The sequence below is a fragment of the Nocardia sp. NPDC004168 genome, assembly GCF_040610355.1.
Taxonomy (GTDB): domain Bacteria; phylum Actinomycetota; class Actinomycetes; order Mycobacteriales; family Mycobacteriaceae; genus Nocardia; species Nocardia sichangensis.
This window is the reverse complement of record NZ_JBEXME010000002.1, coordinates 227,384-284,410: the sequence shown is the minus strand read 5'-3', so window position 1 is coordinate 284,410 and position 57,027 is coordinate 227,384. Positions and strand designations below refer to the sequence as shown.

Sequence of the window (57,027 nt, the reverse complement as noted above, 5' to 3'; positions counted from 1 at the left end):
CCACGGCACGCGGCGCGGCGCTGCTGGCCGCCGACCTGCTCGCCGCCGAGACCGACCAACTCCCCATGGTCGATCCGGTGGTCGAGGACGAGACCGTGCCGCAGCCCCGAGCGCTGCCCTCGGCGGGACTGGCGGCGCTGCCCGAGGAGCGGCTTGCGCGCAGGCGCGCACTGATCAGCAGGCAGCGCATCGCGGTGGTAGCCGGTATCGCGGCCGCCATCGGCCTGCTGGCGACCGGCACGCTCGCGATCGGGACCAGCATCCAGTCCGGCCAGGACAACCCCGCCTCGACCGAGCAGTCCGGCACCGGCGCCGTCCAGGTCGCCGCGACGACGGGCGCGCAGACGGGCACGGAATCCGCATCTTCCGGTGTCGCCGCCACGGACTCGGCGAGCGCCACCGGCCGACCGTGGGCAAGGAACGAGGCGCCGCAGGCCGGTTCGCCTTCGTCCGCAGCTCAGGGCACGACCGCGGCCGTGGTGAAGAGCGAACAGAATCCCGATCAACCTGCCCCCGCGCCCGCCGTGGACTCCCCGGCGCAGCAACCCGCGCCGCAGCCGCAATCCCAACAGCCGTCTCCTGCTCCCGCGCCCGCACCGGCGCCGACCATCCCACCCGCGCCGACCCAGCAACAGCCCCGGCCTACACCGCCGACCGCCCCGAGCCTGCCGACCGGCGGGCTGGGCGACACCCTCGGCACGGTGCTGCGCGCTCCCGGAGAGATCCTGGGAGGCTCCGGTGGCTGATACCGCCTTCGACACCCTCCCCTGCGCCCGCGACATCTTCCGCGATCTGGATTCCGCCGACGACCAACCGGTGGTCTACCTGATCCGCGGCCGGTCCCAGACCGGCAAGTCGACGCTGCTCGCGGAGATCCGGGCTCGTCTGCGCGCCCGCGGCGTCCCGTTGCAGGACGACATCGCCGCGCTCCAGCACGCGCATGCGCGCAACGGCGCGCACCCCGTGCACCACACGACGAGCACCGCGGGCGTGACGACCGACATAGCCCGCCCCGCGCTGATCATCGACAATGCCCACACGCTTGGCCGACTCGATCTCGAATACCTCTGCGCCGCAGTGGAATCCGGGCATCGAACGATGGTGATCGCCGCGCAGCCGCGCCCGCACGACCCGCGGCTGCGGATGCTCGCCGACGCCGTCGCCCGGCGTGGTCGCGTGGTCGACCTGCGCCCGCTGGGCGTCGCGGACATGGCGCCGTTCGCCCGAGAACTGGGCATGATGGTGCCGCGTCAGGTCGCGCAGCACATTCATGTGCAGACCGCGGGTATCCGCGGCGGCGTGGTGGCCGCGCTGACAGCCGCCTGCTCGGCGCGTCTGGACGCGGGCATCACCGCCGTCGACACGGCCGTCGCCGCGTGGGCGCGCGGGTTGCTGGACAACCTCGCGCCCGACCTGCTGGAGACCCTGGTTGTCGCCACGACGGGCACCGGCCTGGATTCCAGCGAGCTCACCGAGGTGCTCGGCGTGGAGCAGGCCGTCGCGCAGGATCTCATCGACCGAGCCAGGGCCAGCGCCCTGGTGACCGACGCCGACCTGCTGCTGGAACCCGCCGTTGCCCCACTGCGCACGCTGCTCGGCGACCGCAGGTTCGTCGCGGTCGAGCGCCGGTTGCTCGGCGCCCGGCTGGAGGCGGGCCTGCTGCGCGACCGCACCGCCTTGCAATTGGCCGAGTCCGGCGTCCGCGATCCGCGGCTCGCCTCTTTCCTCGTCGACGCCGCCGAGCAAGCCGGTCGCGACGCGGTTCGCTATTACGCCGCGGCGGCGGCCGCGGGTGCGGAACTGGATCTGATCGCGCTGCGCTGGGCCGAGGCGGCCGCCAGGACCGGCGACGGCGAGACCGCCATGCGCCTGGCCGAGCCGATGCTGGCGCGGTCGGGCAGCACGGGCGCGGAACTCGCCACGGCGGTGCGGATCTGCGCGGCGGTGCTCACCCGCCGGGGCCTGGTCGGTCGCGCGGCGCAGCTGTACACCTGGCTCGGGGGGCACCGGGTCGGCCCGGACTGGGCCGTCGGCGCCACGGTGTTGTGCCTGGCGGGCGACGCGACAGGCGCGCGGGAGATGTCCTCCTCGGCGACGAAGTGGCCGCCTACCGAAGCGGGCGCGCACGCGCGGCTGATCGCGACCGCGCTCGCGGACACCATCGAACCGGGCAACAACACCGCCGCCGCGGTATCGGCGCTGGTCCAGGCCGCCCATGCGGACGCGGGCGTGGACCGCTTCCTGCCTTGCACGGCGGCCTCCATCGCCACGCTGCTCTCGCTCGGCACCGGCGAGCCCCGCCGCGCCCAGGACGCGTTGCGGCGAGCCACGGCGAGCGGCCTGCGCTGCCATCAACTCGACGTGCTCGCGGCTTGGACGGCGATGCTCGGCGGCGACGAGCGCGCCGCCGCGGCCACCGTGGCCGCGCTCGACCACGATCGGCTCGACGTCCGGGACCGCCTGCTCGCGCACGGCGTCGCGGTCGGTCTCGCCCGGCGCAGCGGCGACCACACCGCGCTGGCCCGTGCGTGGCAGGCGGCGTATCCGTTGTTCGACGACGTGCAGACCGACCTGCTGGCGCTGCTGCCGATCGGCGAACTATGGCTGGCCGCCATCCGGATGCGCGACGAACGACGGATCGCGCCCTTGGTGGACGCCGCGCTGGCGCTGCTGCGTCGCTTGGACGATCCGCCCGCGTGGTCCAACGCCTTCCACTGGTACGGCGTGCAGGCCGCGATCGCCCACGAGAGCCCCGAGGAGCTGCTGCCGCACGCGCGCGCGTTGAAAGCCGCGGCCGAGGCGGGTGACCGGCACGCCGCCGTACTCGCCGACGCGGGCCGTACCTGGGTGCTGGTGCTGCGCGGCCAGGTGGTCAGCGCGCCGGTCCACGCGGCGGTCGCCGCTCTCACCGAAATCGGCATGACCTGGGACGGCGCCCGGCTGGCCAGCGAGGCGGCGCTCGCGGCGCCCGACTCGGCGACGGCCACCGCGCTGCTCAAACTGGCCCGCACGGTTCGCGCCGACGCCCGTCCGCAGGAGCCGCAGGCTCGACAGGCGGCCCCGGCCGCGCACAACGGCGACACCCCGCCGCCCGTGCCGCCGCAGACCGCGATTCTCAGCGAACGGGAACGCGAAGTGGCCGAGCTGGTTCTGCTCGGGCTCACCTATCGGGAGATCGGTGCGCGCCTGTACATTTCGGCGAAGACGGTCGAGCACCACGTCGCGCGCATCCGACGCCGGGTCGGTGCCCGTTCCCGTTCGGAGTTATTGTCGATGCTCCGCGCCATGGGACACGGTTCGCTTCTGGTGTGACCGGGTGCGGTTCCGTCAGCGGGAACGCCGAAGCGAGGTAGGTGAGGATGGCCACTGGGGTTGGCCTGCGCGTCGCCGACGACGAGTGCACGGCGGTCATCGTCACCGACGGTGACGAGCAGCCGGAGTACATCGTCCGGGAGTCGGTACTGCACATGTCCGAGGACGGTGACGCCGAATTGGGCGGTCCCCCGCCCACGGAGGAGTCCCACTCGATCAGCGGCTTCGTGGCCGCCGTCGGCGACCCGGCGGGTATCCCCGTCGACGACGGTGAGGCGTACCGCGCCGAAGACCTCGTCGCGACCGCCCTGTTCTGCCTGATCAACCTGGCCGCCGAACATCTCAGCGGAGCGGCCGAGTTCTACGCGACGCATCCGGCGGACTGGCCCGCCGAGCAGGTGCGTTCGCTGCGTGACGCGCTGGACTACCTCGGTCTGCGCTCGGTGCTGCTGGTCAGCGAGGGTGAATTGCCCAGCGCCCAAACCGGAGCCGACGGAAGATCGTTCGCCCACGACGCGGCCAGAGGGGCGCTGGCGGCGGTGCTCGCCACTCCGGCAGGGGCCACCCCGCCGGACCCGTCCACCGCGGAGAACTCGACGGTGGACACCATCATCATCCCGGCCGTGCCCGCCGCCGACGCGCAGCCGCAGGCGTACTCGGCGGCCATGCCGATCGCCGAGCCGATCGCGGCCACCGAAACGAAGCAGGTCGAGCAACAACCACAGCCGGCGGTTCCAGCGCGGCAACCGAAACGCACGCCGCTGGTGATCGCGGGCGCCGCGGCGATCGGCCTGGTGCTCGGCGGCATCGTGGTGGCCATGCTGCTGCGCGACGGCAGCGAGACGCCGGTGCCGCCGCTGCCCGACGCCAAGTCCGAGCCGACGTCGGTGCTCCCGGCCCCGCCGCCGGTCGTGACCACCACGGCGACCACCACCACCGAGACGTCCGAGCCACCGGTGGTGACCGAGACCACGACGCCGGAACCGACCACGACGACGCCGGAACCGACCACCACGACGCCGCCCACCACCACGCCGACCACCACCCCCACTCGGACTTCGACGACGCGGACCATCACGCCCACGACCAATCCGTTCGGTCAGCAGCTGCCGCAGATCCCGACCATCCCCGGAATGGGAATACCGGGTAGTCGGTGATTAGTAGCGTCCTTCTCGGGTTTGTGGCTTAGAGTGTTGCGCTGACCGGGTTGTCGGATGATTTTCCACACACCGGTCGATTGCTGGACGAAGACTGTGTGCCAACGGATTCTGCCCGTGGCCACGGATTTAGCTGGCACGTGCGTGCCGACGAAGGGACTTCATGCGCAAGTTGGTGGCGCGTCGCGCCGCGGTCAAAGCTGTCGCCATCGCATCGACCGTTCTCCTGACTCCCTTGTTCGGCACGACCACCGCCTCGGCGGTACCCGAAGCACCGGCGCAGCTGGCCGCGGACAATCTCCCTCCGGAACTCGTGCAGGCCATCGCGCGGGATCTGAAGATGACCCCGACGGAATACCTGGACCGCGCCGCGCGCGCCCAGCAGCTGCGTGACTACGCGCGCGGATTCCGTTCGGAGCGGCCGGATTCCTACGCGGGCGCCTGGATCGGCGCCGACGGCAAGCCCGTCATGGCGGTCACCTCGCTGGACGCCGCCAAGATCGCCGCGGCCGACGGATACCAGACCCGGCTGGCCCCCGTGTCGGCGGACAGCCTGGAAGGCTCGCTGGTGCAACTCAACCAGTGGATCACCGGCCTGCCGCGCGAGATCTCGCAGGCGATCAACTCCGTGGCCATCGACTTCCTGAACAGTCAGCTGGTGCTCAGCGTCGCCAACACGCCCGCGGGTCACATGCTCAACCTGCCGACGCTCCTGGCCAACATCAAGGTCATCCTGTCGCCGAACAGCGGCGGACCGGTCGAGCGCAGGCCGATGGGCGGCGACACCTACATCAGTGCACCCGGTTCGCTCCAGGACTCGTCGCTGCGCGCCGTCGACGTGTGCTCGTTCGGGTTCAACAGCGTCGACGCCTCCGGCAACGCGCTGAACATCAGTGCGGGCCACTGTGATCCGAACCTGGGCAAGGGCAACCAGGAGGCGGGCGTCTACCTGCCGAACGTCCGGGACATCCCGGCCAGCCCCGAACTGGGCACCTTCGTGCGCGCCTCGCTGGGCGGACAGTCCGCGCTGGACTACTCGGTGATCAAGCTGAACGAACGCGCGGTGCGGGCGGGCATGGACCAGCCCTCGGTGCGCGGCGCCAACGGCACGACGCTGGCGATCACCGGCACCGCCGACCCGATCACCGGCGCCCCGGTCTGCAAGTCCGGTCAGTCGTCCACGTTCACCTGCGGCTTCGTCGTCGCCGACCGGGTGGAGACCCAGCTCTACACCGCCGAGGGAGAGAGCAAGACCGTGCGCGGCTTCGCCAGCTCGGCCTGCACGCTCGGCGGCGACAGCGGCGGCGCGATCGTGTCCGGCACGCTGGCGCTCGGCATCACCAGTGGCTCCAACGCCGCGGACGCGCCGAACTGCAACGAGGCCAACGTCGCGCTCGCGCAGTACGGCGGCACCGCGTCCCTCGGCATCCCGATCCGGGCGATCCTGGCCGACATCGACGCCTCCTCCGGTGGCGGAATCGGCAGCGGAATCAGCGTGCGGACCCGGCCGAACGCGAGCTGAGCGCGCACCCGCGTGGTGTGGCGATCGGCATACTCCCGGTCGGAGGGCTATGAGCGAGTCGGGAACCACAAGATGAGTAGGCATCCCGCGTCAAACCCCATATAGTCTGCTCATGCTCCTGCCACGTATAGGACCTCCCCGATCGACTGCGCGACAGACCGTAATCCGAAAGACAGTGATCGCCGCCTCGGCGGCGATACTGCTGTTCGGGCCCACGGCGGCAGTAGCGACGGCTCAACCCGACCATGCTCCCGGTCTGCCCGCCGAGCTGGTCGCCGCGGTGACCCGCGATTTGAAGATCTCGCCCGACGAGTACCTGCACCGCGCGGAGCTGGCGCAGCAGGTCGCCGCGTTCGCCACCACCGCCCAGCGGCAGTACCCGGCCGTGTTCGGCGGCTCCTGGTTGGATGACGCGGGCAAGGCGGTCGTGGCGCTGGCGCAGGGCCCCGGCGCCGACGAGGCGAAGAAGGCCGCGGAGTCGGCCGGTTTCGAGGTCCGTAACGTCGCCAAGAGCGAAGCGGCCCTGCGTGGCGAGAAGAGCGCGTTCGAGCGCTGGCTGGAGGGTCAGCCGGAGTCGGTGCGGTCGCTGGTGCGCGGCGCGGTGGTGGACACCGTGAACAACGCGATCGCGGTCCGCGTGGACCAGGTGGGTCTGCCGATGCCGAACTTCATCGACCCGGCGCGCGTCATCGTGATGGCCCCGCCGGTGGCGGGCGAGCAGGGCACTCTCCAGGCCGGTGACATCGCGGGCGACGCGCGCGGCGCGCTCGCGGGCGGCGACGGCTACGCCTCGGTCGCCGGACGCAGCTCGCTGCGCTGCTCGCTCGGCTTCAACGGCACCGATCGCAACGGCAACACGGTGAACATCACCGCGGGCCACTGCAACCCGGACATCCCGTCCGCGGGTAGCGGCAACGCCGCGGGCGTCTACGAGATGAACGGCGACCGCCTGGGCGCGCAGCTCGGCGTCTTCCAGAAGTCGGTGCTCGGCGAGCAGGACTACTCGATCATCCGGATCAACGACCAGGCCAAGGACCGCTTCGCCAACAACGGCGTTCGTGCGCCCGGCGCGGCTCCGATTCCGGTCGACGGCGTGGCGACCCCGGTGGTCGGCGCTCCGGTGTGCAAGTCCGGTGCGCGCACCGGCTTCAGCTGCGGCGTGGTCAACGCCGTCGACCAGACCGTGCAGGTCGGCGACCGGGAGCTCACCCAGAGCTTCTCGGCCAACATCTGCGCGCTGCCCGGCGACAGCGGCGGCCCGATCGTGACCGGCCGGTTGGCGCTCGGCATCTCCAGCGCGTCGTCGGTGGCCGACTACCCGATCTGCGAGATCCCGAACCTGATCGGCGCGCTCACCGGTAACGTGCCGCAGCTGTTCGCGCAGCCGGTGCACGTGGTGCTCTCCGACAACCCGGGACTGCGCGTCCGCACCAACTGACCGCGGGAACGCGCGAAAGGCCGGCAGCGTCGAGCTGTCGGCCTTTCGCCGTCTCAGGGGCTTTCCACTGCCCTTACGCGGCCCGCAGGGGGAAACGCCACATGGCATGCGGTAGCGGTCCGGCATCCTGGACCGCATGTGTTTGGTGTTGATCGGCTGGCGCGCGCACCCGGAATACCGGTTGATCGTGGCCGCCAACCGGGACGAGTTCTATACCCGGCCGACCGAGTCCATGCGTTGGTGGCCGGAAGCGCCCGGTCTGCTCGCCGGACGCGACACCGGGGCGATCGGCCGGGCGGAGGGCGAACCGCCCGGCACCTGGCTCGGCCTGAGCACCCATCCGCACGCCGACAATCGCTTCGCGGCCGTCACGAACGTGCGAAATCCCGCCGATCAACGTCTCGATGCCCGTTCCCGTGGCGCGCTGCTGATGGATTTCCTGCGCGGCGCGTCCGACCGCGGTCCGGCGGGCGAGTTCCCCGGGCCGGAGAAGTACGTGCTCGACGTCGCCGCGGGACCCGACGACTACAACGGCTACAACTTGGTGGTCTCCGACCTGCGCACGCTGTGGTGGCATTCCAATCGCAGCGCCGCGGAACCGCGCGAACTCGCCGCGGGCTTCCACGGGCTCTCCAACGGCACATTCGTCACGTCGGCTGGTCCGAGCCTGGCGGAAACCGATCTGATCGCTCCACAGCCCATCTGGCCCAAGATCCGGGCGGGTGTGCGCGGACTGCGCGAGGTCGTGCGCACCGAGCCCGGTGCGGTGGACCGCTACTTCGAAGTGCTGGCCGACCGCACCGAAGCCGCTGACGACGAACTTCCGCGCACCGGCGTCCCGTATGAGATGGAGCGGGCGCTGTCGGCCAGGTTCGTCGCGCACACCGTGCACGGGACAAGGGCGAGCACGGTGCTGGTCGTCCGCGAGGACGGGACGTTCGAAATGGTGGAGCGCTCGTTCGGCCCGCTGGGCGAGGAACTGGGCGAGAACGTCGTCCGCGGCCTGCTGGATCTGACCGGGTAAACGACCGGCGGCCCGCCCTCCGAAGGAGAGCGGGCCGCCGAGAATCCGACGAGCGGGTGAGACCGAGGGCTTACTTCGGCTCGCTCGGCTTGTCCGCCCACTTGGTGGTGCCTTCCGGCGCCTGCAGCGTGTTGATCAGGTCGATACCCGCGACAGCGAGCATCGGTCCGCCGACCGCAACGGTGCCGAGGATGCCGCCGATGCCCGCGCCCGCGATCGCGGCCGGGATGCAGCCGACGCCGAGGAACGGCAGGCCGAGGATGCAGCCGATCACCGCACCGCCGATGACGCCGACGGCGGTGCCGAGGAAGCCACCGACGGCGGTCGCGATGCCGAACTGGCTGGCGAACTCGTTCTGCGCGCGCTGGTTCTCGATCGGCGAGGCGATCGGCTGCGCCACGACGTTGACCGCGTTGGCCGGCTTGTCCTTGGGAACGGTGACACCCTGCTCAGGCGTCAGCTCGAGCACCGTGTTGTCTTCCTTCACGATCGGCTTCACCGGGACGACGGTGTCGGCGACCTTGAAGGCGATCGGCAGTGTCAGGACTGCGTTGCCCTGCGAATCCTTGATCCGGTAGACGTCGTCTTCCTTGACGTCCTCGGACGACTTGGCCAGCTCGAATGTTCCCCCCTTGAGCGTCGTCACGACGGTCTTCTCCACCAGCTTGACCGAGTACCGGATCGGGTCGGGCGTAGCAGCGGCCGGCTCGGCATGGGCGGTCCCCAGTCCGATGGTCATCGCACCGATGACCATCGCGGCCGCCGCGGTGGTTCTGCGGAGTTTCAATTCAGTTTCCAATCCATCATCAGGTCGTGCGTTACCGCTGGTCTTCAGCACGCGAGAGCTCTGTACAGCAAATCCGGGTGGTCGGCTCCGGATCCTCCCCGAGCGGTGTGAAGACGGTCGTGGCAATCAGAACGTCGTGAGCCTAATAGAACGCCGCGTTTTAAGCGAGATCCCTTATCAGGCATGGGGACTAAGCCAATCCTTACCGACTGGACGGAATGCTTCGCCGTTTACGGTGGTGGTCGACCACTCGCCAGCGCGATCTGGGCAATTTACTGTGACATTCATCACAGGTAAATAGAGGGTCAAGCCCCAGCATATGGGGCTATAGCCCAAAAGCCCGATCGTACGATGGACATGGTTGTTACTGGCGGGTAACTTGCTGCCGGTTAGGATACGAGCCAACCGAGGCGGTAGCAGAACCAGCCGCGCTCGTTGTGCCTCTAAAGAAAGGTCGCACATGAATGCCCTGACAGTGACGCTGGGCACGATTGGGGCGGCGCTCAGCCTCCTGTGTTGGGCGTCGTTCATCGGCGGCGTCCGCAATATCGCGCGCGCCATCATGATCGGACAGCCCGCGCCGGACCGTTGGCGGCCCTTCTTTCCGCGCTTCAAGCAGATGCTCGTGGAGTTCATCGCGCACACGCGGATGAACAAATTCCGCACCGTCGGCTGGGCGCACTGGCTGGTGATGATCGGCTTCATCGGCGGAGCCATGCTGTGGTTCGAGGCCTACGGGCAGACGTTCGACCCCGCGTTCCACTGGCCGATCATCGGCAACCTGGCGATCTACCACCTGTGGGACGAGATCCTGGGCATCGGCACCGTGGTCGGCATCCTCACGCTGATCATCCTGCGGCAGCTCAACCACCCGCGTCTGCCGGAGCGCCTTTCCCGGTTCAGCGGTTCCAAGTTCGGCCCGGCCTACGTCATCGAGGCGATCGTGCTGCTCGAGGGCCTCGGCATGATCTTCGTGAAGGCGGGCAAGATCGCCGCCTACGGCCACTCCGACCCGGCCACCGACTTCTTCACCATGCAGGTGGCGAAGCTGCTGCCCGCGAACACCACGATGGTGGCGCTGTTCGCTTTCGTGAAGCTGATGTCCGGCATGGCGTTCCTGTACTACGTCGGCCGCAACGTCACCTGGGGCGTGGCCTGGCACCGGTTCTCCGCGTTCTTCAACATCTACTTCAAGCGTGAGGACGACGGCGGCGTCGCGCTGGGCGCGGCCAAGCCGATGATGTCGAAGGGCAAGCCGGTCGACATGGAGACCGCCGACCCCGACACCGACACCTTCGGCGCGGGCCGGATCGAGGACTTCTCCTGGAAGGGCTGGCTGGACTTCACCACCTGCACCGAGTGCGGTCGCTGCCAGTCGCAGTGCCCCGCCTGGAACACCGGCAAGCCGCTGTCGCCGAAGCTGCTGATCATGTCGCTGCGCGACCACGGGTACGCCAAGGCCCCCTACCTGCTGGCCGGTGGCCGCAAGGACATGGGTGGCGACGAGGTCGGCCTGGTCGACGCCGAGGGCAACCCGAACGAAGCGAAGCTCGCCAAGATCTCGGAGGCCGCCAAGGCCGAGGCCGAGCGGCCGCTGGTCGGCGGCGAGGACGTGGGCGGCATCATCGATCCCGAGGTGCTGTGGAGCTGCACCACCTGCGGCGCGTGCGTCGAGCAGTGCCCGGTGGACATCGAGCACGTCGACCACATCATCGACATGCGCCGCTATCAGGTGCTGATCGAGTCCGAGTTCCCGTCCGAGCTCGCGGGCCTGTTCAAGAACCTGGAGAACAAGGGCAACCCCTGGGGCCAGAACGCCAAGGACCGGCTCAACTGGATCAACGAGCTCGATTTCCAGATCCCGGTCTTCGGCCAGGACGCCGACAGCTTCGACGGCTACGAGTACCTGTTCTGGGTCGGCTGCGCGGGCGCCTACGAGGACCGCGCCAAGAAGACCACCAAGGCGGTCGCCGAACTGCTGGCCACCGCGGGCGTGAAATTCATGGTGCTCGGCGCGGAGGAGACCTGCACCGGCGACTCCGCTCGCCGCGCGGGTAACGAGTTCCTGTTCCAGCAGCTGGCCCAGCAGAATATCGAGCTGCTGAACTCGGTGTTCGAGGGCGTCGAGGATCGCAAGAAGAAGATCGTCGTCACCTGTGCGCACTGCTTCAACGCGCTGAACAACGAGTACCCGCAGGTCGGCGGCAACTACGAGGTCGTGCACCACACGCAGCTGCTCAACCGCCTGGTGCGGCAGAAGCAGCTGGTCCCGGTGGCCTCGGTGTCGCAGAACGTCACCTACCACGACCCTTGCTACCTGGGTCGGCACAACAAGATCTACAACGCGCCGCGTGAGCTGATGGCCGCGTCCGGCTCCAACCTGGTCGAGATGCCCCGGCACGGCGAGCGATCCATGTGCTGTGGCGCCGGTGGCGCCCGGATGTGGATGGAGGAGCAGCTCGGCAAGCGCGTCAACATCGACCGCGTGGACGAGGCGCTGACCACCTCGCCCGCGAAGATCGCGACCGGCTGCCCGTTCTGCCGCGTGATGCTGACCGACGGCGTCACCGCGCGCCAGGAGAAGGGTGAGGGCGAAGGCGTCGAGGTGGTGGACGTCGCCCAGCTGATGCTGGACGCCATCGAGCGCGTCGAGCCCGCGGTGCTGACCGAGAACCTGACCGTCATCCAGGAGCCGAAGGCGCCCGAGGTGGAGCCCGAACCGGAGCCGGAGCCCGAACCCGCCCCGGCCGCCGAAGCTCCCGCCAAGGCCGCGCCGACCGGCGGCGGTCTGGCCATGAAGGGCCCGGCGAAAGCGCCCGGTGGCGGCGGTCTCGCCATGAAGGGCCCGGCCAAGGCACCCGGTGGCGGACTCGGCATGAAGGGTGCGGCCAAGGCGCCCGGCGCCAAGGCCCCCGCCGCGGAAACGGCGGAGGCCGAGGCCACGTCGGCGCCTGCCGCTCCGGTCAAGGGTCTGGCCATGAAGGGCCCCGCGAAGGCGCCCGGTGGTCTGGGGATGAAGGGCGGAGCCAAGGCACCCGGCGCCAAGGCCGCTGCGGCGCCCGCCGCCGAAGCCCCGGCCGAGGCTCCCGCGACCGAAGCCCCCGCGGCCAAGCCGGCCAAGGGATTGGGCATGAAGGGCGGCGCGAAGGCGCCCGGTGGTGGTCTCACCATGAAGGGCGCGGCCAAGGCTCCCGGCGCGAAGGCCCCGGCAGCCGAGGCAACGGCCGTCGAGACGGCTACGGAACCGGCCGAAGCCACGACCGCAGCCGCGCCGACCGAGACCAAGCCCACGGTGCCCGCCAAGGGTCTGGCCATGAAGTCGGGCTTCAAGCGACCCGGCCCCAAGGCCCCCGGCAAGGCAACCCCGGCACCGGCCCCGAAGGATGCGGCTCCCACCGAGCCGGCTCCGGTGGAGCAGGCCCCCGCCGCGGAAGCCCCTGCGGCAAAGCCCGAACCCGCCGCCGAACCGGAGCAGACCAACGGTGCGAGCGGCAACGGCGCACCCGAAGTCGCGCCGCCCAGCGCCAAGCCCGGCGGTCTCGGCTTCAAGGCCGGTGCGAAAGCGCCGGGCCGCAAGAGCTGAGCCCACAACAACTCCATACCGACATCGGCCGGGTCCGGGAACGGACCCGGCCGAGTCATATCAGGAGCAGGTAGGCGCTAGGAGCAAGCCACAGCGGTGAAACGGCCCAGAACCCGCCCGACCGGTCCGGCCGGGGTTGTGAGTCCCGGCCGGAGACTCGAACTACGGTCTGGTCAGTGCCGCGTAGCGAGCGAGATGTTCGTCGGTCGAGCCGAATTCGTGCTCGATCACGGTGAGGCGCTTGAAGTAGTGGCCGATGGCCAGCTCTTCGGTCATGCCCATCGCGCCGTGCAGTTGCACGGCGTTCTGCCCGATGAACCGCGCCGCCCTGGCGACGGTGACCTTCGCCGCCGAGACGGCGCGGGCCCGGTCGCCTGCGGAGGCGCGCAGGGAATGGACGACCAGGTGGACCGCCGCGATGGCCTGCTCGAGTTCGATGTACATGTCGACCATGCGATGTTGCAGCACCTGGAAGCTGCCGATCGGCTGGCCGAACTGCTCGCGCTGCTTGGCGTAGTCGATGGTGTCGGCGAGCACTTTGCGCATGCAGCCGACCGCCTCGGCGCAGATCGCCGCGGTCGCTTCCGCGATGGTCGGCTCGATGACCGTCCAGCCGTCGGACTCCGTGCCGAGCAGCGCGTCGGAGGGCAGACGCAAGCCGGTGAACACGAGATCGGCGGCGGTCCGGTCGTCGATGGTGCGGTAGGCGTGCACCTCGACTCCGGCGGGCGGAGCGCTCGCGTCGAATTCGAGCCGGAACAGCGAGATACCTGCCTCGTCGCGTCGTTCGCCGGATGTGCGCGCGGTGATCACCAGGTCGGTGGCCAGCGGTGCGCTGGTCACCACGGTCTTCGCGCCGTCGAGCACCCAGGTGTCGCCGTCGCGGCGGGCGGTGGTCGACACGTCGTGCAAAGCGTGTCCCGATGACGGTTCCAGCGCGGCGAACGCGATGCGCGCGTCACCGGACACGATCCGGCGCAGCACGGCGTCGGCCTGCTCGCCACCGGAACGCTCGAGCAGACCGGCGCCGAGCACGACCGTGTCCACGAACGGCTCGACCACCAGTGCACGGCCGAGTTCCTCGGCGATCACCATGAGTTCGACGGGGCCGCCGCCGGTGCCGTCCACCCGCTCGGGCAGGGTCGCGCCGAGGATGCCGAGTTCGTCGGCGAATCCGCGCCAGATCGCGGGCTGCCAGCCCGTCTCCGATTTCGCCGACGCGCGGCTCTTCTCCAGGTCGTAGCGGGCGCCGAGATATCCGGCGATCGCGGAGCGGAGCATTTCCTGCTCGTCGGTAAGCGTGAAGTCCATCAGAGTCCCAATGCTGCTTTGGCGAGGATGTTTCGCTGAATCTCGTTGCTGCCCGCGTAGATCGAGCCCGCTCGGTCGTTGAAGTACTTCAGCGGCGCGACGGCCTGCCAGTCCGCGCCGCTGCGGTAGCCGTCGGCGGGCGGCGTGAACTGGGCGATCGGGCCACCCGGCTTGGTGGCGTGCGGCTGGTAGACGCGACCGCGCGGGCCCGCGGCCTCCAGCGCCAGCTCGGTGAGCTTCTGGCTGAGTTCGGTGCCGAGGATCTTCAGGATGGAGGACGCCGGGCCCGGGTTCTTCCCCTGCGCCATCGCGGAAATCGTGCGGTATTCCAGGATTTCGAGCACCTCGGTGCGGATCCGCAAGTCCGCCAGCTTCGCCGCGAACGCGCGGTCGTCGATCAGCGGGTTGCCGTCCGGGCCGGGCTGCCGCGCCGCTTCGGCGGCGATGTCCTGGGCCATGACCTGCAGCCACGGCGCGGCCGCTCCGCCCCGCTCGTGCACCAGCAGGTACTTCGCGACGGTCCACCCGTCATCGATCCGGCCGAGCACATTGGTCTTCGGCACTCGCACGTTGTCGAAGAAGACCTGGTTCTGCACCTGCTCGCCCGAGGTCATCACCAGCGGCCGGATCTCGATGCCCGGCGCGGTCATGTCGATCAGCAGGAACGTGATGCCCTGTTGTTTCTTACCCGTGCGCGAGGTGCGCACGAGGCAGAAGATCCAGTTCGCCTCGGTGGCGTGGGTGGTCCAGATCTTGCTGCCGGTGCATACGAAGTCCTCGCCGTCGTCGACGGCGGCCATGGCCAGCGCGGCCAGGTCCGATCCGGCCTCGGGCTCGGAGTAGCCCTGGCAGAAGAAGACCTCGCCGGTGAGGATGCGCGGCAGATAGAACGCCTTCTGTTCCGGGGTGCCGAACGCGATGATGGCCGGGGCCACCATCCTGATGCCCATCGGCGACAGCGCGGGTGCGCCGGCCAGCGCCGATTCCCGCTGGAAGATGTAGTGCTGGGTCAGGCTCCAGTCGCATCCGCCGTGTTCCACCGGCCAGGCGGGCGCCGCCCAGCCGCGCTCGTGCAGGATGCGCTGCCATTCCGTGCTCGCCTCGTGGTCGGGATACACGCTCGTCGCCAAGCGCCCGGCCCGCCGCAACTCCGGCGTCAGCTTCGCGTCGAGGAATCCGCGCACCTCGTCCCGAAACGCCAGATCCTCCGCTGACCAGTCGTAATCCATCTGCCCTCCCGGAGGGTGTGCACCGTTGCTTCCCTGGCGACCATCCCGCCACCACGCGACAGAATGTACGGCCGCCTCTTTCACCGAGTCAAACTGAAGTCATATGCCAGCACATCCTCAACCTGGTGCGACCGGCACTCCCGAGTGCTTCAGCAGTCCTCGAAGAAGGCCTTCAGGTAGCCCACCGATTGGTAGACGTAGTCGTAGGCCCAGCGGGGGATGGAGAGGGCGGGTTCGGGGTCGGCGAAGAGGAGTTCTCCGTCCCAGCACCTTTGCAAGACGTAGCGGGCTCGAGAGATGTGGGGGGTGAAGGTGACGACGATGACCCGGTGCCAATTGTGGGCGCGGGCGAGGCGGGCGAGTTCGCGGCCCTCGCCGCGGGTGGTGCGGGGAGACGGGTCGAAGCACTGCACCTCGAAGCTGTAGCCGCCGTGACAGATGCGGTTCAGCATGGCGCTGTTCTCATAGGGATTGGAGAACACCACCCGTGGCGCGAATCCCTCACGCGCCAAGCGCAGGCCCAGCTGTTCGCGTCCGTCGTGCGCACCGCCGAGCACGAGAACGGCGTCCGCCCGCGCGGGCGGATCGATCCGCGGACGCACGTAGACCGGCCACAGCGCCACCGCGGCGACGACTACCACCAGACCGGCACAGAGCCCGGTCCAGGCCAACCGACGACGTCGCACAGGCCGATGCTAGCCGGGTGCCGCGCGAGCATCACGCCAGGTCACGGCGTCCGGATCAGCGATGTCGCCGCATGTACACCTGCTGTTGCCCGGACCCTTGCCTCGCTGACGTGGCGTGGCCATCGGCGGGGCTTACCAATCGATCATGCGATGCACAGTCTTCGGAACCGGGTATCTCGGGGCCACGCACGCGGCGTGCATGGCCGAACTCGGGCACGACGTCATCGGAGTGGACGTGGACCCGGGCAAGGTCGCGAAGCTGTCCGACGGAGTGGTGCCGTTCTACGAACCGGGCCTGGAGGATGTGCTTCGTCGCAACCTCGATGCGGGCCGACTGCGGTTCACCACCTCCTACGCCGAGGCGGCCGCACACGCCGATGTGCATTTCCTCGGTGTGGGCACGCCGCAGAAGAAGGGTGAGTACGCCGCCGACTTGAAATACGTGCACGCGGTGGTGGATACCCTCGCCCCGCTACTGGAACGTCCCTCGGTGATCATCGGCAAGTCGACGGTTCCGGTCGGCACGGCGGACGCGCTGGGAGCCCGCGCTCGCGCGCTGACTTCCACCGACGTCGAGGTGGCGTGGAATCCGGAATTCCTCCGAGAAGGCTTCGCGGTCAAGGACACTCTGCGGCCGGACCGATTGGTCCTCGGAGTCGACCGGGAGCGCGCCGCCGCCGGGTGGGTCGAGGATCTGGTGCGCGAGATCTACGCCGACCTCATCGCCGCCGAGGTCCCGTTCCTGCTCACCGACCTGTCCACAGCGGAATTGGTGAAGGTCTCGGCGAACGCCTTTCTGGCGACGAAGATCTCGTTCATCAACGCGGTGTCGGAGGTCTGCGAAGCGACCGGCGCCGACGTGACCATGCTGGCCGACGCCCTCGGCTACGACGCGCGCATCGGCCGTCGGTTCCTCAACGCCGGACTGGGTTTCGGCGGCGGATGTCTGCCGAAGGACATCCGGGCGTTCATGGCCCGCTCCGGCGAACTCGGCGCCGACCACGCCGTCGCCTTCCTGCGCGAGGTGGACAACATCAATATGCGCCGACGGACCAAGGTGGTCGACATGGCCGCCCGCGCCTGCGGCGGCTCACTGCTCGGGGCCAACGTGGCGGTACTCGGCGCGGCTTTCAAACCGGAATCCGACGACGTCCGCGACTCGCCCGCGTTGAACGTGGCTGGCATGATCCAGCTGCACGGCGCCGTGGTGACCGTCTACGATCCCAAGGCGCTGGAGAATTCGCGCCGGGTGTTCCCCACCCTGAACTACGCGACCTCGGTCACCGAGGCGTGCGAACGCGCCGACGTGGTGCTCGTGCTCACCGAGTGGGACGAATTCACCGCGCTGCGCCCGCAAGACCTGGACCGGGTGGTGCGTGCCCGCTCGATCATCGACGGCCGGAACTGTCTCAATCGTGCCACCTGGAGAGCAGCCGGATGGGTGTACGCGGGACTCGGTACACCGTAGAGTTGCGGAGCGAGGCGGGCTACTGCCAGACAGACGACCAGTCCTGCCTTAAGCACAGCTGATCGCCGACGGTAGGGTCCGTCCAGCGGGTCTCCGCCGACGGACGGCGCAGGCTCGCATGTCGTGAAGTGTGAAACGAGATGGGCAGCTGATGAGTTCGGTACTGGGAGTTTCGGTGGGGGCCGGCGCTGTCCGTATGGCGCGACCACACGCCGGAAACCCCCACGGGCATGTCTCCCCGCATTCCTTCGATCTGCAGACCATTCCGGTCGTCGACCAAAGCATGGAAGAGTTGGCGGCAGAGGCCATCGGAGTCACCCTGGAGGCCACGCCGGGTATCGGCGCCACCGCCATCGCCTACCGCAGTGAGCAGCACGCCCGCGCCATTCGCGCCGCCATGGCGCGTCAGCAGCTGACCAATTACGAACTCGTGCCCGAGATCGCGGCCGCACTCGAGTTCGCCCAGGCCACCGGCGATATCCGGGGCATCTCCTCGCTGGTCGTCTACGACCTGGGCAGTTCGGGCCTGACGGTAAGCGTGGTCGACACGCAGACCCGTGAGGTCCGGCACAGCGAGCGCACCAGCGACATCAGCGGCGACTATCTCGACTCGTTGATCCGGGAGCAGCAGATCGCCTCGGGGCGGATCGCGCACCCGCCGAACGCCGCGGGCCTGGCCGCGCTGGACGCGCTGTGCCGCGAGGCCAAAGAGCAGCTCACCACCAACACCGCGGTGGCGCTGCCGAGCGAGCAGGGTTTGGTGCTGCTCGCGCAGGAGAACTTCGAATCGCTGATCATGCTGGCCATCGAGTCGTCGGCGCGCATGGCGCGCGACGTGATCGTGCGCTCGGACCGCCCGGTGCACGGCGTGCTCGCGATCGGCGGTTGCGCCCGGATCCCGTTGGTGGCCAAGGTGCTCGAACGCTGGATGGGCGTGCCCGTCATCGTGCCGGACAGCCCGGAGACCGTGATGGCTCGCGGCGCCGCGCTGCTGGCCAGACCGGTCCGCAAGGAAACGCCGACGGCGGGCGCCACGCTGGACGACGAGCTGTCACCCGCATGGTTGTCGGCTCCGACCCAGCGCGGCAAGCGCGAGATCAGCGGTGCGGTGCTGACCGTCAGCGCGCTGGCCGTGGTCGCCGCGATCGGGCTCGGCCTCGGTTACGGACCGCAGGTGCTGGAACGGGATTCACACACCAGCGAAGGATCACCGTCGCTGTCGCCCACCACCACACCGCGCACGACCAGCTTGGACCCGCAGATCGCGGTCGCGCCGGGCACCACGGAATCGCCCGCGCACGAGTCGCTCGCCGCGCCGCCGCCGAACCGGCGGCAGACCACCAGCGAGGCGCCGCCGACACCCGGCCCGAACACCATCGTGGTGCCGGGCCTTCCGCCGATCGTGGTTCCCACGATCCCGCCGGAGGTCTTCCCCTTCCCTCCGCCGCCGCAGCGCTGAGCCGGGCGGCCGCGGCCGCACAACTCCTGACGAGACGGGAAACGGGGGAGTTCAGACCCTCGCGTGCCGTGCGCGACGCGGGCGCGGCGCGGGGGTTGGTTCCTTGGTCGTGAACGGGCGGGCCAGCAGCACCGCGATGCCGGTGGTCAACGGCACCGAGAGCGCCAGCGCGATACCGCCGACCGCCGAGCGCGCGATCTCGATGGCAACGGCGTCACCGGTCAGCACGTCGCGGATGGACCGCCCCGCCACGCTGAACAGCAGCAACAGCGGCAGCGCCCCACCGGCGTAGGCGAGCACCAGCGTGTAGACGGTACTGGCGATGTGGTCGCGCCCCACGCGCATGGCGGCGGCGAAAACCTCGCGCCGGGAGGCCGACCGGTCGATGGCGGCCAGCTCGAACGCGGCGGACGCCTGGGTGATGGTGACGTCGTTGAGCACACCGAGCGAACCGATGATGAATCCGGCCAGCAGCAATCCGGTGATACTGACGTGCTCGATGTAGGTCGCGACGTTCGTGTTCTGCTCTTCGGAAAGGCCGGTGAGATGGGTCATCTCGATGGTGAGCCAGGACAACGCGGCGGCGAGCAGCATCGAGGTCAGCGTGCCGAGCAGCGCCGAACTGGTGCGCAGGTTCACCCCGTGCGCCAGATACAGCACCGCGTACAGGATCAGGGCGCCCGCGACCAAGGCGACCGGGATCGCCGGTTTGCCGTCCAGCAGGGCGGGCAGCAGGAACAGCACCAGGACGGCGAAGGCGAACACCAGGCCCAGCAGCGCGCGGACGCCACGCCAGCGCGCCACCGCGATGATCACCACGACGAAAGCCACCACGATCAGCGTGAGCGGCAGCCCGCGCGAGTAGTCCTCGAACGAGTACAGCGGCGTCCCGCTGGGATCGGTCTGGCGGACCAGCCGCAGTTCGTCACCGGCGTGCAGGTCGGGTTGCCCTGGGCCCGGTGCGATTTCCAGCAGCGTGCGGTTGCCCTTGTGCGGTCCGGATTCGATCGAGATCAGGCTGCGCTGGCAGGTGTAGGCGTTGTTGCGCGGCGGTTCGGGCTTGTCGACGAAGACCTTGCCCAGTGAAGAGCTGCCGCACGGCCCGATGTCCTGCAGCACTACGGTGCCCGCCTCGGTCTGTACCGCGCCGCCGCCCGCGTTCTGCATCGGCAGCGGGATATCGATGTGCTGCTTGCTCGGCCACAGCGCGATCGCGCCGATGACCACGACGATCCCGATGGCGGTGAGCAGCCCGATGACCACGCGCGCCGCGGTCGCGCCGATCGCGATCGGTCCCGAATGATCGTGGTGATGGTGGTGGTCGCTCACCGCGCTCCTCTGTCCGATGTGTTTGCGCCCGGAGCGAGCCTAAAGGATTTCATTTTCAAGACCGTCGCGGCGGTTACCTAACACAGCGGAGACGCGGTTGATGTGAACCGATCACGGGAAAAAAGGAGTTAGAGGGGGGCGGCGGAGAGCAGGGGGATGTCTCCGCCGCCCGCAGGGCAGGCGGCCCAGGGGGGTAGGCGGCCTAACCCGAGGTCGGATATGCCCAGGGGGGGTAGGCAATCCGACCGGGCACTCTGAGTGCCGAGGACCACTGTACACAAAAGTACTTCTTTTGCGCTAGCTAGTCGCCAAATCCGACGGGTATCCGTACATCGAGTTTGTTTCCAGGCCAGAAGCGGGGCGATTATATTGTCCAGCTCCGGGCTTCCCGCTACTGGCGATAGCTGGACAGGAAGTTGCCGAAGCGTTCGATCGCGACCGCGAGATCGCGGGCCCAGGGCAGTGTGACGATCCGCAGGTGGTCGTGGCGCGGCCAGTTGAAGCCGGTGCCCTGCACCATCAGGATCTTCTCCTGCAGCAGCAGATCCAGGATCAGCTTGGAGTCGTCGTGGATCTCGTACACATTCGGATCCAGCTTCGGGAACGCGTAGAGCGCGCCCTTCGGCTTCACGCACGACACGCCGGGGATCATGTTCAACCGCTCCCAGGCGACGTCGCGCTGTTCGAGCAGCCGCCCGCCGGGCAGGATCAGGTCCTCGATGCTCTGATGACCGCCGAGCGCGACCTGAATCGCGTGCTGCGCGGGCACGTTCGGACACAACCGCGAGGAGGCGAGCAGGTCGATGCCCTCCAGGAACCCGGCCGCGTGCTCCTTCGGGCCCGTGATCGCCAACCAACCCGACCGGTAACCCGCGACCCGGTAGGCCTTGGACAGCCCGTTGAAGGTCAGGCACAGCAGGTCGGGCGCCACGGTGGCCAGCGAGATGTGCTTGGCGTCGTCATAGAGGATCTTGTCGTAGATCTCGTCGGCGAGCAGCAACAGCTGATGCTTGCGAGCCAGGTCGGCGATCTGCTGGAGCACTTCGGCGGAGTACACCGCGCCGGTGGGGTTGTTCGGGTTGATCACCAGCAGCGCTTTGGTCTTGTCGGTGATCTTCGATTCGATGTCGGCGATATCGGGCTGCCAGCCGTTGGCCTCGTCACACAGGTAGTGCACCGGCGTGCCGCCCGCCAGGCTGGTCATGGCGGTCCACAGCGGGTAGTCCGGCGCCGGGATCAGCACCTCGTCACCGTTGTCCAGCAGGGCCTGCATGGTGATGGTGATCAGCTCGGATACGCCGTTGCCGAGGTAGACGCCGTCCACGTCCAGCTCGGGGAAGCCGGGCACGAGTTCGTAGCGGGTCACGATCGCGCGCCGCGCGGAGAGGATGCCTTTGGATTCGGAGTAGCCCTGGGCATACGGCAGCGCCGCGATGATGTCGCGCATGATCACGTCGGGCGCCTCGAACCCGAACGGGGCGGGGTTGCCGATATTCAGTTTGAGGATGCGGTGGCCCTCGGCCTCCAGCCGTGCCGCGTGCGCGTGTACCGGTCCACGGATCTCGTAGACGACGTTCTGCAGCTTCGTGGACTGCTCCAGAACACGCGGGGGATGGTGCGGATGCTGAGGACTCACCCGTCCCATGGTGCCATCCGTCGCAACTGGATAAACCGCCTGTCCGAGCTCTCCACGGGCCGCCACGCCCACGACGGCGGCCGCGGCCCCGCCGGGTGTGACGCGTCACTCAATGGGCCGCGCCGGGCGGGATCCCCTTGGCCGCCGTCGAGCCGCAGAATTCCTCGATCCGCTCGTCCAGCCTGCGCGCCTCGACCGAGTCGCGGAAAGCCGGAGCCGCGATCCGCCTGCGCACACCGGTCAACCGCTCCTCGAGCTGCGCGATGCGCTTGGCCTCGTCGAGGCCGAGCACCGGCTGCAGCGCCTCGGCCGCGCCGTCCAGGCTGCCGTTGATCAGGTGGGCAGCCGCGCAGTCGACCCTGGCAAGCGCCTCCGCGCCGTAGGAACGCTGTTCGGACGGGCCGTTCGAATAGAGTTCGATGGCCCGCTGGGTGGCGCCGAGCGCGGGCTCCGCCTGACCGAGGTGGATGTAGGTGGCGCCAGCGTAGTAGTTGGCCTTGGCCTCGTTGAACCCGAAGACGCCGCCCACCTCGTCGTGCAGCGTGTCGGTCGCGGCGATCTCGCGCGCGTCGTCGGCCGCCCGCACGCAGCGATCGGTGTCGGCGGCGCTGCCAAGCGCCGACCAGATGCGCGCCTCGATATTGAGCAGTCGCACCTGCGCGGTCGCGGATTCCGCGAACTCCTGCCCGCTCTGGGCGAGCTGGACCGCCCGGCGCGGCCGCTGCGACCAGTACTCGATCAGCGCGTGCATGCCGCGGGTCCAGGCCCGAAGCCCGTTGTGCCCGCACAACTCCGCATAGGCCCACGCGGCCCGGACCTGCTCGCCCGCCGCGTCGTAGTAGCCGAGATCGGTGCTGGCGTTGGCGAGCAGACCCGAGAGGGTGCCCGCCAAAAGATACAGATGACCGGTATCGGCGGGCCGCTGATGGCCTTCCAGCAACCGATACACCCGGCGCCGCACCCGCACCATTTCCACCATCATCGGCACCGGCGGAATGCGCACGTAGTCGTTCGCGATGCGCACGACATCCGCGTCGAGCTGGTCCAAAGTGCTCGCACCGACATTGGTGCTCTCGGCCTTGCCGGCGTGCTCGCTGGCCTCGTGGGCAGCCGCCATGATCAGATCCCTCTCCGAAATCGCTGCCAACGCAGCACCTCTCATCGCACCGGCGTCTATGAGAGCCAAAAGGTCCGCGTCGCTCGAATAATGAACGCGCGCCGAGGCGTCGGCACGCGCATCGAATCCCGGCGGGACGGTTCGATCGATCGCGGGCTTATCGATCAATGCCGCGAACCGCGCCCGCACCACATCGTCGGACCTGGCCAGTGAGGTATCCAGAGCGGCTTGGTTGATCGGTCGTGGATGAACCCGGACGCCCCCGGCTTCCCACTTCGACACCAAGCGTTCGTGCACACCCAAATGGGCGGCGAATTCCCTGATGCTCATCCGCTTGGCATCGCGAAGGGCACGGGCCTCTTTGCCTGACCAATGCGTGACCACGGTGTCATCCCTTCCGAACGAACTCCTTCCAGAGTACGAGCGGTTTGTGAGCGCGGCCACAGGTGAAATACGGCCCGTATCAAAGGCAGCGGAAGGGCAGCGCAAGGCGGGTGAGCGGGCGATGCCGAATCGCGCGGCGGGCCGGGACCATTGAGTCGGAAGGCAAGGAGTTCGCCGTGAATGTCGAGAAACTCAGGACCGTGGACGATTGGGTGGCGTTCTATCGGCACGAGTTCGGACTGCCGGTCACCGAGCGGGGCGGTTTCGCCATGCTGCCGATCACCGGACGCGTTTGCGTCGTCCACCTGCCGACCGCGCGTGCCGAGAAGGTGCGCGCCGCACTGGAACAGCAGGGAACGAGGGGTCCCATGTTGGCCAGGCAGATCCGATGGAGTTTCCTCGCCGAGCCCGACAGCCGACCGGGACCGCAGGTGCTCGAGGTGCTCAATCGGCTGGATATCGGCCTGCCCGCCGTCGGCAGCGCCGTGATGTTGCCGACCGGCCTCGGCCGCTGGACCCGGGAAGGGTGCTTCTGGGTCAGCCCGCCGAGCCGCGGTGACACGCTCCCACCGCTGTCCGTCATCCTCACAACGGCGCTCGCGGTGGGAGCGGGCGGCGGGGACTGATCACCTCCGCGGTCGGTTCCCCGCCGCCGTCCGCCGGGTCCGCTTCTCCCCCACAGTCGACGAAGCGGACTCGGCCCCGGTCAGCGGGCTTCGGCGGCGTCGATCGCGGCGGCCGGAATCGGGAAGTTCAGATAGGACCGCGACGGAGTCGGTCCGCGCTGGCCCTGGTACTTCGAGCCCGCCACGGCACTGCCGTACGGGTGCTCGGCCGGGCTGGTCAGCCTGAGCAGGCACAGCTGACCGATCTTCATGCCGGGCCACAGCGTGATCGGCAGATTCGCCACGTTGGACAGCTCCAGCGTGATGTGCCCGCTGAACCCGGGATCGATGAAGCCGGCGGTCGAGTGGGTCAGCAGACCCAATCGGCCCAGACTGGACTTGCCCTCCAAGCGTCCGGCCAGATCATCCGGCAGCGTGCACACCTCGAGGGTGGAGCCGAGCACGAATTCGCCGGGATGCAGCACGAACGGCTCGCCCTCGCCCGGCTCGACCAGGCTGGTGAGTTCGTCCTGCCGCTGCGCCGGATCGATGTGGGTGTAGCGGGTGTTGTTGAACACCCGGAACATCCGGTCCAGGCGCACGTCGATGCTCGAGGGCTGGATCAGGTTCTCCAGCAGCGGCTCGACGCCGAGACGCCCAGCGGCGATCTCCGCGCGGATGTCACGATCGGAAAGCAGCACGCGACGAGCGTAGCGCCTGCTCGACGGGGCTCCTCAGCCGCACAGTGATACGGAGAGACCGATATCCTCGCATTCATTCGGGCGGTGCCGCCCGCGATGGAAGGGATGAACCATGACCGAGGGCTCGCTGTTCGACCTGACCGGCCACGTCGCCGTCGTCACCGGAGGCAACTCCGGCATCGGTCTCGGATTCGCCCGGGGTCTCGCGCGGGCCGGGGCCGATGTCTGCGTCGTCGGCCGCAACGCCGAACGCAACGAGGCGGCCGCCGCCGAATTGCGCTCGTTCGGCGGGCGGGTGCTCGCCCTGAGCTGCGACGTCGGCGAGGAACAGCAAGTGATCGACACCATCGGCCGCGCGGCCGCGCAACTCGGCCGCATCGACTCCTGCTTCGTGAACGCCGGAGTCAGCCAGGGATTCATTCCGTTCGTGGATACCGATCTCACGGAATTCCGCCGAGTCACCTCTCTCAATCTCGACGCCGCGTTCGTGACGCTGCGTGAAGCGGCGAAAGCAATGCTCGCCCAGGGCGAGGGTGGCAGTCTGGTCGCCACCGCGAGTTTGGCCGCCCACCAGGGCGTTCCGCGCGGGCAGTCCTATGCGGCCAGCAAGGCGGGGTTGATCGCCATGGTCAACTCGATCGCGGTGGAGCTGGCCAAGCACGGCATCCGTGCGAACTCCGTGCTGCCCGGCTGGGTCGAGACGCCGATGACCGAAGGGGCCTTCGCGTGGGACCGTTTCCGCGAACGCGTCCACCCGAGGATCCCGGTCCGCCGCTGGGGCCTGCCGAGCGATTTCGAATCCGTCGCCGTCTACCTCGCCAGCCCCACCAGCGGGTACCACACCGGCGACACTCTGCTGATCGACGGCGGTTACAGCAAGTTCTGACGCGCTTCGGCCGCGGTGGTGTCATGCCAGCTGGGAAGGAGCCGGTTACCTTCGAGCGTCGGAGGTGGCAACGTGGAGGAGTGACCTCCCCTCGCATTAGCGGCATCATCGGGGTGCTCACCGCGTTGCTGGTGGTGTGCGCCGCGGCTCTCACGGCGGGCGTGGTCGGGAATCACGGTCCCGGCGGGTTCGATCGCGGCATCACCGACTGGGCCGTCGCGCACCGCAACGGCACGCTGACCCCGATAGCGGTGGCGATCAGCCTGCTGGGCGGCACGCTCGCCATGACCGCCCTGGCCACCGCCACCTGCCTGGTCCTGTCCTGGCGGCGGCGCTGGACGGCGGCAGCGCTCGTCGCGATCACCGGGCTCGGCGGCGGCCTACTGGTCCGAGGCGGCAAGAAACTCACCGACCGAGACCGCCCACCCCTCGAAGAACACCTGATCAGTGTGTCCAACCAGGCGTACCCCTCCGGGCACAGCATGGGCTCGTTCGTCGTGGTCGGCATCGTCCTCGCGGTCGCGCTCCCCGCCATACACGGCCCCGCCCTGCGCGCCTGGACCGCGATCGCCGCCGCGCTCTTCGTCATCGCGGTCGGCCTGTCGCGGATCTACCTCGGCGTCCACTGGGCGACGGACGTCCTCGGCGGTTGGTGCTTCGGGGCGCTGTGGCTCATCCTCTGCCTGAGCTTGTACCGGTACTTGGTACGCGCCGACCGGGGTACATCGGCCAATCGACGGGAACTCGACACCAGACGGCCGGACGATGCGAGTGCTTCCTCGAACTACCGGCGGGCATAGCGAACAGTGCGATAAGGCCGACGACCAATGCCCTGACTTCTGCCACCGGTACAAGCTGCGCTTTTCCCACCCTGAGCGCGGCTTCTGCTACAGTCTCGATTGGCACTTTTGCCTCTGCCGATGTAGTTCAATGGTAGAACTTCTGCTTCCCAAGCAGACAGCGCGGGTTCGATTCCCGTCATCGGCTCCACGCGAAACCCGCCCTGACCAGGGCGGGTTTTCCCTTTGACTAGCGAACGAGTAATCGTGTGGTTCCTGCCAAACGCCCATTCCCGTTGCTGCAGCCGGCATCGACGTCCGATGCGGCGGCCATTCGCACCAACGACTGGACGGCGTTCCGGCAACTGGAGAACTTGCACGACCACTGGACTCTGAAGTCATGGGCGCCCGGCCGGTCCGGCTACTACTGGTATCTCACTTTCGACGATCCCGCGCTGACCGATCTCGCCGAGCGGTGTCAGAAGACCCTCGCCGACGGTGGGATCGACCTGGTGCCCCTCGATGCTCTGCACATGACTCTGCTGAGCGTCGGCAAGGTAGGCGAAGTATCGGATGAACAACTCGCGGGTATCGCGGAGACCGCACGTGCACGACTCGCCGATATCGCACCGTTCGACCTCGAGGTAGGACCGCTCACCGGATCATCGAGTGCGCTGCGATTCTCTGTCGCCCCGTGGCACAACCTACTCACGTTGCACCACGCGCTTCGTGCGGCGACCGCCGCACACCGGCCCACGAGTCGCCTCGCCGAGACGACCGACTTTCGGCCACACATCGGAATCGGCTACCTCAACAGACCCCGGAACTCTGCGGCGCTGATCACCGAAGTCGCCGCGCTGCGGGATCTGCCGCCGGTCACCGTGCGCGTCAGCAAGGTCGACCTGGTCGAGCTGCGCCGCGACGGCCGCCGGTATCGCTGGACCGACCACGCCGTGCTCCCGCTCGGCTGAGCGGTTACCCCTCCGGCGCGGAGAACTCCCGCGCGGATGACGACCACGCCCGCAGCGAACCGAGGTACTCGTCCGAACCACGCGCGCGGATCGCTCCGATAATCGCTCCGAGCTCGTGCGCCCGCTGCCAGACCGAGCGAATCGGGCGATCGCTGGACGTGTTGAGCGCCTCGACTCCGAGGTACGCGGCCCGCTCGACATCGCGGCAACCGGCGCCGAGCATCGCTGCCGCCATGTCGAGACGCACCAGAGATCGGCTCCATACCGAGTCCGAGTCGGCGACTCGATCCTCGACCTGCTGGCCGTACCCGAGACAGCGCTGGTACTCACCTGCCGAAAGGAATGCGGTGGCAGCGTTTGCCATGATCCGCGCCTCGCCGTAGGGAGCGAAAGTGAGAGCGGGCGTGAGGCCGGGGCCGGTATCGAGCGCGGAAGCCGTGGTGGTCGCAGCGGCGATCGCGGCCGCGACGCCGGTCGAGTCGCCCACCTTTCCGAGAGCGCGAGCCAGCCCGTTCGAGTACAGGCGGATGGATTGCGGCCCACCGTCTGCCAAGTCCAGCCCCTCGTAGGCCGCCCGGACCGCCGCCGCGTAGTCGCCTTGGTAGTAGGCACAGAAGCTCTCGGTGCCTTTCACCCATGCCTGTAGATCGGTGTCGCCGAGCAATTGGCCGATAGCGAACGCCTCGCGGCAGTACATCCGGGCGTGCCCGAAACGTCCGCGGTTGACCGCCATGTACCCGAGCACGCCCGACAGTCGGCCGGCGATGGAGTAGAGCGCACGAAGCTGCGCAGGGTGTCGACGCTGCCCGAGCATCGCCTCGACCTGGTGACGTGCTGTGATCACTTCGGGTGCCAGCCGGCGCGGCCCTTCAAATTCGTAGCGGTGTACGACGTCGTCGACTGCCAGCATCAGGATGTCGAGAACGTTGTCGTCCGTGTCTATTTCGGTCAAAGCCTGGACCCGCTGTGCGATATCGGTGGGATTCTCGAAAGTGTCGGCGACCGTGCGCATGCTTGCGGAGCGCGGCCCCGGCATGAGCGCGGCTTCGAACCGCGCCCGCTCAGAATCGGTTAGCCGATCGAGCATGGTGTCCATCGCTGCGGCGTATCTGCCTGACAGCTCTATAGTTTCGCGCCGCGTCTCCCACTTGCGTACCGCTGCAACAGTGAAGCCGATGATCTCGGCGAACTCCGGCTGGCTGACACGCAACGCCGCAGTGCGTAGAGCACGAACCTCGACCCCCGTCCACTTGGTCACGATCATCTGATCTGCCCATCTGTGTGTTCGTCCGTGAACGTCAGCGTAGGTCTTCCGTAGTAGTCGCGTGGCTTCAATAGCCGGTATTTCCGCTGGAAAGTACCGGTAGGCGCCCGACGCCGGGTGATGCCGGTCCGTCGGCGGCACCGTACCGCCAGCCGACGGCGAGAGCCCCGGCGCCGGGTGCACACCAACCACATCGACCAGCGAGGACGGTATGACCGCGAAGGACGATTCCCCTGATCTCACCGCCGTGCGCGCCGCCTTCTCCGCCGACGATGCTGCCAAGCTCGCCATCGCAAGGACCGAGGGACCCCTGTGGATGGCTGTGGATAAACCGCAGACCTGGGTATTCGTCGACGAGAACGGTACGCAAGGCGATGAGTTCAGAATCGCAGGCCCGGTTTTCGGAACACCGGAGCTCTACCAGGGGGATGCCGAATGAACGGGTGGATCACTTTCGCGATCGGTATCGGCGCCGCGCTCCTGGTGATGGCCCCCGCAGTCGCGGCCTCGCTGTGGTGGCAGGTTCCCCCGGATCACGACACCATGGAGGGGCGTGTCGCCGCACCCCGCACAGGCGACAGATCATGGGCTGTGGGTTGCCTGGCCGATACCCCCGACGTCGCAGAGGCGCACATGATGATGCAGCGGCACCGAAGCTGCGATATCACCGCATGCCGCCGGAAGCAGGCAGCCTGGCAAACACTCATCGATACGGGCAGAATCCGGCCGGACGCCTCGCGGCAAAGATAGGCACCATCAGTCGAGTGGCCCATGGTTGAGACGAATCGCGAGTAGCCCCTCCGTCATGTGCCACTCAACGAAGTGCCGGGCGGTTACCGCCGCTGGGGGTGGTGTGGGTTACAGGCAGTAGTGGGCGCCGCTGGACAGGGCGTGCACGAGGCAGGCCAGAGACTGGGCGTCGCCCGAGCCCGAGGAGACGCCGACAGGAGTCGCCTGAGTGCCGACGGGAGCCGGTTGCGGGCTCGACATGGGCTTCAGAGGTAATCCGCTGGATGTAACCGTGGCGTTCGCCCAACCTGCACGTGCTGCAAGAGAGATTGCAACGGCGGCGATGACTTTCAACGTCGTGCGGACCACCACATCACCGGCCTCTACGGTGGTGGTTGAGGATGGGGTGACGGCGCGATGCCTCGAGACACTAGAAGGCGTATCGGAGTATTCGGTTGGCTTGCCGAGACAGTCCTGAGCTGAGGGCTATGGCGCGGGTTACCGCGCGTAACGGTTGTGGGAATAGGTCGACTTCGCCGGCGCGGGTGAGAAGTTGTTCTTCGATCAGTGTCAGGCGGGCGCCCCAGGTTTCGGGTTCGTGGGCGTCGTCGAATCCTTGGGCGGCGCTGATGCCGAGGGCCTTGATCGACGGGTGGTATTTCATGGCCCAGGCGGCGAAACGGGTGTAGCCGTTGAGGGCGAGCTCACCGGTCGGGAAGTGTGTGGTCGCCTCGCGGATCAGGGTGTGGAACGTGTCGCCGGGCAGGAAAGGCAGCAGGCCCTCGGCGACGATCATGGCTGGTCGATCGGCGGGCAGCTGCTGAGTCCAGCCCGGCTGGGTGAGATCGACGCCCAGCGGATGGGGGCTGTGCGGAAGCAACTGTCGGCGCAGTTCGATGACCTCAGGGTAATCGACGTCGTACCAGTCGACATCGGCGGGTGGATCGCATCGGAGCATGCGGGTGTCCAGGCCGCAGCCGAGATCGAGTACCACCGCATTTCGGTGCATGGCGGTGAACGCGCGTACCGCGTCGTCGAGTTTTTTCGCGCGTAGCGCCGTTCCGCAGATGAGGCTGGGTTTCAGCTCGAGTTCGGTGAAGTCGTAGTCGATCCGGTCGGCCAGCTCGGCCTGGTGGGTGTCGCCCAGGATCGGGGTGCGGGTGGTCGCGTCCAGTGCTCGGGCTTGCAGGGTGAGGAGCAGGGTTTCCTGAATCGGGTCGAGGTCGGGTCGGATTCGGAGCACGATCGGTCCTTCAGGTGGTGGTGTCCGTGTGTCGGGCGGCGATGTCGCGCAGCCAGGTCAATGCCTGCTGAGCGGCCCGGATGCGTTCGGTGAGAGCGGGATCGGTGCCGCCGACCAAGGAGAGTCCGTCCTCGGCGATGTCGCCGAAGGCGCCCAGGCCGGCGATTTTGCGATGGATGACCTTCTCCCAGGCGTCGTCCTCGATGCGGTAGTAGGCGGTGCGGTCACCGGGGATCCGCACCTTGCGGACGAGGCCGATGGTGGTCAGCAGGCGCATGTTGGAGGTCAGCGAGGCGCGGCTGGCGTGGATCGCCTCGGCAATCTGGCCGGCGGATTGCTCCGGCGGATCGCAGATCATCAGTAGGCCGAGGATTCGCCCGGTGATGGGGGGCAGTGCCCATTCCTCGACGCAGAAGGTAGCGACTCGCTCCACCCACTCCAGCGTGGCGTGCTGTCGATCCGGTTCCGGCATGCTGTGTCCTCCTGCGCTGTACTCGGCTCGATTACTGTGGCATAGCGGTCACCGACTCCCGGGTCGGCTCCGGGGTGGGAGCGACGAGGCGGGTCCGGCGCAGGTGCCGGTCGAACCACTCGACGGCCAGAGCCATGGCCTCCTCCAGCCCGGGACCGGTGTAGAGACCGAGCACGTCGTAAGGCAGGATCTCGAGTCGTTTCGGCTCGCCGGCCTTGGCGAAGGCGCTCTGTGCCTCCTCGAGCATGTGGTACGGATCCCAGCCGCCGTTGGCGATCATCAGCAGCGGGGTCGGCGCCAGGCGATGAATGAGGTCCTCCGGCGCAAAGGTCAGCAGATGTTCGGCGGAGTCGAGGGTCTTCTCGTTCCGGTAGTTCGGGAACATCTCGGCGGCGAGATCCGGTGCGCTCTCGATGTTTTCCCCCCGCAGCGTCAGGTGCGGCACCCGAGCACTGTCGTGGCCGACATATCGGCGCTCCCAGTCCTCGTCCAACCGGTCCCGCAGCGCGGCTACGCCCTCCCTGCCGAGCAGCCGCTCGAGATATCGCCATCCGTTCCACACGCTCGGGCTCTGCACCACAACACATTTCACGCGCCGGTCCAATACCGCGGCCTGCGTCGCCACCGAGCCCCCGATGCTGACACCCCAGAGTCCGATCCGATTCGGGTCCGCCTCCGGGCGGGTTTGCAGATACGACACCGCGCTACGAAAATCTTCCGTCTGTCGCTGCGGGTAGTCCTGGCCGCGAGGTTGCCCCGCGCTGGCCCCGACCGTGCGATAGTCGATCGCCAGTACCGCGAACCCCGCCCGCACGAAATACGGTGCGAACACTCGCAACGCCTCTTTCACCATCACCCCTGAGTGCCCCAGCACCAGACCGGGGACCGGACCGTCCGCCGCGGGCAAATACAGATCACCAGCACACGCGGTGCCAAGGCTGTTGAACGTCACTTGCTCGATATGGAGATCCATCAAAGCTCCCGTCGTTGCTAGTGATTTCAGTCTTCACTGAAACGACTAGCAATGTCAACTTCGCCCCCGAAACCCGTTGCCGATGCGATCAATACGCCGTGGACTGCCGCCGAACGAACGACCTATGAGGCGCGCGGTGGTATCCGACGCACCAGCGGATGCGTTGCGCCGATCGCCGACTCCGTGGACCCGTCGGGACCCGGCGCCGCAGACCTCGACCACCGAGGCATCGTGTCGTCGCCCCTCCCTCGACCACCACCGAAAGTGAGCCGGAGCCGACTATCCGACGGTCTCGAATGACGGGGGTAACCACTCCGTGATGTGCCACTCAACGAGGTCCCAGGCGGTAGAGGGAAGTCGTTTCGCGGGTGCGGGCGTGGTGGAGTGGAGAGGTGGGGTTGTGGGCTCGGTGGTGGGTGGGGCGGGTCGTCAGTTGGGCGGTGATGTGGAGGCCTGCGGTTGTGATGCGGTCGAGGAGTTCGTCGTGGGGGCGCAGGCCTAAGTGTTCGGGGAGGTCGGAGAGGATCAGCCAGCCTTCGCCGCCGGGGCGCAAGTGGGCGCGGAGGCCGGAGAGGAAGGTATACAGCATGGACGAGTTCTCGTCGTATACGCCGCTTTCCAGGATCGAGGTAGGTGCGGCGGGGAGCCAGGGGGGATTGCACACCACCAGGTCGGCCTTGCCGTCCGGGAAGAGAGCCGGGCCTTGCACGGCGATGGATGACAGGCCCAGTCGGTCGAGGTTGGCGCGGGCACAGGTCAGCGCACGGGAACTCTTGTCGGTGGCTGTGATTCGAGTGCAACCGCGGCGGGCCAGAACGGCGGCGAGCACGCCGGTGCCCGTGCCGAGATCGAAGGCTGTCTCGGTCCGCGCGGGTAGCGGCGCGGCTGCGACCAGATCGACGTACTCGCCCCGGACCGGGGAGAACACACCGTAGTGCGGATGAATGCGGTCGCCGAGCGCGGGCACGTACACACCCTTCTCTCGCCACTGCGCCGCCCCCAGCACGCCGAGCAACTCGGTGAGCGCGACCACCGTACGCCCCCGCGCCGCGCCGTACGCTTCGGTGCAGGCGCGCCGCGCATCGGGAGCGCGACGCAACGCCAGCGAATAGTCGTCTTCCAGCAGCACGAGCAACTTGCCGAGCACTTCCGCGCGCCGCCGACGAGACGCGCGATACCGGCGGAACGCCTCGGCCGGATCGTCGCCCAGCGAAACCTTCCGCTCGACCCGCCGACCCATCGCCCGCAGCAACTGCCGCGCATTGTGGAAATCACCGCGCCACAGCAGGCCGGTCCCCGCTCGCGCCATTCGGCAAGCCGCTTCGGCAGTCGTCCAGTCGTTCACCACCACGAGGGAATCGGGTGGTGGCGCGCCATTCTCGGAATGCCAACGGGCGCTCGGGCAGGTGTTGTCCTCGGTCCAGGAAACGGTGGACACCGCGTACTCCTCGTGTACGAACGTGCAAAGGGCACGAAGAGCACCTCGACGCGGAGACGCGAAATCGCCTGTGCTGCTATCGCACAGGGGCCATCAGGTCGCCTGTTTACGCCCGCGACGAAGTGCGCGGGAAATCACCGAGAACCATCCCGAGCGACATAGCCGGACCTTTCCGTAGGAGACGCCTGAGTCTCCCACAGCGCCGCCGGTACAGCCCAACCATGGGCCGTGAGAGGTCGTCCGGTCGCTTCGACCGGCGACTTGCGTCACGCAGCTTGATGTCAGGTCTTGCAAGGACGCCGTCGCGTCCCCTGCACGACCGGACGGACCCCACCGCGTTCTGGCGAGTGAACCAGCCCCTCAGGCCGCCCCGTTCGCCGATTCCGCGTGCAGTCGGCGGAACTTGCTGCCGTGGAAAACGAGCGGGTCCACGTCGGTGCGGGTGGCGATGCGGTGGATGCGGAGGATGACCACCGCGTGGTCGCCTGCCGGGACGTGCGCTTCCTGGACGCCCTCGATCCAGGCGGACGCGCCATCGATGAACACGGCGTCGCCGGAACCGCGGTGAAGCTGGATATCGCGGAAGCGATCGCCGTCGCGGGTGCCGAGCGAGCGGGCGGCGGCCTGCTGGTCGGTGCCGAGCAGGCTGAGACCGAGGTGGCTCGCGGCGGCGAGCTTGGGCCAGGTGGCCGACGAGTTCTGCACGCAGAACGAGACCAGGGGCGGATCGAGCGAGACGGGCACGAACGTGCTCACCGCCAGACCGTGCGGGGTTCCGTCGATTTCGGCGCACACGGCGACGACGCCGCTGGGGAAGTTGGCGAAGGCGCGACGCAGACCGGCTCCGTCGGCGGGGAATTCGAACAGGTCATGCATGATTCGCAGCTTTCGAGCTGTGGGCCAGTGCCTGGGCGACCGAACGCCACCGACCACTGTACCGGTCGATGACGCCGTCCTCGGCGAATGTGCGATCGGACAGGTAGAGCCCGGGCAACGCGGCGGTGGCCCCGATTTCGACGAGCACGGGCTTGAGCAGCAGGTCGGGCGCGAGAGCGTGGGCCGGTCCCGCGCCGAGCATCACCGGGACCGCGAGCACGCCTTCCAGGCCGGTCCCGCCCTCGAACTGTTCGAGGAACAGCTTGAGCAGACCGGTGTAGGTCGCCTTGAAGGTGGGGCTGGCGAAGACGACGAGCTCCGAGCCCGCCACGGTGCGCACCGCCTCGGCTACGGCCGGGTCACCCCAGCTGAGCAGCGCGGGACCGAACTCGACCAGGTCGATCACGGTGGGCTCCACCTCAGGTCGCAGCCCCCTCGCGACCAGGGTGGCCGCGGTGAGCGTGCGTGAGGCGGGTTTCGGATTTCCGACGACGACAGTGACTGCCATTTCGTCTCCTTTCAGATCACACCGTGGAGCGGTGGCGCGGCGTCGTGCAGCAGGGCCCTGCCGATGTGCTGGTATTTCCAGCGCACCGGATCGTGCAGGGTGTGCGTGCGCGCGTTGCGCCAGAAGTGGTGCAGATTGAGATCCGCCGCCGCGCTGCGCGTTCCGCCGACCTCGAACAGTGCGGCGGACACGTCGTTGGCGGCGCGGTCGGCGAGTATCTTGGCGGTCGCTACGGCCAGCGACGACTGGGCGATGTTCGCGGCGCTCGGATCGATCCGGATAGCCGCGTCCAATGCCCATCCGGCCGACGAGAGCGTCGCCTCGGCGGCGGTCACCGCGACGGACAATTCACCGAAGCGCTGGATCAACAGGGGGTCGTCCACCGCGTTCGCCACCCCCGCCTCGAACCACGGACGACTCTTCGTGCGCACGAATTCCGTTGCCGCGGTGAGGGCGCCTCGGGCGATGCCGGTGTCGATGGCGGCGTGCAGCAACTGGGCGAACGCGCCATAGCCGGTGGGTGCGCGCACCGCGCCGGAGCGGGGAATCACCTGGTCACGATCGACGAGCACACCGTCGAACGACACCGTTCCGCTACCGGTGGTGCGCTGCCCGATCCCGTTCCAGTCGTCCACGACGCGCACGCCGGGAGTGTTGGCGGGCAGGTAGACGATGTACTCCCCGGGTTCGAGACCGCTGCGCCCCTCCGGGTCGTCCAGCCGGGTCAGCACCGCGAACAGATCGGCGAACAGCGAGCCGGTGCAGTAGTACTTCGCGCCGTCCACCCGGAATCGATCATCGACCGGCCGCAAGGTGGTTGCGATGTCGGCGACGGTCGCGCCGCCGCGCTCGGACTGCGCGTTGGCGATGCGCCCGCCGTCGAGCACCCGCCCGAAGTACCGCTCCTGCTGCTGGGCCGTACCCGCGAGCCGGAGCAGGTTCACATACACGAAGTGGCTGTGCGGGATCTGCGCGATGTTGGGGTCGGCCGTGGCGAGAATCCGCGTCACTTCCCCGACCGCGCTGGGCGGCAGATCCGCGCCGCCGTGCGCGGCGGGGACGGTGATCGCGAGCAGACCGCTGGCCGCCAGCCGATCGACCTCCGCGTACGGCAGCGCGCGCTCCCGGTCGCGTTCGGCGGCTCCCGGCGCGAAGTCCGCCGCGAGCCGCTGTGCGACCGCGAACGCTTGTGCCGCCGACAGGATGCGATCGGCGGCGACCGCGGTCATCAGTTCACCGCCGCGACGGGCCGCTGCGCGGCTTCCAGCTCACGCACCAGCGGGAGCACCTTCGCGCCGAAGTACTCGATCTCCTCCTGGAAGTGCAGGAAGCCGCCGAGAATCAGGTCGACGCCGAGCTGCTTGTAGGCGACGATCCGCTCGGCCACCTGCTCCGGCGTGCCGATCAGCTGGGTGCGGAAACCGTCGTTGTACTGCACCAGGTCCTCGAACGTGGAATCGGCCCACATGCCCTTGCGGTCCTTGGTGGACGCGCCCGCCTGCTGCACCGCGTCGCGGAAGCCTTCCACCGCGGGCTTGTTCGCCTTCTCGACGATCTCGCGCAGGGTGTCGCGAGCTTCCCGCTCGGTATCACGGGCGATGATGAAGCCGTTGAGCCCGAATCTCACCTCGCGGTCGTGGGCGCGGGCGACGGCGCGCAGGTCGTCGAGTTGCTCGGTGACGCCGTCGAAGTCCTTGCCGTTGGAGAAGTACCAGTCGGCGTAGCGGCCGCCGTTGCGCCGTGCGGCGGTCGAGTTGCCGCCCTGGAAGAGTTCGGGATTCGGCCGCTCCGGGGTGTTCAGCGGCTTCGGCTTCAGGGTGAAGTCCCGGATGCGGTAGAAGTCGCCGCCGTAGTTCACGTTGTCCTCGGTCCAGATCTTGCGGATCACCTCGAGGAATTCGGCGCTGCGCCGGTAGCGCTCGTCGTGCTCGAGCCACGGCTCGCCGAGCGCGGTGAATTCACCGGCGAACCAGCCGGACACGACGTTGATGGCGAACCGGCCATTCGACAAGTGGTCGGCGGTGGCGCCGAACTTGGCCAGTACCGCCGGATGCCACAGCCCGGGATGCACGGCCGCGATGACCTTCAGCCGCTCGGTCGCGCCGAGCAGCGCGAGACTGAACGAGGTCGATTCGTGCTGGTACTCCGCGCCGTAGGAGGCGGTGTAGCGCACCTGGGACAGCGCGTAATCGAAGCCGTTGTTCTCCGCTGTCTGGGCGAGCTTCTTGTTGTACTCGAAATCCCAGCTGGTGCGTTGTTCGATATCGCTGGTGACCAGTCCCCCGCTGACGTTGGGCACCCAGTAGGCGAACCGGATCTGCTCGGCGATCTGCTCCGTGGTCATAGCTGCTCCATGGTTATCGGGGGTAGCCGTCGGATCGGAGGCCGGACGCCACGCGTGCGTCCGGCGCTCCTTCCACTCCAGCACCGGCCCCCGGTCGGGACGAGGTTTTGAATCTGCGCGATTCGGATCAGGCGTCGGCGAGCGCGGGCGAGTAGCTCGACCTGGCGAACTTGCCCGCGGGCGCGAACCGGCCCAGTAGTGCGGCGGCGTCCTCGCCGGTGACCCGCGTGATGAACTCGTTGACCGCTTCCGGCGAGTCGACCGGCAGGAACGGCTGCGGCCGGTGCAGCAGGCCGACCAGCGCCGAAGCGAACGCCGGGTCGACGGCCGCCGCGGCGAAGAACGCGTTGCCGACCTCGGCCAGTTCGGGATCGCTGAGGAACAGCCTGGTCACCTTGTTCGCCGCATCCGCGCGCGCGGCGAGGAACGCGGCGTACTGCCGCGCGATCCACGCCTCGTCGAACGGTCCTTCGTGCACGGCGGCCGCCGCGACCAGACGCTGCGCCTGGATCAGGCCGCTCTGCGCGCCCTGCCCGGCGATCGGATCGTAGGCGATGGCGGTGTCACCCAGCGCGGCGACCACGTGGCCCCCCGCGGTGCGCCCGACCCCCGACCGCACGACCGGGCGCACCGCGCCCTTCAGCCACGAGTGCGGATCCTCGGGGATGGTCTCGGTGGCCAGCACCTCCGGCAGGTCCCACTCGATGTAGTCGCGGTAGAGGTCCTGCACGATCCGGTGCGCCGACTCGGCGGAGTCGGCCCCGGCGAATCGCTTCTCCCAGTCACTGCCGGGCCGCGCCCAGCCGAGGAAGGCCCAGCTCGGCCCCGCGTCCTTGTGCAGGTACGGGCCCCACCAGCCCTCGCCTTGGTCGGCGAGGATGGAGAAGCCGCTGTGCGCGCCGCCCGCCACGCTGCGATGCGCGAAAACATCTTCGTCGTGGCCGATCCCGGTGACGACGACGGTGAGCAAGGACCGCTGCGGCGCGTCGTAGGGCGTGCGCTGCGCGTCGACGGGGAACAGGTCCGACAGCCCGCCGCGGCCGGTCGCGACCAGGGTGAGGTCGTTGGCGGCGGCGATACCGTCGAGCGTCTCCGGCGTCACTTGCTCGACCGCGAACCGGCCGCCGCGCTCCAGGAACGCGGTGAGCCGCTCGTCGGCCTTGAGCCGGGTGTCCACCGCCACGCCGACGTATCCGTCGAAATGGCCGTCGAATTGGATCAATTCGGGACGATCGGGGCCCGGTCCGGCGATGCGTACGCTCAAGCCGGTGTGCCGGGGCGCCCGCGCGGTGTAGCTGTCCAATCCGAGCGCGGCCTCGGCCTGCTGGGTCTCGCCGAATTCCAGCGCGGTGCCGGTGGCGGGCACGTCGTCGCGTAATGCGCGCTGATCGCGCTCACTGTAAAGGGTGACGTCGAAACCGGCGTCGAGAAGTCCTAGCGCCGCAGTGACGCCGGTCTGTCCGGCGCCGATTACCGCGGCCGAACGAGTGGAACGGGATACGGGTTGCTGCGAAGTCATGCAGGGATGATGCGATGGGCGCGCGGTGCTCGCAGAGTGTTGCGATCACCGAGAATCAATAAGCAGACAGCGAATTCGCAGCGCGTACCATTCTGGCCATGTCGTTTGTCGTCGCCGGCCTGACCGGAGACCGCACCGAGCAGTACCGCCAGCTCGTCGCCCAAGCCGAAGCGCTGGTCGCGGGCGAGACCGACCGCATCGCCAACGCCGCCAATCTCGCCGCATTGGTATTCCACGCCCTACCCGATGTGAATTGGGTGGGTTTCTATTTCTACGACGGTCGGGAACTGGTGGTCGGCCCGTTCCAGGGCAAACCCGCGTGTGTGCGCATCGCGCTGGGAAAAGGCGTCTGTGGCACGGCGGCGCAAACCAGAACCACTCAACTCGTGCCCGACGTGCACGCATTCGAGGGGCACATCGCGTGCGACGCCGATACACGTTCGGAAATTGTCGTACCGCTGGTCCGCGACGATGCGCTGATCGGGGTATTCGACCTCGACAGTCCGCGGCCTGGGCGGTTCGACGACATCGATCGTGCGGGGCTGGAAGTGGTAGCCGAGATATTTCTCGCGGCGATCTGATTCGTCGGCCGTAGAGCCGGACGGCGCCGGGCCCCGAAGGCTCCGACTCCGAACCGCTTCCCTGGCGTTGTCCGCACACCGGAGCGAGCGGGACCTCGGCGGTCCACTGCGGGCCGCGCACCCGGCCCACCTCGACCACTGGGGATTCCGGGCTAATCGGAGTCGGGGAGTATGTCCAGGAAAACGCGCATATCCTCGGCCTCCGGGACGCCGAGATTCGCATACAGGCTCATCGCGGTGCCGGCGTATTCGCGCGCTCGCCCGACGTCGCCGAGATCTCGATACGCGCGAGCCAGCCCGTCGTTGGCGCGCGCCCGCTCGGGTAGGTTCAGTACCTCGTCGGCCAATGTCAGCGCGGTGCCGTGCTGTTCGGTCGCCGTGCCCGGATCGCCTGCGGTGCGGTCTGTCTCGCCGAGTCCGTTGAGGGCGGACGCTTCGTCACCACGACTGCCCAGCATCCGATACAGGTCACGAGCCCGAGAGTGGTTGTGCCTGGCCTCGTCCAGCAGGTCGTTGCGGCGGCACAGCGACCCCAGATAGTTCAGGACCAACGCCTCGCCGCGCTTATTGCCCACCTCGCGGTGCAGTGCCAGCGCGCGGTCGAGATGTTCGCGGGCGTCGCGGTACTGATTGTTGTCGGCACCGAGCAACATGCCGAGGTTGCCGAGCACGTGCGCCTCGCCGACTCGGTTGCCCAGGCGGTTGGCGAGATCGAGCGCGTCGCGCAGGTATCGCCCGGCCTGGTCGTAGTCCCGTTTACGCCACGCGACATTCCCGAGCGTGTTCAGCGCTCTGGCCTCTTGATAGCGATCGCCGGAGAGGCGGGCGACCCGCAATGCCGCTCGCGAATGCGTCGTCGCCAGCTCGTAATCGCCTTGTCGCCAGCAGGCCCAGCCCAGGTCGGTCAATGCCCTGGCCTCGCCGATCGAATCGGCCAGCTCTCGACTCGCCAGCAGTGCCACCTGGTGCAAGCGTGCGGCGTCGGAGTGGCGGGAGTTGCCGTCGAGATAGGGACGCAGGGTTTCCGCCGTGTCTCTGGCGTGCGCGGGCGTTCCGTGTTCGGACGCATAGGCCGCAGTGGTGACGAGATTTTCGCGTTCGGCGTCGAGCCACTCGGCCGCGGCCTCGGCGTCGTCCAGCGGCGTCACCCGGGCCGCGGAGGGCGGCAGCGGTTGGCGGTGACCGGCGCTGTAGGGGAACAGCAGATCCACCGCCGCCCGCGCGGTATGCAGGTAGTGATCGAAAAGCCGTGACAGTGCGACGGCACGGGCATCGTCGGATTCGTCCACCGACACCATGGCGCGGGCATGCTGACGCAGCAAGTCGTGAAAGGTGTATCGGCCGGGCTCGTATTGAGCTATCACGTGGACGTCGAGGAGGCCTTCCAACAGCATTTCGGCGTCGTCCACCGAGGTACCGGCGAGCGCCGCCGCGGCGACGGGATCGATATCCCGCCCGGGGTGCAGGCCGAGCAGCCGGAACATCCGCTGCCCGTCCGCGCGAAGCTGCCGATAGGAGAGGTTGAACGCGGCAACGACACCCCGCTCGGCCGTCGACAATTCGGCGAGTCTGCGCCGCTCGCCACGCAGCCGCCCCGCCAGATAGCCGACGGTCCACTGTGGGCGGTGCAGTAGTCGAGCGGCGGCGATCCGAACCGCCAGTGGCAGAAACCCGCACAGGTGCAGCACGTCCAGCACTGCGAGCGGTTCGGCGGTGGCGCGCTCGCCCACGATTCGCTCGAAGAGGTCGACAGCATCGCGTGCCGGCAGTGGCTCGACCGACAGCGGCCGAGCACCGTCCAGGTCGACCAGCCGCCGCCTGCTGGTTATCAGGACGAGACTGTCCGTCCCGCCGGGCAGCAACGGCCGGACTTGATCGGCATCCACAGCGTTGTCCAGCACCGCGACCACTCGCCGCCCAGTTAGTTCCGACCGCCACAGCGCACCGCGCTCGGCGGTGGTCTGCGGAATACGTTCGGCGGGGATTCCGATCTGGCGTAGCAGGATTTCGAGCGCCGTATCTGTCGCGACCGGTTGGCTGTCGATCGTGTGCGCTTGGAGGTCGATGAACAGCTGACCGTCGGGGAATCGGTCCGCTACCCGGTGCGCGGTGTGGACGGCGAGCGCGGTCTTGCCGATGCCCGCCATGCCGTCGATCGTGGCGATGGTTCCCGCGGTGCCGGTGAGTGGTGCCAGGAGATGCCCGAGTTCGGCGTCTCGGCCGGCGAAATCCGGGATGTCGTATGGCAAGAAGTTCGCACTACGCGGCACAGGTTCGGTGTGTGCGGCCGGTGCCGTTACATGTGTGGCCGGTTCGACGTCGTCCCGCAATACCGCCTGTTCCAGCGCGACGAAGGCGCGTCCCGGATCCAGCCCCTGCGCCTGCGCGAGTGCCGTCCGGAACGATCGTGCGGCGGCGAGCGCATCGACCTGACGTCCCGCCCGATGCAGTGCGAGTATCAGTTGACCGGCCAGCTTCTCCCGCAGCGGGTTCGCGGACACCATAGCTGCCAACTCGTCGAGCACCGCCTCGTGCCTGCCCAGCCCGAGTTCTACCTCGGTCAACTGTTCGAACGCCGCCAACTGCTTCTCCTGCAGGCGGCGCCGCACGGACGCGACGTAGTCAGCGTTCAGATCGGCGAGCGCCTCGCCGTGCCACAGCGCCAGCGCCGCGCGCAGTTCCGCCACCGCGGCCTCGGGCTCGGAAGCGGCCAGCAATCGGCCTGCACCGATCCGGCTGGTGAATTCCGCGAGATCCAACTGCCCCGGCCCCGGCAGCGCAACGTATCCGGCGGGTCTGGTCTGCAGTACCTGGGCCGCGTTTGCTTCGCGCAACACCTTCCGGATCGCCGTCACCGCGGCGTGGATCTGCGAGCGCGCAGTGTCCGGGGGATCCGCACCCCAGATGGCCTCGATGATTCGGGCCGCGCTGCAGACTCTTCCGACATTGACCAGGAGATAGGCGAACACCGCACGATGTCTTGGCGCCACAGCCGACTCGCAGCCGTCGACCACGATCTTCATTGGTCCGAGGACCGTAAAACGCGCACCCATCTCGGCTCCATACAACACCCATCGTGAAGGCATCGCAAAAGTATCAACGGGCCATAACACGCTGTTCCCATGCCGCAAATGCCCCCGATAGACCCGGAGAACGCGGGTGACGCTGCCGGGCACCTCTTCACTGTCAGCCAGCAGCTGTTCGGCGTCACACCGAACAACGTGAAGGTGATGGCGCAAAGCCCTGCCGCCCTGCGGGGGTATGTCGCCCTCACCGAAGCGCTCGGCGGCAGCGAGATGCCGGCGTTCGCACGTTCCGCCGTCGGGCTGCTGGTCGCCCAGGAGCACGGGTGTGACTACTGCCTTTCGGCGCACAGCTTCCTCGGCAGCCGTCTCGCGGGGATGACCGAGGGCGAGCTCAGCGACGCCCGATTCGGCTCGGCCGACGACCCGAAATGCGCGGCGATCCTGGCCTTTGCGGCGGCGCTGATCCGCCGCCGCGGCGCAGTCACCGACGACGAACTCTGCACAGCCCAGGCGGAACTGGCGCCTACCGAACTCGTCGACGTCATCGCTCATGTGGCGCTGGCGATCTTCGACAACTACCTCGTCCTGGCCGGGCGGGTGGACATCGACTGGCCGTTGGTCCGGCATACGGACCACGCCCACGACACAAAGGAAACGGAATGACTACGCAAGACAGCGCGATCGCGGTAGCGGGCGCCACCGGACGGCTCGGCCGCCACGTCGTCGACGTGCTCACCGAGTCAGGGCACAAGGTCGTGGCGATGGCGCGGTCGACCGGAGTGGATGTGGTCACCGGTGCCGGACTCGCCGAAGCGTTCCACGGCGTGACCGCAGTGATCGATGCATCGAGCACGCCGTCCTTCGAACAGCAGGCAGCCACCGATTTCTTCACCGCCTCGGCCCGCAACCTGCACGCGGCCGCGCAGGCGGCCGGAGTGCGGCGGATCGTGGCCGTGTCCATCATCGGCATCGACGGCTCCACCGCTGGATACAACGCCGCGAAGCTGGTGCACGAGCAGGCACTGCTGGCGGGCCCGGTGCCGACGCGAATTCTGCGGGCCGCGCAGTTCCACGAGCTCGTCGAACAGATGATGCATTGGGGTGCACAAGGTTCGGTGATCTACCTCCCGAAGATGCGTACCCAACTGGTCTCCGCACGCGCGGTCGCCGAACAGCTGGCCGAATTCGCGACCGGCGCATGGTCGGCGCGCCAAGGAGGCCCCTTCCCGGAGATTGCCGGACCGCGCGCCGAATACCTGGCCGAGATGGCCCGGCTGGTGACCGCGCGACGTGGGGACGACAGGTCGATCGAGGAGGTCAGCGATCCGGCCAACCCCGACCGCGACCTGTACGAGAGCGGCGCTCTGCTCCCCGGGCCGGATGCCGTCCTGTCCGGTCCGAGCTTCGCCGACTGGCTCGACCAGCAGGCGCGCAGCCACCACTGATTTTGGATTATCAACGTCCCGAGAGGAACACCTGACATGAATGCTCGCATGAAGAACCCCGCCATGGTCCTGCCTGACGCGATGAAGGGAATCAACACCCTCTACAAGGCCACTTACCAGGGCGGAGTCTCCGCCGAACTGCTGGAATTGGTTGCGCTGCGGGTCAGCCAGATCAATGGATGCAGCGCCTGTGTGCACTCACACCTGGCGGGCGGTCGTAAGGCGGGGGTCGGCGACGAGAAGCTGTTCGCCGTCGCCGCGTGGCGAGAATCGGCGGAGTTCGGTGCGGATGAGCGCGCGGCGCTGCTGCTGGCAGAGGTCGCCACCCGGATCGCCGACAAGTCCGAGGATGCCGTGCCAGACGCCGTGTGGGACGAGATCGCCGATCACTACGACGAAAACCAGCTCTCCGCAGTCATTCTCATGATTGCGCTGACCAACTTCTTCAATCGCCTCAACACCAGCATCAAGGAGCCCGCGGGCGCGAGCTGGGCCTGAGCGGAGTATGACGATGACTTCACAGAACTCGCGATCAGATGCGGTTTCCCGGATCCGGACCGCCGCGTATTGGGCGACGACCCTGCCGGTTGCCGCCGAGATGTTCAAAGGCGGCATGTGGGACCTGACCCGGGAGCCGTTCGCGGTCGAAACCTTCGATCAGTTGGGCTACCCCAGATATTTCTTGACGATTCAAGGAATCTGCAAACTGCCCATGGCCGCAGTGCTGGTGGCCCCGGGAATGCCGCGGCTCAAGGAGTGGGTCTACGCCGGATCCCTCGCCGTCTATCTCGGCGGCGCGGCCTCGCACCTGGCGAACGGCAATCCACGCAAATTCGCCATGCCCGCAACGGCGCTCGCCGGGTTCGCGGCCGCTTCCTGGGCGCTGCGGCCGACGGCGCGCCGCGATCCGAGCCCCGACCCGATCCGGTCGACCTTGCGGATCGGGCGGGGCATCCTGCATGCCCTGCTCTCCGCACCGCCGCCGGAAGCGGCGCGTCCGTGAGCGCCGACCCCGTCGGCGCAACCGATCCATACCGTTCCACCAGGAGAAACCCATGACCCTCGACATGACGACGATGTACGCCATGCACAACGCGCTGCGGCGCGAACTCGAATACATCGCCGAAATCACCGATCGGATCGACGACGATCCGCGCAAGATCCTCGCCACCGCCGCAGGTTGGCAAATGTTCACCAAATCCCTACTGGTGCATCACACCGCTGAGGACGACGCGCTGTGGCCGGTGATGCGGCAGACGCTCGCCGAGCGACCCGACGAGTTGGCACTACTGGACGCCATGGAGGCCGAGCACGCCGTCATCGATCCGCTGCTCGAGCAGATCGACGCGACCTTCGCCGATCCCGAGGGTGGGCCGGAACGCCTCGGCGGTCTGCTCGATGCCTTGGCGACCGGGTTGACCGGGCACCTGAAGCACGAGGAGGGCGAGGCGTTGCCGCTGATTCAGGCGGTCGTGACACCGGAGCAGTGGCAAGCGTTCGGTCAGTTGCATGGCAGCCGTATCGGTCCTGCGGCTCCGCAACTGATTCCGTGGCTGCTGGACGGTGCCGACGAGCAGACGGTCCAAGTGCTGCTCGCGCCGCTGCCGGAGCCGGTGCGTGCCGCGTACCGCGATCAGTGGCGGCCCGCGTATGCCGCGCTCGATCGGTGGAGTGCGAGCACCGCGACTTTGTGAAGGCCGCAAGCCGCCCTCGGACGGGTATCGAGACCGAGGGCGGTGCGCGTCGGCGGTTCGAGCTCACGGTGCCGACCCGGCAAGCTTCGATTAAAGTACCGGACGGTATTGAGATGAGGGCATAGGCGATCATGCCGGGTTCTGCCGGACGTGGCGGCGTCGACGGAAACCTGTGATCGTTGAGGAGAACCGTCGGATGCGCAGTCCTACCTATGACGAGGTCAAGGCGGCCGCCGAACGTATCGCCGGTGTCGTCCGGCCCTTGACCGTCGCGCCGATGGGTCGGCAATCGGAGGACGAGCAGGCACTCGGTTCCCTCCGGCCGTCGGCTGGGACGGGCGGCGCCGAAATCTTCCTGGGACTCGAATTCCTGCAGCACACCGGCTCTTTCAAGGCTCGCGGCGCGGCCAACCTGATGGCAGGACTGATCGAAACCGGGTCTATGCCGGCAGCCGGTATCGTCTCCGCCACCGGTGCTAATGCGGATATCGGATTTGCTTGGGCCGCAAAAATTTTCGGCGTGCGGGCGACCGTTTTCCTTGCCGGTTCGACGCCCCGGGCCAAGGTAGCCTGGCTGCGCGCGTTGGGCGCTGAGGTTCGGTTGGCAGGCGAAGCGCAGGACAACGCAAGGGAATCCGCCCACGATTTCATGACGAGCACAGGTGCGATCGACGCCTACAGCTACGACGACAACCTGACCTCGGCCGGTGCGGGCACCATTCTGCTCGAATTCATGGACGCGGTAGCCGGGTTGGACACGATCGTCCTCGCGGTCGGCGCTGGCGGCATGTTTTCCGGAATCACCGCGGTCGCGGACTATTTCGGCATCAGAGTGGTCGGCGCGGAACCAGATGGCAGCCGGGCGCTCAATGCCGCATTGGCCGCAGGCACGGTGCTCGACGTGAGCGTGGATTCCATCGCGGCCGATTCTCTCGGCGCGCCGAGGGTTTCCGCCGCCGCGCTGGCCTGGGCCGAATCCACAGACGTGCGCTCGGTGGTCGTCGACGACGATGCGATCGTACGGGCGCGTCGGCAGCTGTGGGACCGGCATCGACTCGTCGTCGAACACGGCTCGGCGACCGGCTTGGCGGCACTGGCTACCCGGGCATACCAGCCACGCGACGGTGAACGGATCGGTGTCGTGTTGTGCGGAGCCAATACCGATCCCAGCGACCTCGTCGACTGAGCGATCCCTCGCGGGTCCCGGCCCTGGTCCGAGCGCCCGCCTTCGAGTACGGGCGAAGGCTGCCACATCGCCATAACTGCGTCACCATCAAGAGCTCGCCTCGACCGTCAGTCCCGGCCGAGAGACCGTATCCGGCAAGGCTGTCGATCCCAGGCCGCCCAGCCGGTAGCTCGCGCCGCGATGTTCCGTGGGCAATCGATCACCCGCGCCGAACAGTGCGTTGCGTAGCGTGCCCGGCGTGTACGCGCCTCGGGCGGTCAGTACCGGGACGACGTGCCGGACGATGTCTTCGAACGTTCCCGGTGTGATCGCGTAGGCCAGGTTGAAGCCGTCCAGGTCGGTTTCGCCGGCCCATTCCTGGAGCAGGTCGGCGACCGTCTCCCCGGAACCGACGAAGACCGGGCCCATGCCGCCGATGCCGGCCCACTTGCCGATGTCGCGGACGGTCCATTCCCGCCCGTCGTCGTCGAATTCCTGGAACGCCGCCACCGCCGACTGAATCGCGTTGCTTTCGACTTGGCCGATCGGGTCGTCGAGGTCGTAGCGGGACAGATCGATGCCCATCCAGCCGGACATGAACACCAAGCCGCCCTCGACACTGGCGTAGGACAGGTACTCCTCGTGCTTGCGCCGCGCCCCCTCGTCGGTCGCGTCGGTGATGATCGTCGCGAGCGCGTAGATGCGCGCGGCGTCACGGGCGCGGCCTGCCGCCGCAAGCGCGTCCCTGATCCGGGAAACCGTCTGCGCGAGCACTCGTTTCGACGGACCGGCGATGAAGATGGCCTCGGCGTTCTCGGCCGCGAAACGCACCCCGCGCGGAGACGCGCCCGCCTGGTAGATCACCGGCGTGCGTTGCGGCGACGGCTCCGACAGGTGGATGCCCGGCACCGTGTAGTGCGTGCCGCGATGACCGATGTGGTGCACCTTGGCCGGGTCCACGTAGACGCCCGCGGTCGCGTCGCGGACCACCGCGTCGTCCTCCCACGAGCCTTCCCACAGCTTGTACAGCACCTCGAGGTATTCATCGGCCTGGTTGTAGCGCTCGTCGTGGTCGAGCTGGTCGGCCGCGCCGAAATTGCGTGCGGCCGAAGGCAGGTAGCCGGTCACCACATTCCAGCCCAGCCTGCCGTTGGTGAGATGGTCCAGCGTGGACAGCCGCCGCGCGAACGGGTACGGGTGCTCGAATCCGGTGCCGGTGGTGATGCCGAACCCGAGATGCTCGGTCACCGCCGCCATGGCGGAGACCAGCAGCAGCGGGTCGGCAACCGGGATCTGCGCGCCTTGGCGCAGCGCGGCGATGTCGTTGCCGCCGTAGACGTCGTAGGTACCCAGGACGTCGGCGATGAAGATGCCGTCGAAGCGGCCGCGTTCGAGCAGCTTCGCCAGCTCCGTCCAGTAGCCCAGCTCCTTGTAGCGGTGCGACTGGTCGTCGGGATGCCGCCACAGCCCCGGGGACTGGTGGGCGACGCAGTTCATGTCGAATGCGTTGAACCGGATCCGGCGCGTCACTGCGCGGCTCCTCCGGCCGGTGTACGCTCGCCCGCGCTCCAGGCGAACGGCAGATCGGCGCCGTTGAGCAGGTGATCGCCGATCGCCCGCGCCTTCTGAATCGCCGGGTTGTGCACCGAGATGGTGCGGGCGTTACGCCAGTGCCGATCCAGCCGCAGTTGTTCGGAAACGACCGATGCGCCACCCACTTCGAACAGCAGCGATGTGGCGGGCAGCACCAGATCGATGACGGCGAGCTGGGCCCGGGCCGCCGCGAGTTCGGCGGCCACCACCGCGCTCTCGTCCTTCGCGCCGCCCGCCAGCACGTGGTCGAGCACGTCGGCGACGGCGAGCACACTGGCCTCGGCGGCGAACGCGGCCGCCGACAGCCGCCCGATCACCTGTTGCACCAGCGGATCGTGCCGCGGCAGGTCGGCGGCGGAGTGTGTGTAGCCGCGGGTACGCGCCGCGACCCAGTCTCGGATATCGCGCTCGGCGCGCTTGGCGATGCCCGCAAGCACCGCGAGCTGGACCAGTTGCAGGTAGGAGGTCGCGTAGGTCGGTCCGGGCGCGCCGTAGCCGGGGCCGAGGATCCGGTCTTCGCTTACCGCCACATCGGTGAATTCCGTTGTTCCACTGGCCGTCAGCCGCTGGCCGAAGCCGTCCCAGTCGTCGTGCTGACGCACTCCCTCGGCGTTCGCGTCCACCAGCACCCCGACGCGCTCACCGTTCCGGTCGGCGGCGGCCAGAATGTAGTCCGCGTACAGCGATCCCGTGCTGTAGTACTTGACACCATTGAGCAGCCAGCGCCCGCCGTCCTCGGTCAGCGTGGTGCGGTAGCGGTCCACCGCGCCGACACCTGGTTCGGTGATCGCGTTGCCCACCAGCGTGCCTTCGGCCACCGCGCGCAGCCACCGCTCCCGCTCGGACCCTTGCTCCGCAAGGAGTTGATCCTCGACGAACGAGAAGTGCACTCGCAGCGCTTGCGGCAGATTCGATTCCGCGGCGGCGAGTTCGATGAGCAACCGGAACAGCTGCCGGACGGTGACGCCGTAGCCGCCGAACTCGACCGGAACGCGCAGCGCGCCGAATTTCGCCGCGCGCAGCAGTCCGACCTCGTCGTAAGGAAGCGTGCGATCGATTTCTCGCGTCACGGCGCCCTGGGCGATCCGGTCGAAGATCGGGCCGAAGATCGCATCCAGTTCGGAATCGGTAGTGGATTTCGCCTCGGTGGTCGTCATCAGCCCACCATCGCGCACCCCGCGCGGTCGCTCACGGGTTGCGCGCAGCGCGATCGAAATGCTCGCCGAAGCGGGGAGATCGACCGCTCAGGTGCGCGAGGTCGCGGCCAGGTCGACTTGTCCGCGTGCGTTGGACAGCGCGGTGACGACGCAGGTGCCGAGTCACATGCGCTGTCGCGGGCGACGCGGTGCCGCTGTCGGTACCCGCCGCTACAGTCGCGACGTGGCTGGTTCGCGGTACTCGTTCACGGCGGAAGTGTGGGAACACCAGGGGAATGCCGCTTGGCATTTCGTGTCGCTGCCCGCAGACGTGGCCGACGAGATCGAGGAGCGGTACGCCCATCGTTCGGGCGGATTCGGCGCCGTGCGGGTGCATGTGGTCGTCGGCGGCTCCCGGTGGTCCACTTCGCTGTTTCCGGACAAGTCGCGCGCGACCTACGTCTTGCCGATGAAGAAAGCGGTGCGGGTCGCCGAGGGGCTCGAAGCCGGATCGGCCGCGCGAATCGAGCTCACTGTCGCGCTGTGATCAGCGAAGCTCCGGCGGGCGCTCAGTATTCGGCCGGACGCCCCGCGAACCCTCCTGCGGCGACCTTGCGCCTGCTCGCACTTCGCTTGACCGCCACCACCACGATCACGAGCACACCGAGCACGACGCCGCCGAAACCCAGGGCGAGCGCACCGAGCAGCGTGCCGACGAACGAGGAGCCGAGCCCTTGTCCGATGGCGACCGTCACCTCGGAACTCCCGGCCGTGGTCACGCGATAGGCGCCCGGCTTCGCGGCATCGAACGAGAACCCGGCACGTCCCTCGTGGCTGCCGAAGGAATAGGTGACTGCCGAGTCGTACTTCCGCAACTCCGCATGCTTGCCGTCCGGATCGAGCACCCGCAGGTTGACCGTGCCGGAGGGGCCCCGCGACGATGCTCCGGAGTACTCCAAATACACCGTGTAGCCGCCCGACTCCGCCAAGTTCACCATCCCGGAGCCGGGCACCTTGACCCGCTGGAAGTCATCGATCCGGCCCGAGGTCTGCAGGAAGCCGAAAGCGCCGAGGATGATCCCGCCGATGATGCCGACGCCGATCAGCGCGCCACCCAGCGCGAACCAGCGACCCGACGGGGTGATCGGTTGCGCCGCGGGTGATCCCACCGGGTTCGGCGATGTCGGAAAAGGCGGCTGTGACACGGTCGAATCCTCGGCTTCTGGTCGACACCCGAGTCGACGTAGCGACAGCGTACGGTCTGATCAACCGCCTCGCTACGCGAATCGTCGACCGCCCCGGCGGGCCGGAACTCAGCGCGTCTGAGCCGCCGACATGCACTCGCTCGCGATACGACCGCTGGCGGCGCGCGCCTTGTCCGCGTCCTCTTTGCTCATCCCCAGCGTTTCCTGGTTGGGAGACTTGGTGTCGTACTCGTCGCTGATCATGATCCGCAGTCCGGCCTGCGAAATGCCCTGGTCGACGAACACTTTCGCCGCGCATTCGGCCAGTTGCTTGTTCTTGAGGCCCTTGTCCTGCAACGACTTGGCGAGATCGGCCTGCGTCACCGTGGGCGCCGCCGTGTCCTTGTCGCTGCCGCATGCCGCGAGCACCGGCAGCGCGATCAGCGCCGCGGCGATCATGCAGATCCGCACCTGACTCCTCTTCCTCGACTGACCACTGTCGGTGGCGTGGCCACCATAATGCCGTCCGGCCTTCAGCGGTAGTCGTGCGCGGTCTTTGCCCAGGAGGCCTCAGAGGTCCATGGCCGCGCGCAACGCGGTGTCGAGCCGTTCCAGCGTGTCGGTGTCCACCACGTCCACCCGCTCGGCCAGCCAACCGCGGAAGATGCGCCCGATGTTCCCGGCATGCACCCAGCCGTGTTCCTCCACCGGAACCGCGAGGATGTCCTGCGGATCGTCCTCGAGCACCTCGGCCGCGATCAACCAGGGGCGCGGCGATTCGTTGATGCCGTCACTGCTGATGAGCACGACCGTTCGGCGGCGCGGCGAACCATGCGGGTTGTAGATCCACAGTTCACCCCGACGCACGCATCGCCTCCTCAGCGGCCGCCAGTTCGGCCGCGTCCGCGGCGGCCTCGGCGGTCACATCCGACACCGGACCGACCCCGGTGCGCACGGCCTCCCGTCGCGCGGCCTTCGAAATCCAAGCCGACGGCGACATTCCCGCGCGGGCGGCCGCCTGCTCGGCATACGACCAAGCGGCTTCGTCCAGCGAAAGGGTGACCTTACGCGTTGCCATACCAATTATCCTACCGATATTGCCGGGTCCGGCACCAGCCCTCGGCGACGACCGCGTCAGCGCGATCTGGGCGATTCCCAGCGCGCCACCGGAAGCGACCCGCACTGCTCGCTGCCGGTGAGCACGTGGCGGCCGCCACGGCGCTGCTGATATTCAGCGCAACGCGAGCGACGTCTCGGACTCGACGCGGGTCAGCTTTTCCGGGTTGCCGACGAAGTAGAGGCCGGTGATGTGGCCGTCCTCGATGTGGAAGGCCATGATGCCGTCGAGCACGCCGTCCAGGCGCAGCGCCAGTGCCGGGTGTCCGTTGATCAGAATGGTTTCGCAGCTGAGCTCGGCCTGGACCTTGCCGGTGCCGCCGGTGATGTAGCGGGCGACCTTCTCCGCACCGATGACGGGGTGCAGCGCGGCTCGCTTGATACCGCCGCCGTCGCTCATGAGGACGACATGCGGCGCGAGGACGTCGAGCAGGCCTTGTGGATCCCCTGATTCGAGCGCGCGCCCGAACGCCTCCACCGACGCGCGGGTCTGGCTGGGCGATACCACCGAACGCGGGCGGCGGGCCTCGACGTGGCGGCGGGCGCGGTGCGCGATCTGGCGGACGGTCGGCGGGTTCTTGCCGACCGCGGCCGCGATCTCCTCGTAGCCGAGGTCGAAGACCTCGCGCAACACGAAGACAGCACGTTCGGTGGGCGAGAGCGTCTCGAGGACGAGCATCATCGCCATCGAGATGTTCTCGGCGAGTTCGACATGCTCGGCGACGTCGGGTGCGGTGAGCATCGGCTCGGGCAGCCAGGGGCCGACGTATGCCTCTCTGCGGCGCTTCATCGTGCGTAGCCGGTTGAGCGACTGCCGGGTAGTGATCCGGACCAAATAGGCACGTTCGTCGTCCACCTGTTCGGTGTCGGCTTTCACCCAGCGCAGCCAGGTCTCCTGCAGCACGTCCTCGGCGTCGGCGGACGAGCCGAGCATCTCGTAGGCGACGGTGAACAACAGGTCGCGGTGGGCGACGAAAGCCTCGGTCGCGTGGTCGCTCATCTTCTCGACCCTTCTCCTCGGTGGTTGGCTGCGTTCGATCCGGGCCGTCAGCTCGTGAAAGGTTCGAGGGCGAACCGGCCCCACGCGATGAACACCGCGACCGCGAGATATACCGAGTTCAGCACGACGAACTTGGACTGCCCGAGCCGGCCGTGGGTGATCATCGCGCCGACCATGAGCCCGACCCAGCAGACCGCCGTGACCGGCACCAGCACCGGCGCGATGTCGAGCACGGCGGGCAGGATCAGACCGGCCGCCGCCAGGATCTGCAGGAGGCCCAGACCTTTGACGAAGCCGTCGCCGGCCGTCGCGGTCCATTCCCCGCCGGGTGACGCGGCGAGCTTCTCTCGCGGAACGAACGCCTTGGTGATGCCGCCGAAGAGGGCGAGCGCGGCCAACAGTGCCGTCGCGATCCACAGTGCGATGTTCATCGGGAACTCCTTCGTCTCTAATACCTCGGCATTCAGACACCGCGCGAGCGGGCACCGTGACATTCGGTGAGCTGAATCACACAGCGGGGGTGGCGCATCGACCCGCACAGCCGGAGATCGACGCGCCCGGCGACTATGACCTTGGGTGAACCGCCTGCGCGATACCAACTGATGACAGGTGACTGCTGTTAGGGTTGGCGCATGACGACGTTGCACCATCACCGCGTCGGCGCGGGCGAGCCGCTCGTGCTGGTACACGGGGTCGGGAGCCGGTGGCAGGTGTGGGAGCCGATCATCGACACACTGGCCGCGTCGTACGAAGTGATCGCCGTCGACCTGCCCGGCTTCGGCGGTTCGACGCACCCGCTCGCGCACAACACGGTGCCCAACCTCACCGACGCGCTCGCCGAATTCCTCGCCGCGCAGGGGATCGAACAACCGCATCTCGCGGGGAACTCGATGGGCGGGCTGATCACACTGGAATTGGGCGCTCGCGGGCTGGCTCGCTCGGTGACCGCCTACTCCCCGATCGGCTTCTGGGACACCGCCGGTCGCGTGTGGTGTCAGCAGTCGCTGGGCAAGTCACGGGCGTTGGCGCGCAAACTGCGGCCCGCCCTGCCGTCCGTCCTCGGCACCGCCGCGGGCCGGACCGTCTTCCTCTCCCTGGTCTTCGGCAAACCCTGGGCGCTGGATGCGAAGGTGGCGCTGGACACGGCCATCGGCGCTGCGGACGCGGCCGGATTCGACGAGGCGATCGCCTCGTTCACCGATGTCCGGCTGCCCGAAATCGACTCCCTCGCCGACATTCCGGTGACCATCGCATGGGGCAGCCGCGACATCCTGCTCACCTACGCGACCCAGAGCCGCAAGGCGCGCAGCGTGCTACCGGACGCCGAGCACGTCACGCTGCACGGCAGCGGGCACACGCCGTTCTTCGACGACCCGGCCGGATGCGCCCAGGTGCTGCTCGAGACGATCACCCGCCAGCGCTAGACGCCCGTCCGTTCAGCCCGCGGGCGGGTCGAGCAACGTGTCAGCGGACGCCGTGCCGAGCAAGACGCGCACGGCATTACCCCACCGGTGCTGAAGAATCCGGTTGCGGGACACGTCCCCGGTGAGCAGCACCCGCAGGGCCGATCCGGTCATGATCTCGATGGTGAACTCGGTGATCGTAGGCACGCGGGGATCGTCGGGGAACTCGCGCCGGAAGCTGTCGCGAATGCTGGTGTGCATCAGTTCGAACAAGCGGACCTCGAGCGGCAGGAAGGCCGCCCGCAGTTCCGGGTCGGTTCGCGCGCCCACCCACATCTCCAGCGCCGCCCAGAACGACGGGCCGCTGAGCATCCGCATGGTCAGCTCGACGGCCGTCTCCAGCCGGTCCGCGTCGTCCGGGATCGCTTCGAACTCGCTTGTCAGCTGGTCGAAACGGCGTCGCGCCACATGCTCGACGGCGCCGGCGAGCAGATCGGCCCTGGTGGGGAAATAATGCTGCAACGTTCCCCGCGGCACACCTGCCCGCTTCTGCACCTCGAGCGTGGTCGTGCCCGCGTAACCGACCTCGACCAGGCTCTCCACCGCCGCGTCCAGCAGCCGCGTGCGCATGCGCTCCCTGCGCTGCGCCTGCGGCTGCCGGACGTGTCCCGGCCCGCCCGTCAGCGACCCTGCCACTGGGGCTCGCGCTTCTGCGCGAACGCCAGCGCGCCTTCGGCGGCGTCCTTGGAAATCAATGCGGGCAGCGCGATTTCGCCCTGCTTCGCGAATCCCTCCGCGACCGGCCAATCCGGCGACTCGTCGATGATGCGCTTGCTCGCGGCCACCGCGAGTGGTGCGGCGGCGACGATCTCGGCCGCGAATTCGAGCGCCACCGACAGCGCCGCACCCGGCTCGGTGACCCGGTTGACCAGGCCGAGCTGGTAGAGCCGCTCGGCGCCGATCCGGCCTCCGGTGAGCGCGAGTTCGGCGGCGGTGCTGCGCGGCAGCCGCTGGGTCAGGCGCAGCACGCCACCGCCCGCCGCCACCAGACCGCGCTTGACTTCGGGAATGCCGAACTGCGCGTCGCGCGCGGCGACGATGAGGTCGCCCGCGAGCGCCAGCTCGAAACCACCGGCCAGCGCGAAACCCTCGACGGCGGAGATCATCGGTTTCGCCGGGGGTTTCGCCGTGATGCCGAGCGGGCCGCGGCGCTGCGTCATCGGCATCTCGCCTTTCGACGCGGCCACGAGATCCATTCCGGCGCTGAAGGTCCCGCCCGCACCGGTGAGCACGAGCACGCGCGCGGCGGAATCGGCTTCGAACTCGTCGACGGCGGCCTCGATGGCCTGCGCGGTGGCCAGGTTGATCGCGTTGCGCGCCTCGGGACGGTTGACCGTGAGCACGGTGATCGCGTCGCGCCGCTCGATCAGGACCGAGTCGTTCATCGGGCGCTCCTCTCGGTGAGCAGGGTGAACGTGTCCGCGGCGATCTCGGCGTCCGCGCCGAGCGGGTCGCCCGCGGTGAACGCCGCGAGGGTGTCGGCATCCGACGCCCGGACCAGTATGCGGGTCCCCGCCGGTGTCAGTGCGCTCACCACAACGGCTTCCGGCTCGTCGGCACGGTCGGGCGCGGGACCCTTGCGGTAGGCGACGGTGTACGCCTCGACCGTGGCCGGACCGGTGTACCCGGGCGCGGGTTCCCGCCGCGCCGCCGGCACATCCGCCTCGATGGCACGGAACAGCCGCTCGGGCGGCTTCGCCGAGTACACCCCGACGCCGTGCTTGGTGCTGTACCAACCGAGCGCCGTCGCCAGGCCGTATGCGCCGGGGTCCGCGCGGAGGACGCCGGACAGCGTCGCGATCGAATGCGTCGCGTAGTTGTTGCCAGGGCCGCCCGCGAAGGTGAGACCACCGGTGACCGACAGTGGCCGGGCCGGATCGTCGATCGGCAGGCCGAGTTCCTCGGCCGCGATCTGCACCGCCACCGGGAAGCAGGAGTACAGGTCGACGTGGGCGACATCGTCTATCGCGATTCCCGCGGCGCCGAGCGCCGCCTTCCCCGCCGCGGCGATCGCGGGCGATCGAGACATGTCCGCTCGTTCGGAGACGAACCATTCGTCGGTCGCGGTGGCGCCTGCATGCGGGAACACCCATCGGTCTCGCGGCACACCGGCGGCCTCGGCCGCCGCCGCGCTGCACAGGATGAGCCCGGCGCCCAGGTCCACGGTCAGGTTGGCGATCAGCAGCTTCGGATACGGCGTCGACACCATCCGGTTGGCGGGCGCCGGCGTCGCCAGGTCGGCGGCAGCCTGCGCGGCGGGCTGCCACGCGTACGGATTGCGTGCCGCGACCTCCGACAGCCGCGACCACAGTCCGCCGATCCGCTCGCGGTGCGCGGCTTCGCTCGACCCCAACCTGCGGCGCAGGGCCGTCTCCATGAGCGCGTAGAAGTACACCGGGCCCCACAGCCCCGCGGCGGTTTCCATGTCCGAGTTCGGACCACGATCGGAGCCGACGATCTCGTCCGGGGTTACGTCGTCCGGCTGCTCCGGCCAGTCCACCGCCGCGCCGGAGCGGGCGGCCGTGTTCCCGGAGTACACCGCTTCGGCTCCGGTGAGCAGGGCGACCTCCGAGCGGCCGTCGGCGATGGCCTGCGCGACGGCGTTGAGCAGCCGCTGCGGCGCGTCACCGCCGAAACGCACCGACTGCACGGTCCTCCTCGGGCTGACGCCCAGTTCAGCCGCGACGAGCGCGCCCAGGTCGCCGTAGGGGCGGCTGACCGGGGCGACGGCGGCGATCACATCGGCCGAACGCAGCAATCGGTCGCCGACGCCGCTATCGGCGCCCGCGCGGCGCAAGGATTCGGCGGCGAGTTCGACCGGGCCGGGCAGGCCCGGCGCACCCGGTCGGTGTACGACCTGCCCGGCGCCGACGA

At 68.4% G+C, this 57,027-nt stretch carries 53 protein-coding genes and 1 tRNA gene (2 of these 54 only partly in view); 24 read left to right on the top strand and 30 right to left on the bottom strand.

Annotated features, from left to right (window positions below; all coding sequences use genetic code 11):
- The 6 genes from ABZW96_RS05045 to ABZW96_RS05020 all read left to right on the top strand — a co-directional run.
- A protein-coding gene (locus ABZW96_RS05045; protein ID WP_355071476.1) for an Hsp70 family protein crosses the window boundary here: on the top strand, window positions 1-746 show its end. 1,042 nt of this gene lie to the left of the window's left edge; 746 of the gene's 1,788 nt are visible here — the last part of the coding sequence; the start codon falls outside the window, past its left edge; it ends in the stop codon at window positions 744-746.
- The gene (locus ABZW96_RS05040) at window positions 739-3,312 is read left to right on the top strand and encodes a LuxR C-terminal-related transcriptional regulator (protein WP_355071475.1); all 2,574 of its coding nucleotides are present in this window, start codon (window positions 739-741) and stop codon (window positions 3,310-3,312) included. The genes ABZW96_RS05045 and ABZW96_RS05040 overlap by 8 nt, the downstream gene beginning before the upstream one ends.
- A 47-nt stretch (window positions 3,313-3,359) precedes the next feature.
- Window positions 3,360-4,469, top strand: coding sequence for a hypothetical protein (locus ABZW96_RS05035; protein WP_355071473.1), 1,110 nt, complete (start codon window positions 3,360-3,362; stop codon window positions 4,467-4,469).
- Between the two features lie 163 nt (window positions 4,470-4,632).
- Window positions 4,633-5,991, top strand: a complete 1,359-nt coding sequence (locus ABZW96_RS05030; protein ID WP_355071471.1) for a S1 family peptidase — start codon at window positions 4,633-4,635, stop codon at window positions 5,989-5,991.
- Between the two features lie 175 nt (window positions 5,992-6,166).
- The gene (locus ABZW96_RS05025; RefSeq protein ID WP_355071469.1) at window positions 6,167-7,429 is read left to right on the top strand and encodes a S1 family peptidase; all 1,263 of its coding nucleotides are present in this window, start codon (window positions 6,167-6,169) and stop codon (window positions 7,427-7,429) included.
- Window positions 7,430-7,565: 136 nt separating this feature from the next.
- On the top strand, window positions 7,566-8,453 hold the full coding sequence (locus ABZW96_RS05020) for an NRDE family protein (RefSeq protein ID WP_355071467.1): 888 nt from the start codon (window positions 7,566-7,568) through the stop codon (window positions 8,451-8,453).
- 70 nt (window positions 8,454-8,523) lie between these two features.
- Here ABZW96_RS05020 and ABZW96_RS05015 read toward each other — a convergent pair whose 3' ends face one another.
- Window positions 8,524-9,240 (bottom strand): hypothetical protein, encoded by a 717-nt coding sequence (locus ABZW96_RS05015; protein ID WP_355071465.1) that lies wholly within the window; start codon window positions 9,238-9,240, stop codon window positions 8,524-8,526.
- Window positions 9,241-9,700: 460 nt separating this feature from the next.
- Between ABZW96_RS05015 and ABZW96_RS05010 the strand changes: the two genes are divergently transcribed.
- Entirely contained in the window at window positions 9,701-12,823 is a 3,123-nt protein-coding gene (locus ABZW96_RS05010; protein ID WP_355071463.1) for a (Fe-S)-binding protein, read from the top strand.
- Window positions 12,824-12,985: 162 nt separating this feature from the next.
- Here ABZW96_RS05010 and ABZW96_RS05005 read toward each other — a convergent pair whose 3' ends face one another.
- The 3 genes from ABZW96_RS05005 to ABZW96_RS04995 all read right to left on the bottom strand — a co-directional run bounded on the left by ABZW96_RS05005 (window position 12,986) and on the right by ABZW96_RS04995 (window position 16,049).
- Complete coding sequence (locus ABZW96_RS05005) at window positions 12,986-14,134, bottom strand: acyl-CoA dehydrogenase family protein (protein ID WP_355071461.1); 1,149 nt, start codon at window positions 14,132-14,134, stop codon at window positions 12,986-12,988.
- Entirely contained in the window at window positions 14,134-15,363 is a 1,230-nt protein-coding gene (locus ABZW96_RS05000) for an acyl-CoA dehydrogenase family protein (RefSeq protein WP_355071459.1), read from the bottom strand. The genes ABZW96_RS05005 and ABZW96_RS05000 overlap by 1 nt, the downstream gene beginning before the upstream one ends.
- 149 nt (window positions 15,364-15,512) lie before the next feature.
- On the bottom strand, window positions 15,513-16,049 hold the full coding sequence (locus tag ABZW96_RS04995; RefSeq protein ID WP_355071457.1) for a YdcF family protein: 537 nt from the start codon (window positions 16,047-16,049) through the stop codon (window positions 15,513-15,515).
- A gap of 145 nt (window positions 16,050-16,194) precedes the next feature.
- Between ABZW96_RS04995 and ABZW96_RS04990 the strand changes: the two genes are divergently transcribed.
- The gene (locus tag ABZW96_RS04990; protein WP_355071455.1) at window positions 16,195-17,517 is read left to right on the top strand and encodes a UDP-glucose/GDP-mannose dehydrogenase family protein; all 1,323 of its coding nucleotides are present in this window, start codon (window positions 16,195-16,197) and stop codon (window positions 17,515-17,517) included.
- Window positions 17,518-17,713: 196 nt separating this feature from the next.
- Window positions 17,714-18,976 carry an Hsp70 family protein gene (locus ABZW96_RS04985; protein WP_355071453.1) on the top strand — a complete coding sequence of 421 codons (1,263 nt, stop codon included), beginning with the start codon at window positions 17,714-17,716 and terminating at the stop codon, window positions 18,974-18,976.
- 51 nt (window positions 18,977-19,027) lie between these two features.
- Here ABZW96_RS04985 and ABZW96_RS04980 read toward each other — a convergent pair whose 3' ends face one another.
- The 3 genes from ABZW96_RS04980 to ABZW96_RS04970 form a co-directional block, all read right to left on the bottom strand.
- Window positions 19,028-20,305, bottom strand: a complete 1,278-nt coding sequence (locus tag ABZW96_RS04980) for a YibE/F family protein (protein WP_355071451.1) — start codon at window positions 20,303-20,305, stop codon at window positions 19,028-19,030.
- A 391-nt stretch (window positions 20,306-20,696) separates the two neighbouring features.
- Entirely contained in the window at window positions 20,697-21,950 is a 1,254-nt protein-coding gene (locus tag ABZW96_RS04975; RefSeq protein WP_355071449.1) for a pyridoxal phosphate-dependent aminotransferase, read from the bottom strand.
- Between the two features lie 100 nt (window positions 21,951-22,050).
- Window positions 22,051-23,058, bottom strand: coding sequence for an XRE family transcriptional regulator (locus tag ABZW96_RS04970; RefSeq protein ID WP_355071447.1), 1,008 nt, complete (start codon window positions 23,056-23,058; stop codon window positions 22,051-22,053).
- Between the two features lie 560 nt (window positions 23,059-23,618).
- Here ABZW96_RS04970 and ABZW96_RS04965 point away from each other — a divergent pair.
- Window positions 23,619-24,068 (top strand): hypothetical protein, encoded by a 450-nt coding sequence (locus tag ABZW96_RS04965; protein WP_063016495.1) that lies wholly within the window; start codon window positions 23,619-23,621, stop codon window positions 24,066-24,068.
- Between the two features lie 80 nt (window positions 24,069-24,148).
- On the opposite strand, the gene dcd is transcribed toward ABZW96_RS04965, so the two are convergent.
- Entirely contained in the window at window positions 24,149-24,748 is a 600-nt protein-coding gene (gene dcd, locus ABZW96_RS04960) for a dCTP deaminase (protein WP_355071445.1), read from the bottom strand.
- Between the two features lie 112 nt (window positions 24,749-24,860).
- Between dcd and ABZW96_RS04955 the strand changes: the two genes are divergently transcribed.
- From ABZW96_RS04955 to ABZW96_RS04940, 4 genes are all read left to right on the top strand, one after another.
- Complete coding sequence (locus ABZW96_RS04955; protein WP_355071444.1) at window positions 24,861-25,634, top strand: SDR family oxidoreductase; 774 nt, start codon at window positions 24,861-24,863, stop codon at window positions 25,632-25,634.
- 80 nt (window positions 25,635-25,714) lie between these two features.
- Window positions 25,715-26,434 carry a phosphatase PAP2 family protein gene (locus ABZW96_RS04950; protein ID WP_355071442.1) on the top strand — a complete coding sequence of 240 codons (720 nt, stop codon included), beginning with the start codon at window positions 25,715-25,717 and terminating at the stop codon, window positions 26,432-26,434.
- 116 nt (window positions 26,435-26,550) lie between these two features.
- A tRNA-Gly gene (locus ABZW96_RS04945) sits at window positions 26,551-26,624 on the top strand.
- A 58-nt stretch (window positions 26,625-26,682) separates the two neighbouring features.
- Window positions 26,683-27,384: a 2'-5' RNA ligase family protein gene (locus ABZW96_RS04940; RefSeq protein ID WP_355071441.1), complete on the top strand. Its 702-nt coding sequence runs from the start codon at window positions 26,683-26,685 to the stop codon at window positions 27,382-27,384.
- A 4-nt stretch (window positions 27,385-27,388) separates the two neighbouring features.
- Here the strand turns inward: ABZW96_RS04940 and ABZW96_RS04935 are convergent, their stop codons facing one another.
- The gene (locus ABZW96_RS04935) at window positions 27,389-28,648 is read right to left on the bottom strand and encodes a hypothetical protein (protein ID WP_355071439.1); all 1,260 of its coding nucleotides are present in this window, start codon (window positions 28,646-28,648) and stop codon (window positions 27,389-27,391) included.
- 211 nt (window positions 28,649-28,859) lie between these two features.
- Between ABZW96_RS04935 and ABZW96_RS04930 the strand changes: the two genes are divergently transcribed.
- Window positions 28,860-29,087 (top strand): hypothetical protein, encoded by a 228-nt coding sequence (locus ABZW96_RS04930; RefSeq protein WP_355071437.1) that lies wholly within the window; start codon window positions 28,860-28,862, stop codon window positions 29,085-29,087.
- 720 nt (window positions 29,088-29,807) lie between these two features.
- Here ABZW96_RS04930 and ABZW96_RS04925 read toward each other — a convergent pair.
- The 9 genes from ABZW96_RS04925 to ABZW96_RS04885 all read right to left on the bottom strand — a co-directional run bounded on the left by ABZW96_RS04925 (window position 29,808) and on the right by ABZW96_RS04885 (window position 38,750).
- The gene (locus tag ABZW96_RS04925; RefSeq protein ID WP_355071435.1) at window positions 29,808-30,620 is read right to left on the bottom strand and encodes a class I SAM-dependent methyltransferase; all 813 of its coding nucleotides are present in this window, start codon (window positions 30,618-30,620) and stop codon (window positions 29,808-29,810) included.
- 10 nt (window positions 30,621-30,630) lie between these two features.
- Complete coding sequence (locus tag ABZW96_RS04920; protein WP_355071433.1) at window positions 30,631-31,092, bottom strand: hypothetical protein; 462 nt, start codon at window positions 31,090-31,092, stop codon at window positions 30,631-30,633.
- A gap of 31 nt (window positions 31,093-31,123) precedes the next feature.
- Window positions 31,124-32,065, bottom strand: coding sequence for an alpha/beta fold hydrolase (locus ABZW96_RS04915; RefSeq protein ID WP_355071431.1), 942 nt, complete (start codon window positions 32,063-32,065; stop codon window positions 31,124-31,126).
- A gap of 328 nt (window positions 32,066-32,393) precedes the next feature.
- Window positions 32,394-33,503 (bottom strand): class I SAM-dependent methyltransferase, encoded by a 1,110-nt coding sequence (locus ABZW96_RS04910; protein WP_355071429.1) that lies wholly within the window; start codon window positions 33,501-33,503, stop codon window positions 32,394-32,396.
- A 360-nt stretch (window positions 33,504-33,863) separates the two neighbouring features.
- Window positions 33,864-34,379: a flavin reductase family protein gene (locus ABZW96_RS04905; protein WP_355071427.1), complete on the bottom strand. Its 516-nt coding sequence runs from the start codon at window positions 34,377-34,379 to the stop codon at window positions 33,864-33,866.
- Entirely contained in the window at window positions 34,372-34,887 is a 516-nt protein-coding gene (locus tag ABZW96_RS04900; protein WP_355071426.1) for an NAD(P)H-dependent oxidoreductase, read from the bottom strand. The genes ABZW96_RS04905 and ABZW96_RS04900 overlap by 8 nt, the downstream gene beginning before the upstream one ends.
- A gap of 11 nt (window positions 34,888-34,898) precedes the next feature.
- On the bottom strand, window positions 34,899-36,116 hold the full coding sequence (locus tag ABZW96_RS04895; protein ID WP_355071424.1) for an SfnB family sulfur acquisition oxidoreductase: 1,218 nt from the start codon (window positions 36,114-36,116) through the stop codon (window positions 34,899-34,901).
- Window positions 36,116-37,231, bottom strand: a complete 1,116-nt coding sequence (sfnG, locus tag ABZW96_RS04890; protein ID WP_355071422.1) for a dimethylsulfone monooxygenase SfnG — start codon at window positions 37,229-37,231, stop codon at window positions 36,116-36,118. The genes ABZW96_RS04895 and sfnG overlap by 1 nt, the downstream gene beginning before the upstream one ends.
- A 127-nt stretch (window positions 37,232-37,358) precedes the next feature.
- Window positions 37,359-38,750: a styrene monooxygenase/indole monooxygenase family protein gene (locus ABZW96_RS04885; protein ID WP_355071420.1), complete on the bottom strand. Its 1,392-nt coding sequence runs from the start codon at window positions 38,748-38,750 to the stop codon at window positions 37,359-37,361.
- Window positions 38,751-38,848: 98 nt separating this feature from the next.
- Between ABZW96_RS04885 and ABZW96_RS04880 the strand changes: the two genes are divergently transcribed.
- Window positions 38,849-39,331, top strand: a complete 483-nt coding sequence (locus ABZW96_RS04880; protein ID WP_355071419.1) for a GAF domain-containing protein — start codon at window positions 38,849-38,851, stop codon at window positions 39,329-39,331.
- Between the two features lie 152 nt (window positions 39,332-39,483).
- On the opposite strand, the gene ABZW96_RS04875 is transcribed toward ABZW96_RS04880, so the two are convergent.
- Entirely contained in the window at window positions 39,484-42,354 is a 2,871-nt protein-coding gene (locus ABZW96_RS04875) for a BTAD domain-containing putative transcriptional regulator (protein WP_355071418.1), read from the bottom strand.
- 99 nt (window positions 42,355-42,453) lie between these two features.
- On the opposite strand from ABZW96_RS04875, the gene ABZW96_RS04870 reads away from it, so the two are divergent.
- From ABZW96_RS04870 to ABZW96_RS04845, 6 genes are all read left to right on the top strand, one after another.
- Entirely contained in the window at window positions 42,454-43,020 is a 567-nt protein-coding gene (locus ABZW96_RS04870; RefSeq protein WP_355071416.1) for a carboxymuconolactone decarboxylase family protein, read from the top strand.
- A complete protein-coding gene (locus ABZW96_RS04865; protein ID WP_355071414.1) occupies window positions 43,017-43,802 on the top strand; it encodes an NAD(P)H-binding protein in 786 nt (261 codons plus the stop codon). The genes ABZW96_RS04870 and ABZW96_RS04865 overlap by 4 nt, the downstream gene beginning before the upstream one ends.
- A gap of 36 nt (window positions 43,803-43,838) precedes the next feature.
- Complete coding sequence (locus ABZW96_RS04860) at window positions 43,839-44,300, top strand: carboxymuconolactone decarboxylase family protein (protein WP_355071412.1); 462 nt, start codon at window positions 43,839-43,841, stop codon at window positions 44,298-44,300.
- Between the two features lie 13 nt (window positions 44,301-44,313).
- A complete protein-coding gene (locus ABZW96_RS04855) occupies window positions 44,314-44,805 on the top strand; it encodes a DoxX family protein (RefSeq protein WP_355071410.1) in 492 nt (163 codons plus the stop codon).
- A 52-nt stretch (window positions 44,806-44,857) separates the two neighbouring features.
- Entirely contained in the window at window positions 44,858-45,496 is a 639-nt protein-coding gene (locus ABZW96_RS04850) for a hemerythrin domain-containing protein (RefSeq protein WP_355071408.1), read from the top strand.
- Window positions 45,497-45,692: 196 nt separating this feature from the next.
- Window positions 45,693-46,682: a pyridoxal-phosphate dependent enzyme gene (locus tag ABZW96_RS04845; protein WP_355071406.1), complete on the top strand. Its 990-nt coding sequence runs from the start codon at window positions 45,693-45,695 to the stop codon at window positions 46,680-46,682.
- 87 nt (window positions 46,683-46,769) lie between these two features.
- Here ABZW96_RS04845 and ABZW96_RS04840 read toward each other — a convergent pair whose 3' ends face one another.
- Window positions 46,770-48,191: an LLM class flavin-dependent oxidoreductase gene (locus ABZW96_RS04840; protein ID WP_355071404.1), complete on the bottom strand. Its 1,422-nt coding sequence runs from the start codon at window positions 48,189-48,191 to the stop codon at window positions 46,770-46,772.
- The gene (locus tag ABZW96_RS04835; protein WP_355071402.1) at window positions 48,188-49,411 is read right to left on the bottom strand and encodes an acyl-CoA dehydrogenase family protein; all 1,224 of its coding nucleotides are present in this window, start codon (window positions 49,409-49,411) and stop codon (window positions 48,188-48,190) included. The genes ABZW96_RS04840 and ABZW96_RS04835 overlap by 4 nt, the downstream gene beginning before the upstream one ends.
- A gap of 223 nt (window positions 49,412-49,634) precedes the next feature.
- Here ABZW96_RS04835 and ABZW96_RS04830 point away from each other — a divergent pair, with 223 nt between their 5' ends.
- Window positions 49,635-49,937 (top strand): DUF1905 domain-containing protein, encoded by a 303-nt coding sequence (locus ABZW96_RS04830; RefSeq protein ID WP_355071400.1) that lies wholly within the window; start codon window positions 49,635-49,637, stop codon window positions 49,935-49,937.
- Window positions 49,938-49,959: 22 nt separating this feature from the next.
- Here the strand turns inward: ABZW96_RS04830 and ABZW96_RS04825 are convergent, their stop codons facing one another.
- From ABZW96_RS04825 to ABZW96_RS04800, 6 genes are all read right to left on the bottom strand, one after another.
- Complete coding sequence (locus ABZW96_RS04825) at window positions 49,960-50,595, bottom strand: hypothetical protein (RefSeq protein WP_355071398.1); 636 nt, start codon at window positions 50,593-50,595, stop codon at window positions 49,960-49,962.
- A gap of 108 nt (window positions 50,596-50,703) precedes the next feature.
- Entirely contained in the window at window positions 50,704-51,033 is a 330-nt protein-coding gene (locus tag ABZW96_RS04820) for a hypothetical protein (RefSeq protein WP_245562771.1), read from the bottom strand.
- 111 nt (window positions 51,034-51,144) lie between these two features.
- Window positions 51,145-51,441 carry a hypothetical protein gene (locus ABZW96_RS04815; RefSeq protein WP_355071396.1) on the bottom strand — a complete coding sequence of 99 codons (297 nt, stop codon included), beginning with the start codon at window positions 51,439-51,441 and terminating at the stop codon, window positions 51,145-51,147.
- Window positions 51,428-51,652 carry a hypothetical protein gene (locus ABZW96_RS04810; RefSeq protein WP_063016531.1) on the bottom strand — a complete coding sequence of 75 codons (225 nt, stop codon included), beginning with the start codon at window positions 51,650-51,652 and terminating at the stop codon, window positions 51,428-51,430. The genes ABZW96_RS04815 and ABZW96_RS04810 overlap by 14 nt, the downstream gene beginning before the upstream one ends.
- A gap of 153 nt (window positions 51,653-51,805) precedes the next feature.
- Entirely contained in the window at window positions 51,806-52,690 is an 885-nt protein-coding gene (locus ABZW96_RS04805; RefSeq protein WP_355071394.1) for an RNA polymerase sigma-70 factor, read from the bottom strand.
- Between the two features lie 47 nt (window positions 52,691-52,737).
- The gene (locus ABZW96_RS04800; RefSeq protein ID WP_355071393.1) at window positions 52,738-53,121 is read right to left on the bottom strand and encodes a DoxX family protein; all 384 of its coding nucleotides are present in this window, start codon (window positions 53,119-53,121) and stop codon (window positions 52,738-52,740) included.
- 201 nt (window positions 53,122-53,322) lie between these two features.
- On the opposite strand from ABZW96_RS04800, the gene ABZW96_RS04795 reads away from it, so the two are divergent.
- Window positions 53,323-54,114: an alpha/beta hydrolase gene (locus ABZW96_RS04795; protein WP_355071391.1), complete on the top strand. Its 792-nt coding sequence runs from the start codon at window positions 53,323-53,325 to the stop codon at window positions 54,112-54,114.
- 12 nt (window positions 54,115-54,126) lie between these two features.
- Here the strand turns inward: ABZW96_RS04795 and ABZW96_RS04790 are convergent, their stop codons facing one another.
- The 3 genes in view from ABZW96_RS04790 to ABZW96_RS04780 are tightly spaced (each overlapping or abutting the next) and all read right to left on the bottom strand, a layout consistent with a single transcriptional unit that may run on beyond the window.
- Complete coding sequence (locus ABZW96_RS04790; protein WP_355071389.1) at window positions 54,127-54,789, bottom strand: TetR/AcrR family transcriptional regulator; 663 nt, start codon at window positions 54,787-54,789, stop codon at window positions 54,127-54,129.
- On the bottom strand, window positions 54,774-55,538 hold the full coding sequence (locus ABZW96_RS04785) for a crotonase/enoyl-CoA hydratase family protein (RefSeq protein ID WP_355071387.1): 765 nt from the start codon (window positions 55,536-55,538) through the stop codon (window positions 54,774-54,776). The genes ABZW96_RS04790 and ABZW96_RS04785 overlap by 16 nt, the downstream gene beginning before the upstream one ends.
- On the bottom strand, window positions 55,535-57,027 hold the 3' portion of the coding sequence (locus tag ABZW96_RS04780) for an acetyl-CoA acetyltransferase (protein WP_355071385.1). It continues 37 nt past the right edge of the window; 1,493 of the gene's 1,530 nt are visible here — the last part of the coding sequence; the start codon falls outside the window, past its right edge — the gene reads right to left on this strand; its stop codon occupies window positions 55,535-55,537. The genes ABZW96_RS04785 and ABZW96_RS04780 overlap by 4 nt, the downstream gene beginning before the upstream one ends.

Coding starts and splice junctions, on each gene's coding strand:
- ABZW96_RS04920 (WP_355071433.1), bottom strand. CDS start 31,092: ATGCCGGAACCGGATCGACAGCACGCCACGCTGGAGTGGGTGGAGCGA.
- ABZW96_RS04880 (WP_355071419.1), top strand. CDS start 38,849: ATGTCGTTTGTCGTCGCCGGCCTGACCGGAGACCGCACCGAGCAGTAC.
- ABZW96_RS04810 (WP_063016531.1), bottom strand. CDS start 51,652: ATGGCAACGCGTAAGGTCACCCTTTCGCTGGACGAAGCCGCTTGGTCG.
- sfnG (WP_355071422.1), bottom strand. CDS start 37,231: ATGACCACGGAGCAGATCGCCGAGCAGATCCGGTTCGCCTACTGGGTG.
- ABZW96_RS04955 (WP_355071444.1), top strand. CDS start 24,861: ATGACCGAGGGCTCGCTGTTCGACCTGACCGGCCACGTCGCCGTCGTC.
- ABZW96_RS04990 (WP_355071455.1), top strand. CDS start 16,195: ATGCGATGCACAGTCTTCGGAACCGGGTATCTCGGGGCCACGCACGCG.
- ABZW96_RS04870 (WP_355071416.1), top strand. CDS start 42,454: ATGCCGCAAATGCCCCCGATAGACCCGGAGAACGCGGGTGACGCTGCC.
- ABZW96_RS04875 (WP_355071418.1), bottom strand. CDS start 42,354: ATGAAGATCGTGGTCGACGGCTGCGAGTCGGCTGTGGCGCCAAGACAT.
- ABZW96_RS04795 (WP_355071391.1), top strand. CDS start 53,323: ATGACGACGTTGCACCATCACCGCGTCGGCGCGGGCGAGCCGCTCGTG.
- ABZW96_RS05010 (WP_355071463.1), top strand. CDS start 9,701: ATGAATGCCCTGACAGTGACGCTGGGCACGATTGGGGCGGCGCTCAGC.
- ABZW96_RS05005 (WP_355071461.1), bottom strand. CDS start 14,134: ATGGACTTCACGCTTACCGACGAGCAGGAAATGCTCCGCTCCGCGATC.
- ABZW96_RS04865 (WP_355071414.1), top strand. CDS start 43,017: ATGACTACGCAAGACAGCGCGATCGCGGTAGCGGGCGCCACCGGACGG.
- ABZW96_RS05020 (WP_355071467.1), top strand. CDS start 7,566: ATGTGTTTGGTGTTGATCGGCTGGCGCGCGCACCCGGAATACCGGTTG.
- ABZW96_RS04855 (WP_355071410.1), top strand. CDS start 44,314: ATGACTTCACAGAACTCGCGATCAGATGCGGTTTCCCGGATCCGGACC.
- ABZW96_RS04860 (WP_355071412.1), top strand. CDS start 43,839: ATGAATGCTCGCATGAAGAACCCCGCCATGGTCCTGCCTGACGCGATG.
- ABZW96_RS04935 (WP_355071439.1), bottom strand. CDS start 28,648: ATGATCGTGACCAAGTGGACGGGGGTCGAGGTTCGTGCTCTACGCACT.
- ABZW96_RS04850 (WP_355071408.1), top strand. CDS start 44,858: ATGACCCTCGACATGACGACGATGTACGCCATGCACAACGCGCTGCGG.
- ABZW96_RS04970 (WP_355071447.1), bottom strand. CDS start 23,058: ATGGCGGCTGCCCACGAGGCCAGCGAGCACGCCGGCAAGGCCGAGAGC.
- ABZW96_RS04820 (WP_245562771.1), bottom strand. CDS start 51,033: ATGATCGCCGCGGCGCTGATCGCGCTGCCGGTGCTCGCGGCATGCGGC.
- ABZW96_RS05000 (WP_355071459.1), bottom strand. CDS start 15,363: ATGGATTACGACTGGTCAGCGGAGGATCTGGCGTTTCGGGACGAGGTG.
- ABZW96_RS04800 (WP_355071393.1), bottom strand. CDS start 53,121: ATGAACATCGCACTGTGGATCGCGACGGCACTGTTGGCCGCGCTCGCC.
- ABZW96_RS04805 (WP_355071394.1), bottom strand. CDS start 52,690: ATGAGCGACCACGCGACCGAGGCTTTCGTCGCCCACCGCGACCTGTTG.
- ABZW96_RS04835 (WP_355071402.1), bottom strand. CDS start 49,411: ATGACGACCACCGAGGCGAAATCCACTACCGATTCCGAACTGGATGCG.
- ABZW96_RS04985 (WP_355071453.1), top strand. CDS start 17,714: ATGGCGCGACCACACGCCGGAAACCCCCACGGGCATGTCTCCCCGCAT.
- ABZW96_RS05035 (WP_355071473.1), top strand. CDS start 3,360: ATGGCCACTGGGGTTGGCCTGCGCGTCGCCGACGACGAGTGCACGGCG.
- ABZW96_RS05030 (WP_355071471.1), top strand. CDS start 4,633: ATGCGCAAGTTGGTGGCGCGTCGCGCCGCGGTCAAAGCTGTCGCCATC.
- ABZW96_RS04915 (WP_355071431.1), bottom strand. CDS start 32,065: ATGGATCTCCATATCGAGCAAGTGACGTTCAACAGCCTTGGCACCGCG.
- ABZW96_RS04900 (WP_355071426.1), bottom strand. CDS start 34,887: ATGGCAGTCACTGTCGTCGTCGGAAATCCGAAACCCGCCTCACGCACG.
- ABZW96_RS04845 (WP_355071406.1), top strand. CDS start 45,693: ATGCGCAGTCCTACCTATGACGAGGTCAAGGCGGCCGCCGAACGTATC.
- ABZW96_RS04930 (WP_355071437.1), top strand. CDS start 28,860: ATGACCGCGAAGGACGATTCCCCTGATCTCACCGCCGTGCGCGCCGCC.
- ABZW96_RS04785 (WP_355071387.1), bottom strand. CDS start 55,538: ATGAACGACTCGGTCCTGATCGAGCGGCGCGACGCGATCACCGTGCTC.
- ABZW96_RS04885 (WP_355071420.1), bottom strand. CDS start 38,750: ATGACTTCGCAGCAACCCGTATCCCGTTCCACTCGTTCGGCCGCGGTA.
- ABZW96_RS04905 (WP_355071427.1), bottom strand. CDS start 34,379: ATGCATGACCTGTTCGAATTCCCCGCCGACGGAGCCGGTCTGCGTCGC.
- ABZW96_RS04975 (WP_355071449.1), bottom strand. CDS start 21,950: ATGGGACGGGTGAGTCCTCAGCATCCGCACCATCCCCCGCGTGTTCTG.
- ABZW96_RS04895 (WP_355071424.1), bottom strand. CDS start 36,116: ATGACCGCGGTCGCCGCCGATCGCATCCTGTCGGCGGCACAAGCGTTC.